This is a genomic window from Achromobacter sp. HZ34 (genome assembly GCF_002209485.1).
In the GTDB taxonomy this organism is placed as follows: domain Bacteria; phylum Pseudomonadota; class Gammaproteobacteria; order Burkholderiales; family Burkholderiaceae_B; genus Bordetella_C.
The window spans coordinates 632,736-688,228 of the sequence record NZ_NJIX01000001.1; the positions used below are offsets into that span (position 1 = coordinate 632,736).

General features: G+C 64.7%; 56 protein-coding genes (1 of these 56 only partly in view). 32 read left to right on the forward strand and 24 right to left on the reverse strand.

Annotation, left to right across the window (positions count from 1 at the left end; translation table 11 throughout):
* Positions 1-1,417, forward strand: partial view of an aconitate hydratase AcnA gene (gene acnA, locus CEY05_RS02615; protein ID WP_088595824.1) — the 3' portion only. 1,241 nt of this gene lie to the left of the window's left edge; 1,417 of the gene's 2,658 nt are visible here — the last part of the coding sequence; its start codon lies off the left edge, out of view; the stop codon is at positions 1,415-1,417.
* A 124-nt stretch (positions 1,418-1,541) separates the two neighbouring features.
* The gene (locus tag CEY05_RS02620; protein ID WP_088595825.1) at positions 1,542-2,069 is read left to right on the forward strand and encodes a GNAT family N-acetyltransferase; all 528 of its coding nucleotides are present in this window, start codon (positions 1,542-1,544) and stop codon (positions 2,067-2,069) included.
* A gap of 1 nt (position 2,070) precedes the next feature.
* Here the strand turns inward: CEY05_RS02620 and CEY05_RS02625 are convergent, their stop codons facing one another.
* From CEY05_RS02625 to CEY05_RS02645, 5 genes are all read right to left on the reverse strand, one after another.
* Positions 2,071-3,516 carry an amidohydrolase family protein gene (locus tag CEY05_RS02625; RefSeq protein ID WP_233161321.1) on the reverse strand — a complete coding sequence of 482 codons (1,446 nt, stop codon included), beginning with the start codon at positions 3,514-3,516 and terminating at the stop codon, positions 2,071-2,073.
* On the reverse strand, positions 3,500-3,970 hold the full coding sequence (locus CEY05_RS02630; protein WP_088595826.1) for a glycine zipper 2TM domain-containing protein: 471 nt from the start codon (positions 3,968-3,970) through the stop codon (positions 3,500-3,502). The genes CEY05_RS02625 and CEY05_RS02630 overlap by 17 nt, the downstream gene beginning before the upstream one ends.
* A 46-nt stretch (positions 3,971-4,016) precedes the next feature.
* Complete coding sequence (locus CEY05_RS02635; protein ID WP_088595827.1) at positions 4,017-4,454, reverse strand: hypothetical protein; 438 nt, start codon at positions 4,452-4,454, stop codon at positions 4,017-4,019.
* A gap of 162 nt (positions 4,455-4,616) precedes the next feature.
* A complete protein-coding gene (locus tag CEY05_RS02640; RefSeq protein ID WP_088595828.1) occupies positions 4,617-5,684 on the reverse strand; it encodes an AI-2E family transporter in 1,068 nt (355 codons plus the stop codon).
* Positions 5,681-7,150 carry a carboxylesterase gene (locus CEY05_RS02645; RefSeq protein WP_233161322.1) on the reverse strand — a complete coding sequence of 490 codons (1,470 nt, stop codon included), beginning with the start codon at positions 7,148-7,150 and terminating at the stop codon, positions 5,681-5,683. The genes CEY05_RS02640 and CEY05_RS02645 overlap by 4 nt, the downstream gene beginning before the upstream one ends.
* A 170-nt stretch (positions 7,151-7,320) precedes the next feature.
* Between CEY05_RS02645 and CEY05_RS02650 the strand changes: the two genes are divergently transcribed.
* From CEY05_RS02650 to CEY05_RS02690, 9 genes are all read left to right on the forward strand, one after another.
* A complete protein-coding gene (locus CEY05_RS02650) occupies positions 7,321-7,866 on the forward strand; it encodes an RNA polymerase sigma factor (RefSeq protein ID WP_088595830.1) in 546 nt (181 codons plus the stop codon).
* A complete protein-coding gene (locus CEY05_RS02655; RefSeq protein WP_088595831.1) occupies positions 7,863-8,534 on the forward strand; it encodes an anti-sigma factor domain-containing protein in 672 nt (223 codons plus the stop codon). The genes CEY05_RS02650 and CEY05_RS02655 overlap by 4 nt, the downstream gene beginning before the upstream one ends.
* Before the next feature lie 79 nt (positions 8,535-8,613).
* On the forward strand, positions 8,614-9,564 hold the full coding sequence (locus CEY05_RS02660; protein ID WP_088595832.1) for an acyl-CoA desaturase: 951 nt from the start codon (positions 8,614-8,616) through the stop codon (positions 9,562-9,564).
* Between the two features lie 2 nt (positions 9,565-9,566).
* On the forward strand, positions 9,567-10,970 hold the full coding sequence (locus CEY05_RS02665; RefSeq protein WP_088595833.1) for an NAD(P)/FAD-dependent oxidoreductase: 1,404 nt from the start codon (positions 9,567-9,569) through the stop codon (positions 10,968-10,970).
* Positions 10,967-11,821, forward strand: coding sequence for a DUF1365 domain-containing protein (locus tag CEY05_RS02670; protein ID WP_088595834.1), 855 nt, complete (start codon positions 10,967-10,969; stop codon positions 11,819-11,821). The genes CEY05_RS02665 and CEY05_RS02670 overlap by 4 nt, the downstream gene beginning before the upstream one ends.
* Entirely contained in the window at positions 11,818-13,107 is a 1,290-nt protein-coding gene (locus CEY05_RS02675; RefSeq protein ID WP_088595835.1) for a cyclopropane-fatty-acyl-phospholipid synthase family protein, read from the forward strand. Before CEY05_RS02670 ends, CEY05_RS02675 begins: the two co-directional genes overlap by 4 nt.
* Before the next feature lie 25 nt (positions 13,108-13,132).
* Complete coding sequence (locus CEY05_RS02680) at positions 13,133-13,990, forward strand: DUF1295 domain-containing protein (protein WP_233161323.1); 858 nt, start codon at positions 13,133-13,135, stop codon at positions 13,988-13,990.
* Positions 13,987-15,069, forward strand: coding sequence for a cyclopropane-fatty-acyl-phospholipid synthase family protein (locus CEY05_RS02685; RefSeq protein WP_088595836.1), 1,083 nt, complete (start codon positions 13,987-13,989; stop codon positions 15,067-15,069). Before CEY05_RS02680 ends, CEY05_RS02685 begins: the two co-directional genes overlap by 4 nt.
* Positions 15,070-15,157: 88 nt before the next feature.
* Positions 15,158-15,709, forward strand: coding sequence for a lipocalin family protein (locus tag CEY05_RS02690; RefSeq protein ID WP_088595837.1), 552 nt, complete (start codon positions 15,158-15,160; stop codon positions 15,707-15,709).
* On the opposite strand, the gene CEY05_RS02695 is transcribed toward CEY05_RS02690, so the two are convergent.
* The 3 genes from CEY05_RS02695 to CEY05_RS02705 all read right to left on the reverse strand — a co-directional run bounded on the left by CEY05_RS02695 (position 15,706) and on the right by CEY05_RS02705 (position 18,383).
* The gene (locus tag CEY05_RS02695) at positions 15,706-16,113 is read right to left on the reverse strand and encodes a GFA family protein (protein ID WP_088595838.1); all 408 of its coding nucleotides are present in this window, start codon (positions 16,111-16,113) and stop codon (positions 15,706-15,708) included. The two genes, CEY05_RS02690 and CEY05_RS02695, sit on opposite strands and share 4 nt — an antisense overlap.
* Before the next feature lie 20 nt (positions 16,114-16,133).
* Positions 16,134-17,117 carry a DUF4375 domain-containing protein gene (locus CEY05_RS02700; RefSeq protein ID WP_158219240.1) on the reverse strand — a complete coding sequence of 328 codons (984 nt, stop codon included), beginning with the start codon at positions 17,115-17,117 and terminating at the stop codon, positions 16,134-16,136.
* A 276-nt stretch (positions 17,118-17,393) separates the two neighbouring features.
* Positions 17,394-18,383: a GlxA family transcriptional regulator gene (locus CEY05_RS02705; protein ID WP_088595840.1), complete on the reverse strand. Its 990-nt coding sequence runs from the start codon at positions 18,381-18,383 to the stop codon at positions 17,394-17,396.
* A 202-nt stretch (positions 18,384-18,585) separates the two neighbouring features.
* Here CEY05_RS02705 and CEY05_RS02710 point away from each other — a divergent pair, with 202 nt between their 5' ends.
* Complete coding sequence (locus CEY05_RS02710; RefSeq protein WP_088595841.1) at positions 18,586-19,230, forward strand: HD domain-containing protein; 645 nt, start codon at positions 18,586-18,588, stop codon at positions 19,228-19,230.
* 171 nt (positions 19,231-19,401) lie between these two features.
* Positions 19,402-19,782 (forward strand): hypothetical protein, encoded by a 381-nt coding sequence (locus CEY05_RS02715; RefSeq protein ID WP_088595842.1) that lies wholly within the window; start codon positions 19,402-19,404, stop codon positions 19,780-19,782.
* 153 nt (positions 19,783-19,935) lie between these two features.
* Here CEY05_RS02715 and CEY05_RS02720 read toward each other — a convergent pair whose 3' ends face one another.
* Both CEY05_RS02720 and CEY05_RS30750 read right to left on the reverse strand, forming a co-directional pair.
* Positions 19,936-21,171 carry a pyridoxal phosphate-dependent aminotransferase gene (locus tag CEY05_RS02720; protein WP_088596203.1) on the reverse strand — a complete coding sequence of 412 codons (1,236 nt, stop codon included), beginning with the start codon at positions 21,169-21,171 and terminating at the stop codon, positions 19,936-19,938.
* 184 nt (positions 21,172-21,355) lie between these two features.
* Entirely contained in the window at positions 21,356-21,544 is a 189-nt protein-coding gene (locus tag CEY05_RS30750; RefSeq protein ID WP_143220260.1) for a hypothetical protein, read from the reverse strand.
* Positions 21,545-21,849: 305 nt separating this feature from the next.
* On the opposite strand from CEY05_RS30750, the gene CEY05_RS02725 reads away from it, so the two are divergent.
* A complete protein-coding gene (locus CEY05_RS02725) occupies positions 21,850-23,409 on the forward strand; it encodes an ABC transporter substrate-binding protein (RefSeq protein ID WP_088595843.1) in 1,560 nt (519 codons plus the stop codon).
* Positions 23,410-23,487: 78 nt separating this feature from the next.
* Here CEY05_RS02725 and CEY05_RS02730 read toward each other — a convergent pair whose 3' ends face one another.
* Positions 23,488-24,396, reverse strand: a complete 909-nt coding sequence (locus CEY05_RS02730) for a LysR substrate-binding domain-containing protein (RefSeq protein WP_088595844.1) — start codon at positions 24,394-24,396, stop codon at positions 23,488-23,490.
* A gap of 63 nt (positions 24,397-24,459) precedes the next feature.
* On the opposite strand from CEY05_RS02730, the gene CEY05_RS31910 reads away from it, so the two are divergent.
* Genes CEY05_RS31910 through CEY05_RS02770 form a run of 9 tightly spaced genes read left to right on the forward strand, consistent with a single transcriptional unit; the run spans position 24,460 to position 32,751 of the window.
* Complete coding sequence (locus tag CEY05_RS31910) at positions 24,460-24,591, forward strand: hypothetical protein (RefSeq protein ID WP_255407742.1); 132 nt, start codon at positions 24,460-24,462, stop codon at positions 24,589-24,591.
* Positions 24,588-25,856, forward strand: coding sequence for an FAD-binding oxidoreductase (locus CEY05_RS02735; RefSeq protein WP_088595845.1), 1,269 nt, complete (start codon positions 24,588-24,590; stop codon positions 25,854-25,856). The genes CEY05_RS31910 and CEY05_RS02735 overlap by 4 nt, the downstream gene beginning before the upstream one ends.
* A complete protein-coding gene (locus tag CEY05_RS02740; RefSeq protein ID WP_088595846.1) occupies positions 25,837-26,133 on the forward strand; it encodes a (2Fe-2S)-binding protein in 297 nt (98 codons plus the stop codon). The genes CEY05_RS02735 and CEY05_RS02740 overlap by 20 nt, the downstream gene beginning before the upstream one ends.
* Positions 26,130-27,557, forward strand: a complete 1,428-nt coding sequence (locus CEY05_RS02745; RefSeq protein ID WP_088595847.1) for an NAD(P)/FAD-dependent oxidoreductase — start codon at positions 26,130-26,132, stop codon at positions 27,555-27,557. Before CEY05_RS02740 ends, CEY05_RS02745 begins: the two co-directional genes overlap by 4 nt.
* Positions 27,554-28,828, forward strand: a complete 1,275-nt coding sequence (locus CEY05_RS02750) for an FAD-binding oxidoreductase (RefSeq protein WP_088595848.1) — start codon at positions 27,554-27,556, stop codon at positions 28,826-28,828. Before CEY05_RS02745 ends, CEY05_RS02750 begins: the two co-directional genes overlap by 4 nt.
* 17 nt (positions 28,829-28,845) lie before the next feature.
* On the forward strand, positions 28,846-29,787 hold the full coding sequence (locus CEY05_RS02755; RefSeq protein ID WP_088595849.1) for an ABC transporter permease: 942 nt from the start codon (positions 28,846-28,848) through the stop codon (positions 29,785-29,787).
* The gene (locus tag CEY05_RS02760) at positions 29,784-30,677 is read left to right on the forward strand and encodes an ABC transporter permease (protein ID WP_088595850.1); all 894 of its coding nucleotides are present in this window, start codon (positions 29,784-29,786) and stop codon (positions 30,675-30,677) included. Before CEY05_RS02755 ends, CEY05_RS02760 begins: the two co-directional genes overlap by 4 nt.
* A gap of 14 nt (positions 30,678-30,691) precedes the next feature.
* The gene (locus CEY05_RS02765) at positions 30,692-31,771 is read left to right on the forward strand and encodes an ABC transporter ATP-binding protein (RefSeq protein ID WP_088595851.1); all 1,080 of its coding nucleotides are present in this window, start codon (positions 30,692-30,694) and stop codon (positions 31,769-31,771) included.
* Entirely contained in the window at positions 31,768-32,751 is a 984-nt protein-coding gene (locus CEY05_RS02770) for an ABC transporter ATP-binding protein (protein ID WP_088595852.1), read from the forward strand. Before CEY05_RS02765 ends, CEY05_RS02770 begins: the two co-directional genes overlap by 4 nt.
* A 14-nt stretch (positions 32,752-32,765) precedes the next feature.
* On the opposite strand, the gene CEY05_RS02775 is transcribed toward CEY05_RS02770, so the two are convergent.
* On the reverse strand, positions 32,766-33,689 hold the full coding sequence (locus CEY05_RS02775; protein WP_158219241.1) for a LysR family transcriptional regulator: 924 nt from the start codon (positions 33,687-33,689) through the stop codon (positions 32,766-32,768).
* A 248-nt stretch (positions 33,690-33,937) separates the two neighbouring features.
* Here CEY05_RS02775 and CEY05_RS02780 point away from each other — a divergent pair, with 248 nt between their 5' ends.
* The 7 genes from CEY05_RS02780 (at position 33,938) to CEY05_RS02810 (ending at position 41,524) form a co-directional block, all read left to right on the forward strand.
* Positions 33,938-34,963, forward strand: coding sequence for a D-cysteine desulfhydrase (locus CEY05_RS02780; RefSeq protein WP_088596204.1), 1,026 nt, complete (start codon positions 33,938-33,940; stop codon positions 34,961-34,963).
* Positions 34,964-35,056: 93 nt separating this feature from the next.
* On the forward strand, positions 35,057-36,160 hold the full coding sequence (locus CEY05_RS02785) for an ABC transporter substrate-binding protein (protein WP_088595854.1): 1,104 nt from the start codon (positions 35,057-35,059) through the stop codon (positions 36,158-36,160).
* A gap of 20 nt (positions 36,161-36,180) precedes the next feature.
* Positions 36,181-37,362, forward strand: coding sequence for an ABC transporter ATP-binding protein (locus tag CEY05_RS02790; protein ID WP_088596205.1), 1,182 nt, complete (start codon positions 36,181-36,183; stop codon positions 37,360-37,362).
* A complete protein-coding gene (locus CEY05_RS02795) occupies positions 37,359-38,303 on the forward strand; it encodes an ABC transporter permease (protein ID WP_088595855.1) in 945 nt (314 codons plus the stop codon). Before CEY05_RS02790 ends, CEY05_RS02795 begins: the two co-directional genes overlap by 4 nt.
* Positions 38,300-39,082: an ABC transporter permease gene (locus CEY05_RS02800; RefSeq protein ID WP_088595856.1), complete on the forward strand. Its 783-nt coding sequence runs from the start codon at positions 38,300-38,302 to the stop codon at positions 39,080-39,082. The genes CEY05_RS02795 and CEY05_RS02800 overlap by 4 nt, the downstream gene beginning before the upstream one ends.
* Complete coding sequence (locus CEY05_RS02805) at positions 39,079-40,224, forward strand: Xaa-Pro peptidase family protein (RefSeq protein WP_088595857.1); 1,146 nt, start codon at positions 39,079-39,081, stop codon at positions 40,222-40,224. The genes CEY05_RS02800 and CEY05_RS02805 overlap by 4 nt, the downstream gene beginning before the upstream one ends.
* 22 nt (positions 40,225-40,246) lie before the next feature.
* Positions 40,247-41,524: a M20 family metallopeptidase gene (locus CEY05_RS02810; RefSeq protein ID WP_088595858.1), complete on the forward strand. Its 1,278-nt coding sequence runs from the start codon at positions 40,247-40,249 to the stop codon at positions 41,522-41,524.
* 147 nt (positions 41,525-41,671) lie between these two features.
* Here CEY05_RS02810 and CEY05_RS02815 read toward each other — a convergent pair whose 3' ends face one another.
* The 10 genes from CEY05_RS02815 to CEY05_RS02865 form a co-directional block, all read right to left on the reverse strand.
* Positions 41,672-42,292 (reverse strand): hypothetical protein, encoded by a 621-nt coding sequence (locus tag CEY05_RS02815; RefSeq protein WP_198952654.1) that lies wholly within the window; start codon positions 42,290-42,292, stop codon positions 41,672-41,674.
* Between the two features lie 109 nt (positions 42,293-42,401).
* On the reverse strand, positions 42,402-42,707 hold the full coding sequence (locus CEY05_RS02820; protein WP_088595859.1) for a hypothetical protein: 306 nt from the start codon (positions 42,705-42,707) through the stop codon (positions 42,402-42,404).
* A gap of 533 nt (positions 42,708-43,240) precedes the next feature.
* Positions 43,241-44,971 carry an ABC transporter substrate-binding protein gene (locus CEY05_RS02830; RefSeq protein ID WP_088595860.1) on the reverse strand — a complete coding sequence of 577 codons (1,731 nt, stop codon included), beginning with the start codon at positions 44,969-44,971 and terminating at the stop codon, positions 43,241-43,243.
* A gap of 85 nt (positions 44,972-45,056) precedes the next feature.
* Positions 45,057-45,365, reverse strand: a complete 309-nt coding sequence (locus CEY05_RS02835) for a DUF2160 domain-containing protein (RefSeq protein WP_088595861.1) — start codon at positions 45,363-45,365, stop codon at positions 45,057-45,059.
* Positions 45,366-45,444: 79 nt separating this feature from the next.
* Positions 45,445-46,257, reverse strand: coding sequence for a carbohydrate ABC transporter permease (locus tag CEY05_RS02840; RefSeq protein ID WP_088595862.1), 813 nt, complete (start codon positions 46,255-46,257; stop codon positions 45,445-45,447).
* The gene (locus tag CEY05_RS02845; RefSeq protein ID WP_088595863.1) at positions 46,250-47,140 is read right to left on the reverse strand and encodes a carbohydrate ABC transporter permease; all 891 of its coding nucleotides are present in this window, start codon (positions 47,138-47,140) and stop codon (positions 46,250-46,252) included. Before CEY05_RS02845 ends, CEY05_RS02840 begins: the two co-directional genes overlap by 8 nt.
* On the reverse strand, positions 47,137-48,228 hold the full coding sequence (locus CEY05_RS02850; RefSeq protein ID WP_088595864.1) for an ABC transporter ATP-binding protein: 1,092 nt from the start codon (positions 48,226-48,228) through the stop codon (positions 47,137-47,139). The genes CEY05_RS02845 and CEY05_RS02850 overlap by 4 nt, the downstream gene beginning before the upstream one ends.
* Entirely contained in the window at positions 48,228-49,316 is a 1,089-nt protein-coding gene (locus CEY05_RS02855) for an ABC transporter ATP-binding protein (RefSeq protein ID WP_088595865.1), read from the reverse strand. Before CEY05_RS02855 ends, CEY05_RS02850 begins: the two co-directional genes overlap by 1 nt.
* A gap of 150 nt (positions 49,317-49,466) precedes the next feature.
* The gene (locus CEY05_RS02860) at positions 49,467-50,579 is read right to left on the reverse strand and encodes a DNA-binding protein (RefSeq protein ID WP_088595866.1); all 1,113 of its coding nucleotides are present in this window, start codon (positions 50,577-50,579) and stop codon (positions 49,467-49,469) included.
* Positions 50,580-50,995: 416 nt separating this feature from the next.
* Positions 50,996-52,528, reverse strand: a complete 1,533-nt coding sequence (locus CEY05_RS02865) for a hypothetical protein (protein WP_088595867.1) — start codon at positions 52,526-52,528, stop codon at positions 50,996-50,998.
* Positions 52,529-52,892: 364 nt separating this feature from the next.
* On the opposite strand from CEY05_RS02865, the gene CEY05_RS30760 reads away from it, so the two are divergent.
* Both CEY05_RS30760 and CEY05_RS02870 read left to right on the forward strand, forming a co-directional pair.
* The gene (locus tag CEY05_RS30760; RefSeq protein WP_143220261.1) at positions 52,893-53,135 is read left to right on the forward strand and encodes a hypothetical protein; all 243 of its coding nucleotides are present in this window, start codon (positions 52,893-52,895) and stop codon (positions 53,133-53,135) included.
* 76 nt (positions 53,136-53,211) lie between these two features.
* The gene (locus tag CEY05_RS02870; RefSeq protein WP_088595868.1) at positions 53,212-53,883 is read left to right on the forward strand and encodes a GntR family transcriptional regulator; all 672 of its coding nucleotides are present in this window, start codon (positions 53,212-53,214) and stop codon (positions 53,881-53,883) included.
* Positions 53,884-53,963: 80 nt separating this feature from the next.
* Here the strand turns inward: CEY05_RS02870 and CEY05_RS02875 are convergent, their stop codons facing one another.
* Both CEY05_RS02875 and CEY05_RS02880 read right to left on the reverse strand, forming a co-directional pair.
* The gene (locus tag CEY05_RS02875; RefSeq protein ID WP_088595869.1) at positions 53,964-54,971 is read right to left on the reverse strand and encodes a 2Fe-2S iron-sulfur cluster-binding protein; all 1,008 of its coding nucleotides are present in this window, start codon (positions 54,969-54,971) and stop codon (positions 53,964-53,966) included.
* A gap of 3 nt (positions 54,972-54,974) precedes the next feature.
* Positions 54,975-55,451, reverse strand: a complete 477-nt coding sequence (locus tag CEY05_RS02880; RefSeq protein ID WP_088595870.1) for a heme-binding protein — start codon at positions 55,449-55,451, stop codon at positions 54,975-54,977.
* Positions 55,452-55,493 lie beyond the last annotated feature (42 nt).

The window sequence follows — 55,493 nt, forward strand, 5'->3', positions numbered from 1 at the left end:
CGACGTGGTCCTTGCCGCCATCACATCCTGTACCAACACTTCGAACTATCGGTCGATACTCGCCGCGGGCGTGCTAGCCAGGAATGCGGTCCGCAAGGGCTTGCGCGCTGCGCCCCATGTGAAGACGTCCTTCACGCCCGGCTCGCGGGCGGTCACCGAGTACCTGAAAGCGGCCGGACTGGACACCCCGCTGGACGCCCTGGGCTTCCAGGTGGCGGGCTACGGCTGTGCCACCTGCATGGGTAATTCCGGCCCGCTGGCGCCGGAGATCGCCGATGAGATCAAGCAAGGCGATCTCACCGTGGCGGCGGTGCTGTCGGGCAACCGCAATTTCGAGGCGCGGATACACCAGGCCATCAAGGCCAACTACCTGATGAGTCCGCCCTTGGTCGTCGCCTTCGCCATCGCGGGAACCAGCGCTTTCGATCCAGCCGCCGACGCCCTGGGCACGGGGGCCGATGGCGCGCCGGTCTACCTGCGCGATATCTGGCCCACTGACGCTGAAATGGCGGAAATGCTTCCCTACGCCCTGGATCCGGGCAACGTCCTGCGCGTGTACGCCAAGCCGTCCGCCAACCCGCTGTGGGAAGCCCTGGACGCGCCGGCGGGAGACCTGTTCACCTGGCAGCAGGGGTCGACGTATCTCAAGCGCCCGCCCTTCTTCGACGGCGTCACGCGTGAGCTGCCGGCGCAGCCTGCCATCCGTGGCGCGCGCGCCTTGGCCATCCTTGGCGATTCGGTCACGACCGATCACATCAATCCCGGCGGCTCGATTCCTGCCGAATCGGAATCCGGCCAGTACCTGATTTCGCTGGGCGTGGCCCCTGCCGATTTCAATAGCTATATCTCACGGCGCGCCCACGACGACGTCATGGTGCGCAGCACCTTCGCCAACGTCCGCGTGCGCAACCTGATGGTCCCGGAGATCGGCAGCAAGACGCTGCACCAGCCGGACGGCACGCCCATGAGCATTTTCGCGGCCGCCACGAAGTATGCGGAGCAAGGCGTGCCCATGATCGTCTTCGCCGGCGAGGAGTATGGCAATGGCTCCAGCCGCGATTGGGCAGCGAAAGGCCCGCGCCTTCTGGGTATCCGCGCGGTCATCGCACGCAGTTTCGAGCGTATCCACCGCAGCAACCTGGTGGGCATGGGCATCCTGCCCCTGGAGTTCGTGGACGGCCAGAATGCGCAGGCCCTGGGCCTGACGGGCGATGAAACCTTCGACCTGCCCGGCGATCTTGCCGACATCCAGGTAGGACAGTCCATGCAGCTGGTGATTCATCGCAAGGACGGCACGACGCAGACCGTACCCCTGCGCGCGCGCATCGATTCGGCGATCGAAGCGGCCTATTTCCTGCATGGCGGCATCCTGCCTTATGTGTTGAGGAATCGCCTGGAACAGCAGACCGAAGCCTGAGACCGAAGTTTTCTGCCGCTGTGGAGGGCGCTTCGGATCGCCGGCTACGGCAGTCGACGCATACGTTGGCCCTCGATCTTTCCGCTATAGTCGCCGCCATGACCAACCAGGGCAATGACGGACGATGGCGTATCAGATAACGGTGGGCGCGGTGGATGCCGGCGCGGCTGGTGCAATGGTCGAGGGCCTGGCCGACGTGCTGGTCGACTGTGTCGACGGCGGCGCCTCGGTCAGCTTCATGGCGCCCATGGCGCGGCAGCAAGCCGTGCGCTTCTGGCAAGGCGTGGTGGACGGCGTCGCGCGCGGCGAACGTATCCTGCTGGTGGCCCGGGATGCCACGGGACGAGTCGCGGGCACGGTCCAGCTGGTGGTCGGGCAACCGCCCAACCAGCCGCATCGCGCCGATGTGTCCAAGCTGCTGGTGCACCGGGACTTCAGGCGCCAGGGCGTGGGACGGCTGCTGATGGAAGCCGTGGACCAGGCCGCGGCCGCCGCTGGCAAGTCGGTTTTGGTGCTGGACACGGAAACCGGCGGCGACGCCGAGCGCCTGTATGAACGCAGCGGCTGGACGCGCGCCGGCGTCATCCCGGATTTCGCGCTGAAGCCCCATGGCGGCCTGTGCGCGACCACTTTTTTCTACAAGCAGGTGTGAATCACGTCCTCAACGACAGCAGGTCCTTGTGGATCTGCCCGTCCTTCATGATCAGCCGCAGGTTTTTCTCCGGCTGGCTCAGCACCATCAGATCGTCCAGCGGATTGCCTTCGACCACCAGCAGGTCCGCATAAGCCCCCTGCTCCAGGACGCCCAGCTTCGCGGGATAAGGATTGCGATGCCCGGACAGCGCCAGCAGTTCGGCATTGGTCGCCGTCGCCATCCGCAGCGCCTCCGCATTCGAATACCAGTGGCGCATATTCGCCAGCATCAAGCCCTGGCGCTGCGCCACGGTGGCCGAGAAGATCAGGTCCGTACCGAAAGCCGTCTTGATGCCGTGCTTGGCAGCCAGGCCATAAGTCCTGGCCGTCCCTGCCGTGACTTCCAGGAAGCGCAGGCGGCCCGGTCCGCTCAAGGGCGCCACGTCGCTCTCGTCCATGAACGGCTGCATGCTCAACCACGTTCCGCTGCTTGCCATCCTGGCCGCAGTGGCGTCGTCCATCAGATGCCCGTGCTCGATGCATTGCACGCCGGCGGCAAGCGACCGCTGGATGGCCTCGGGCGTGTAAGCGTGGTTCATGACGTAGGACCCCCAGTCGCGCGCGGTCTCCACGCCGGCACGCAACTGCTGCTCGGTGAAAGTCAGCATATCCAGCGGACTGCGCGGCGACGATACGCCGCCGCAGCCCACCATCTTCACCTGCGAGGCCCCCTGCAAGAACTGCTCGCGCACCCGCATGCGCACTTCGTCCTCGCTGTCGGCGATGGCGGCGCCGCCGTCCTGCTCGCTTTGGCTGACACGGCTGCTGGTGCGCGGCAACTCGAACAACTGGCGGAAATCACCGTGCCCGCCAGTGGTGGTGATCATGGCGCCGGAAGGATAGATGCGCGGCCCGTCCACGATGCCGCTGTCGATGGCCTGCTTCAGCGCGAAGGACGGGCCACCCGCATCCCGTATCGTGGTGAAGCCACGCATCAGCGTATTGCGCGCCTCGGTGGCGGCAGCGATGTGCACGAAGGCGAAATCGACCTGCAGTATGGTCTGGATAGGCAGCGCGGCCAGCAAGGCATGCCAGTGCATGTCGATCAGGCCCGGCATCACCACCCGGCCGCCGCAATCCAGCACCTTGGCCCCTTCCCGCGCCGGCGGCTGGCCCTGGCCGACCTGGGCAATGGTCGACCCTTCCACCACCAGGAACAGGCCATCCTGCAATTGCGCCGACTTGCCGTCATACAGTCTGAGATTCGTCAGGATGAGCGGCACGCGTTCGCCGCCCGCCGCTGCCGCCCGGGCCATGCCGGGAAACAGGCTGGCCAGCAACGACGCGCCCATGCCAACGACGAAGCCCCGGCGCGACAGGTCGGCGCTGATGCGCCGATTGGCATACGCCACCTGGGAGCGGGTACAAAGGCAGGGGACCCCGCCCTGCTCAGATCGGCGCGACACGGCTGCTGCCGCCTTGCGTGACGATCTGCACGCGTTGGCCTATGCCCACCGGCACATCGGCCTGTTGCGCGATGACGCGCGTCTCGCCGTTGTCCAGTTGCACGGTGATCTCCAGGCCTTGCGTACGGCCACGGGCGTTTTCGACGGCATTGCCCGCCATTGCCCCGCCGACGGCGCCGCCCACGGTGGTGATACGGCGCCCCGAGCCGCCGCCGATCGCATTGCCGGCCACCGCGCCCAGCGCGCCGCCCGCGACCATGCCCAGGCCCGAGGTACCCGAAGACTGGATGGTGATCGGTCGAACGGCGGTCACATGGCCCAGGACGACGGTCTGCGCCCGTTGAGTCTGTTCGAAGGTGTAGACGCGCGACGAGGCATTGGGATTGGCGCAGCCCACCGTGATCAGCGTCAGCCCGGTCAGCGCCAGCAGCGCGACGGTGCGAGTGTGTGTCATGTTGCCTCCTTGGGAGGTTGATCGCGAGCGTGAGATGAAGCCGGATTCAACGAGGCATGCCGGGCGGCGGCGACGGCGGCACGGGCACCTGGTCCTGCAGGTTGCCACGGGTGAACCTGCCATTGGCGTCGAGTATCCCTACCGGACGCCCATTGAAGAACACCGCCCGGTAAGGAAGATATTGCGGCGGCGGCTTGGCATCCAGGGTGTCGTAGGTGGCGACGTCGAAGTCGTACTCCCAGCCCATCATGGGCTGGCCGTCCTGGTCGGTGAAGGTCGTCTGCTTGACCGAGGCGTCGTAGCCGCGGTCTCGATACGTGACGTATCGGGTGGGCGGCAAGGTGTCGCGCAGCGAAGACATGTATTGATGGAGGTCTTCATCGCTGGGAGGGGTGCCGTACTGCGCGATGGTGGCCTGATTGCCTGATTGGGAGGCGCAGCCGGCCAGAACGCAGACGGACAACGCAAGGGCTACCCTGTTCATCGAAGTTCCTCCTGAAGATCACGCACGCCGCGGAGGCATGCGCCAAGGTACTGCAGGAAATTTCCTCGACCGCGGGGACATTAATACTCTCATGTGGTGCGCCTTGGCAAGAAGCAATTGCAGGGCGTGTCCTTAATGCAGAGCAGCGGTCGAGCAGCAAGGCTATGGCGGATCGCGCCGCGCCTGCTGGTTCGCCGACCACACCGACGTGGCGACGATCAACATCGGCACGCCGATGAAAGTGCCGGGAATCCCCCATATCCATCCGCCGAAGAACACCGCCACCATGACCATCAGCGGCGACAGGGAAAACGCACTGCCCGCGAGCCTTGGCTCCAGATAGCAGCCGTAGCCGACCTGGATGACGTTCAGGATCACGAACACGAATACGGTGGTACGCAGCGATTCGAACTGCACGAACGCGAAGAACGTGGGAAACAGGGTAGCCAGCAGCGGGCCGAGAAACGGAATGTAGTTCAACAGGAAGGCCAGCCCGCCCCATGCCGTCGCCAGTTCCAGGCCCGCGTACATGGCGAACAGCCATACCGTGATGCCGGTCAGGACGCTGGCGATGCTGCGGATCAGCATATAGCGCCGCAGCTTGCGGGCAACGTCCGCCGCTACCGCTATCCAATGCTCCGCGCGGGGCAGCATGCGGCGCAGGCGGCCAGGGGCATCGTCGAGTTCGAATACACCCAAGGTCAGGAACAGGAACGCCAGGAAGATCTGGCCGGCCAGGCTGTTGACGCGCAGCAGCACTTCCTGGATGGCGCGCAGCAGCCAATACACGTTGAAATTGTCCAGGAACACGTCCTGTACAAGGGCCAGATGCGGATGCAGTTCGGCAACCTCGATGGTGAAAAGGCGCTGCAGACGCGCCGCATTGCCCATGGTCCATTGCGCCACCAGGTTGAAACCCCATGCGGCCAGGTACAGGAACAGCATCAGGACGCACAGCGAAATCAGGAGCGTCACGATGGACGCCAGCGCACTGCCCAGCCTAGGCCGCAGCACACGCTGCAATGGCGCCACCAGGGCCAGGATGAACAGCGCGAACGCCAGCGGCACGAAGATCGAACTGGCGAAGTACAACAAGGCCAAAAACATCAACGCGGCGATCAGGCCCAGTGCCAGGTTGGAGGGCGGCGGCCCCACCGGAGCCGCGCGTCGCGGCAACGCCGGCTGCCGCCCTGCCGCCCCTCCCTCTGGCAGTTCGCTGGCCGGCTTCATCGCGGAATCACCCGGTCGATGCGTTTGAGCAGATAAGGATAGAAAGGATTGGACGTCAGCCGCGACAGGGACTCCGTACCGGTTATCAGCACACCCACCTCGCCGCGGATGGCGATGGCCCCCAGGCTGATGCCGTATTGCTCGATATTGTCCGGATGCTGGCCGTATAGCGTGTCGTTGGTGGGAAACGGCAAGGCCACATGCGACAGCGAATAGACTTCGTTCGGATAGGGAATGTCGATCGGCGTGTCCGCCGTCGTCGTCTGGCCGGACTCGCTGACCTTTTCGACCATGTCGTTGGAGTTCGCCGTGGCGTTGGTGACGATGGTCAGGCGGTAATTGTGCTGCTCGTTGGGCAGCGTGCCCGACATATACCACTCCACCCCGCGGCGCATCAGGGGCCCCAGCTTGGTGGCGCGATTCAGGTCGAACAGCACCAGTTCGCTGCCATTGTCCGGCAGGCGCGCATACAGCGCATTGAGCACCGCCCGCGTGCTGACCGTGAAGTCCAGCACGGAATGAAAAGTCAGGACCGGCGGCAGTTGCGCCAGCGTGCCCTGGCGTTGCCGTTTGACGATCTTGTCTTGCAGTACCTGGGTCAGTTCATAGGACTGCCGCGCGGCCTGGATGGGAAAGGAGTTGTACTTGAAGGGATTGAATTCCGGCACGATGCTAAGCCAGGCCGCCTTGGCGAAAGCGGGCAGCACGGCTGGCAGTCCGGCCAGCCCGGCGAAGCGCGCAAACCGCGTGATGCCTATCATCGGCGAGATCAGGACCAGTTGATCCGGCCGCGCCATGCGCGTATCGTCCAGGGCCTCCAGCGCATACATCAGCGCCAGCGCGCCCCCATTGGAAAAACCGACGATGTGCAAAGGCTTGGGCGCCGGCACACGCCGCCGCGCCTCCCGCAACGCAAGCCGTGTAGCCGCGACCCAGTCTTCCCAGGTGGAATCCGTCAGCGCCGCCGGCACCGTGCCGTGCGCCGGCAGGCGGATGCCGATCGCCACGAAACCCAGGCTGCGGTAATGCTCGCCGATATGGCGCAGGCTGTAGGGTGAGTCTGTCAGGCCATGCAGCAACACCACCACGCCGCGCGGTTCGCCGGCCGGTTCCAGCACATAGGACCGATTCCAATCGTGTGCGAAATGGCCTGGATAGACCTTGGCGCCGCTGAAATAGCGGTTGCTGTCCACCCTGTCGTCTTCTTCGAGCTTGTCCGTGACGTTGCGCCTGACCTCGTCGAAGATCTTGTTCTCGCGATCGATGTAGTCCTGCCACGTGCTGCGGTCCAGCTCCTCGGCGCTGAGTTCGTCCGGCACATAGGTGTGCCAGACCGCGAGCGGAGGCCCTTGCTGGATGTTGTAGAGCCGCAGGCCCATCGCGCCGATCAGGAGCACGATAATCAGCAGCGCGACGACGCGCAGCGCCTTCATGACTCTGGACCACCGGGTGCGTTGCGCTTTCACGGAAGGCCATCCCCTGGCATGGGAAATCCGCGACTAGCTTACGTAGCGCGCCCTTTTAAGACAAGCGTCTGCAACCTGTCGCATAATTTGGATACCAAATGCGCGCGAAACGGTGGCAACAGGCCTACACATCGGTATAGTGCTAGCGCCCCTCGTCCTACGGAATCCTTATGCTTGACTCGCAAGGACTACAAGCACTCCTGCAGCAGAGTGCCCGCGGCGATCGCGACGCGTTCGCCCAGCTTTATCGCCATACCTCTCCGCATCTGTTCGCGCTTGCCGCTCGTATATTGCGCAGAAGCGACTGGGCGGAGGAGGCATTGCAGGATTCCTTCGTCAATATCTGGCACAACGCCTCCCGCTACTCTTCTGAACAGAGTCAGGTAATGACGTGGATGACGCGCATCGTGCGCAATCGTTGCATAGACCTCTTGCGCCGGCCGGACCTGGAACGTCCCGACCCCGACGGCGAGGTGACCCTGGCCTGGGCCGACGGCGCGCCCGGCCCCCTGGAGCGTCTGCAATCGAGCCAGGACAGCCGGCGCCTGGCGGACTGCATGGGGCAGCTGGAAAGCCAGCAACGCGCGGCCATCGCCCTCTCCTTTTTCGATGACCTGAGCCATGGCGAAATTGCCAGCCGGCTGGAGAAGCCTTTGGGCACCATCAAGAGTTGGGTACGCCGCGGGCTTGAAAGGCTGAAGAGGTGCCTGGCATGAATTACCGCAATCCTGAATTGTCTGCCCGGCTGGCTGCTGACTATGTGTGCGGCGCGATGCGGGGCGGCGCGCGGCGCCGCTTCGAAGGACTGATGGCGGCGGATGCCACCTTGCGCCGGCTGGTGCGCGACTGGGAAGCGGATTTTTATCCGCTGCTGTGGTCGCTGCCACCGAAGACGCCGCCCAAGCGGGTCTGGCGTGCCATCGAGGCCCGCCTCAATCCCGGCCGCCAAGGCTGGTGGCAGGCGCTTGGTTTCTGGCGCATCGTCAGCGGTGTACTGGCCGTGGCGCTGGTGGCGGGCGTGGCCATCTATCCCATGCAGGTGCAGCGTGAAGTCCAGGCGCAGTTGATGGCGGTGCTGCAAAGCCCGCAGTCGGAGGCCATGTTGGTGGTGCGTGCGGACGCCGCAGGGGTGCTGCATGTGCAGACACTGCAGAACCTGGCGACGCGTGCCGATGGCAAGGCTCTCGAACTGTGGGCCATCCCGCCGGGGCAGAAGCCGCAATCGGTGGGCTTGGTGTCGCCCGAAGGCTTGACGTCGCTGCGCCGCGCCAAAGGGCTGGAGGGGGTCAAGCAGCTGGCCATCAGCCTGGAACCGCCGGGCGGATCGCCCACCGGCAATCCCACTGGTCCGATCATCATGAGCGGGGACGTGCTGTCGATCTAGCCTGATCCCGGGTTAACCCGGGTGCATCCAATTGTCCTGCGAGACCGTATATGCATACAGGTCTCGAACAGGACAAACCATGCGCTTTGATCGCACTGCAACACGCTGGACTGCTTCACTACGCGGGTGGATAGATACCCAGGCGGTAACCAGCCCGGCCGTCGATGCCGACCGCATCGACTGGCTGCGCGCCCTGCCGTTTGCCCTGCTGCACCTGGGTTGCCTGGGCGTCATCTGGACCGGTACGTCCGGCGCCGCGCTGACGGTAGCAGCACTGCTGTACGCGCTGCGCATGTTCGCGCTGACCGGCTTCTATCACCGCTATTTCTCCCATCGCACGTTTCGCGCGACGCGGCGCGTGCAATTCGTCTTCGCCATCCTCGGGGCGTCTTGCGCCCAGCGCGGCCCCCTGTGGTGGGCGGCGCATCATCGGCATCACCATCGTCACGCGGACGACGAACAGGACCTGCATTCGCCCCGGCGCCGCGGTTTCTGGTGGAGCCATATGGGCTGGTTCCTGACGCGCCGCGCGTTCGCCACCGACCTGGCCCGCGTGCCGGACCTGCGCGGCTATGCCGAATTGCGCTGGCTGGACCGTTATGACGTGGCGGTACCGGCCTTGCTGGCGCTGGCTTGCTACGCCTTGGGAGCCGCGCTGGAGGCCTGGGCGCCGGGGCTGGGCACGAACGGCCTGCAGATGCTGGTGTGGGGCTTCTTCATTTCCACCGTGGTGCTGTTCCACGCCACGGTCACCATCAATTCCCTGGCCCATCGCTATGGCAAGCGCCGCTACGCGACGCGCGATGACAGCCGCAACAGCCTCTGGCTGGCGCTGTTGACCTTTGGCGAAGGCTGGCACAACAACCATCACTTCTATCCCGGGTCGGCCAGGCAGGGCTTTCGGCCGCTGGAGATCGACATCACCTGGTATGGCCTGCGCCTGCTGGCCGCCGTCGGCCTGATCCGCGACCTGAGGCCCGTGCCCGCCTGGGTGCTGGCCACCGCCACCGCCACCGCCACCGAGGAATGACCATGCGCATCGCCATTGTCGGTTCGGGCATCGCGGGACTGGTCTGCGCGTGGCGTCTTGCGGCCGAGCATGAAGTGACGCTCTACGAAGCCGCGGGTTATCTGGGCGGCCATACGCACACGCACGACGTGGAGCAGGATGGCGTGCGCCATGCCGTGGACAGCGGCTTCATCGTCCACAATCCCGTCCATTATCCGCGCTTCACGGCGTTGATGGAGGAACTGCGGGTGGCCACGCGGCCCACCAGCATGAGCTTTTCCGTGCACAAGCAGGCGGGTGGCCTCGAATACAACGCGACATCGCTGAACACGCTGTTCTGCCAACGCCGCAACCTGATGTCGCCCCGCTTCCTGGGGATGGTGCGCGATTTATTGCGTTTCTATCGGGAGGCGCCGGCGCTGTTGCAAGGCGGGGGGCAAGGCGCAGGGCAAGGCGCAGGGCAAGGCGCAGGGCAAGGCCGAGGGCAAGGCACTGCTCATGGCGCCGGCCGCGGCGCGCCCCGGGACGTGGGCCTGGGCGCCGATCCAGGGCCTACGCTGGGCGAGTACCTTGAACTTGGCCGTTACGGCAGCGCCTTTCGCGACGACCATCTGGTGCCCATGGCCAGCGCGCTTTGGTCATCGCCGGCGGCCCGCATCCTGGAATTTCCGGCGCGCTACCTGGTGCAGTTCATGGCCAATCACCAGATGCTGCAGGTGGCGGACCGCCCTGAATGGCGCGTGGTCGACGGTGGGTCCAACAGTTATGTCAAAGCCATGGCGGCCCGTTGGGGCGCGCGCGTGCAGGTGCGCCTGCACTGCCCCGTGTCAGCCGTACGCCGCGCGGCGGATCACGTGCACGTCGTCGCCGCGGACGGCCCGCAACGTTATGACCACGTCATCTTCGCCTGCCATAGCGACCAGGCCTTGCGGCTGCTGAAAGATCCCGTCGACGCTGAACGGGAGATCCTGGGCGCCATCGCGTATCAGGAGAACGATGTCGTCCTGCACACCGACGCGCGTCTGCTGCCCCGCCAGCCCAAAGCCTGGGCAGCCTGGAACGCCTATGTGCCTGCCGACCCCGCCGCGCCGTGCACGGTCAGCTATTGCATGAACCTGCTGCAAGGGCTGCGTTCGCGCGAACCGTTCGTGGTGACGCTCAATCGCAGCGAAGCAATAGATGACTCCCGGGTTTTGGCGCGCATGCGTTATCACCATCCCGTCTACACCCACGCAGCGGTTGCCGCGCAAGCTCGCCGCCAGGAAATCTCCGGGCACCGGCGCACCTGGTATGCCGGCGCCTACTGGGGCTGGGGCTTCCACGAAGACGGCGTGGCCAGCGCCATGGATGTGGTCGCCGGCCTGCGGTCGGCCATGGCCGCGCAAGGCGGAACCGATACGCTGCCACGGATACTGGAGGCCGCATGACATCGGCCAGGTATTCACCCGACGGTTCGCCTGAGACTGCGCCCAGTGGTTCGGTCCAGGCTTCATCCCGTACGTCGTCCAGCGCGCTGCACAGCGCTGTCTATGAAGGCCGTGTGGTCCATCGGCGCCACGCCCCCCATCCTCATGCGTTTTCCTATCGGATGGGGCAGCTTTATCTGGACCTGGATGAAATCGATGAGGTTTTCCGAGGGCGCTGGCTGTGGTCGGTCAACCGGCGCAACCTTGCCCAGTGGCGCCGCGCGGACTACCTGGCCGGGGCGCCCGCGCTGGCCGATGCGGTACGCGCCCGGCTGCGCGAGCACATGGGCACGGCGGCGCCGGCCGGCCCTATCCGCCTGCTGGCGCATCCCCGCTATGCCGGCTACGTCTTCAATCCGGTGAGCTTCTACTACTGTTACGACGAGGACGGCCAGACGCTGCGTGCCATCCTGGCGGAGATCACCAACACGCCCTGGAAGCAGCGCCACGCCATCGTGCTGCCGCTGGCCGACGCCATGCCGCCGCCATCCCTGGCGTGGTATTTCGACAAGCAGTTCCATGTGTCGCCCTTCATGCCCATGGACTGCCGCTACGAATGGCGCTTCGGCGTCCCTGGCGAGCGGCTGCATGTCCACATGCGCGTCCTGCGCCAGGGCCACGCGCAATTCGATGCCGACCTGGACCTGCAACGCCGCGCGCTCGACGGCGCGGCGCTCGCACGGCTGCTGTGGCGCTATCCGTTGATGACCATGCAGGTCATCGGCGCCATCCACTGGCAGGCCCTGCGGCTGTGGCTGAAGGGCAATCCCGTCCACGATCACCCCGGAACGCCCAACGGAGAATCCCGATGAAACCGATGACCCCTTCCGAACTTACGGCGGTCGTCGCCGGCAGCGGCGCCCGCCCGCTGGACCGTCTGCTGCGCCGGCGCCTGCTGGACAGCCTGGCCCGCCTGCAACACGGCAGCCTGGTGATCGAGGATGAACTGGGCAGCACGGCGCTGGGTAATGGCGCCGATACCGTCCGCCTGACCGTGCACGACATGAGTTTCTACCGTCTGCTGGCCACGCATGGCGCAGTGGGCGCGGGCGCCGCCTATGCCGATGGCATATGGACGACCGACGACCTGGTCGGCCTGGTGCGCCTGCTGGTGCGCAACCGCGACGTGCTCGATGGCATGGAGTCGGGCCCGGCGCGCCTGGCCGCCTGGGCCTTGAAACTGTGGCATGCCCGCCGTCGCAACACGCGCGAAGGCAGCCGTCGCAACATCGAAGCGCACTACGACCTGGGCAATGATTTTTTCGCCCTCTTCCTGTCCGCCGACATGATGTATTCCTCGGCCATGTGGGACGGTGAAGACGACACGCTGGAGGCCGCGTCCTACCGCAAGCTGGACGCCATCTGCCGCAAGCTGCGGCTGACCCCTGTCGACCGCGTGGTGGAGATAGGCAGCGGCTGGGGCGGTTTCGCCCTGCATGCCGCGCGCCATTATGGCTGCCACGTCACCACGGCGACGATCTCGCAGGAGCAGCACGCGCTGGCGACGGTCAAGGTGCGAGCGGCCGGGCTGCAGAACCGCGTCGACGTCGTGCTGCAAGACTACCGGGACCTGCAGGGCCAGTACGACAAGTTGGTGTCGATAGAGATGATCGAGGCCATCGGCGCGCCTTACCTGGACACTTATTTCACCAAGATCGGCAGCCTGCTACGGCCCGATGGCCTGGCGCTGCTGCAGGCGATCACCATCGAAGATCACCGCTATGCGCAGGCCCTTGCCGAGGTGGACTTCATCAAGCGCTACATCTTCCCCGGCAGCTTCATCCCGTCCATCGAAGCCATGTTGCGCGCCAAGACGCGCGCTTCCGACCTGGCGCTGGTGGACCTCGAAGACTTCGGCCTGTCCTACGCCCGCACCCTGCAGGCTTGGCGTGAACGCTTCCTGGCCCATCTGCCAGAGGTGCGCGCGCAAGGTTTCGATGAACGCTTCTGCCGGTTGTGGACCTTCTACCTGGCCTATTGCGAAGGGGGCTTCCGCGAACGCTCCATCGGTGTGTCCCATCTGTTACTGGCCAAACCGGGGGCGCGGCCGACCGGCGGCGCATGGGCCCCGCGGCGGGAGGACTCGTGCGCCGCATGACCCTGCAACCAACGGGACTGCAGCCATGGAGCCTGCCACCATGGGGGCTGCGTCCATGACCCTGCCCACCAGTATGCACCTGGCCCCCGTCCAGCAACTGGCCTGCATCTTCATCGCCATGGTGGCCGCCATGACGCTGGGCTGGCGCTGGCAGCGGCGCCACATCAATGCCGGCATCGTCGACGTCATCTGGTCCGGCGGCATGGGCATGGCCGCGCTATTCGTTGCCATGACGGGCTCCGGCGATCCAGGCTTGCGCCTGGCACTGGCGCTGCTGGCCGCCGCCTGGTCCATCAGGCTGGCCAGCCACCTGTGGCGCCGCGTGCGGCGCGACGAAGACGGCCGCTACCGCGCCCTGCGCCAACGCTGGCATGGCCACCAAGGCAAGTTCTTCGGCCTGTTCATGTTCCAGGCCTTGCTGGTACCGCTGTTTTCCCTGCCCTTCGTGGCGGTCGGCGCGAATGCGAACAGCGGTGGCGCACTTCATATTCATCTGATCGTCGGCGTCTTGATCTGGGCCGGCGCGCTGGCCGGCGAGACCTTGGCCGATCGCCAACTGGACCGCTTCCGCGCCATCCCCGCCAACCATGGCCACAGTTGCCGCGCGGGCCTGTGGCGGTACTCGCGCCATCCGAATTATTTCTTCGAATGGTGCCACTGGTTTGCCTATGTCGCGCTGGCCTGGGGCTCGCCCCTGGCCTGGATGGCGTGGCTGGGGCCCCTGCTCATGTTCGTGTTCCTGCGCTGGGTCAGCGGCATTCCCTTTACCGAACAGCAGGCCTTGCGCAGCCGCGGTGAAGAGTACCGCGCCTATCAGCGCGAGACGCCGGCCTTCTTTCCCTGGTTTCCCAAATCCTCACGGTCTTCCGGAGATAGGCAATGACGATATCTACCCTGAATCCTTCCGAGCTGGCCGTCGACAGGCCGGCTTCGGGTCTGCTTGGCATGGCCGAACGGGGCATGCTGCCCGACGCCACGCTGCGCATGGGCATCCGCCGCCTGTGCGGGCAGCGGCTGACCCAGCTGCATGCGGGCGGCCTGGAAGCCAGGTCCAGACGGCAGCGGGCGCTGCTTACGCAACTACGCCGCAGCCCGGTGGCCCTGCATACGAAAGCGGCCAATACCCAGCACTACGAATTGCCGCCGGCGTTCTTCGCCCTGTGCCTGGGTTCGCATCTGAAGTACTCCGGCTGCTATTACCCCAAGGGCACGGAGACCCTGAACCAGGCCGAAGCAGCCATGCTGGCGCTGTACGCGGAGCGCGCCGAATTGGCCGATGGCCAGCACATCCTGGAACTGGGTTGCGGCTGGGGGTCGCTGACGCTGTGGATGGCCGAACGCTATCCGCGCGCCCATATCACCGCGGTGTCCAATTCGCGCCAACAGCGCGAATACATCGAACGGGCCTGCCACGAACGAGGGCTGGTCAACGTCGAAGTCATCACCTGCGATGTCAATACGCTGGCGTTGCCGGCGGCGGCCTATGACCGCTGCATCTCGGTGGAGATGTTCGAACACCTGCGCAACTACGAGGACATGATGGCGCGCATCGCGCATTGGCTGCGTCCTGGCGGCAAGCTGTTCGTTCACATCTTTACGCATCGCGAAGTGGCCTATCCCTTCGAGACCACGGGCGAAGACAATTGGCTGGGCCGGCATTTCTTCACCGGCGGCTTGATGCCGGCGGCCGATACGCTGCTGCACTTCCAGAGCCATCTGCGCATCGAGGACCGCTGGCTGCTCGATGGAACGCACTACGAGCGCACCGCCAATCATTGGCTGGCCAACCAGGACTTCCATCGCACCGAGGTGGACAAGGTCCTTGTCCAGGCCTACGGCGCCGAGCTGGCCCCGTTGTGGCGGCAGCGCTGGCGCATGTTCTGGATGTCCTGCGCCGAGCTGTTCGGCTATGCCGACGGCCAGCAGTGGGGCGTCACCCATTATCGATTCGTGAGGTCCTGAGTCGATGGCGTTGAATCACGGCCTCAATGCCATCGGCGTGGGCCTGCCCCATCGTGATCGCCCGTACCAACCGTAGTGGAGATCTGCCATGTCCCCAGCCAAACCATTATTCTCGCTGCGCCACCCCGTCCGTTATTTGCTCGCGCTTGGCGCCGCGCTGCTGGCGACGGGCTGTTCCTCGCCCGCGCCCATGCCGCCGGTGGCCCACGTGGACATACCGCGCTTCATGGGCGACTGGTATGTGATCGCCCATATTCCCAGCTGGCCGGAACGGCATGCCTATGACGCCGTGGAAAGCTACGCCTTGCGCGATGACGGCCGCATCCAGACCACGTTCCGTTATCGCGACGGCAGCTTCGACGAACCGGTGAAGACGATGACACCCGTCGGCACTGTGCAGCCGGATACCGGCAATGCGGTGTGGGGCATGCAATTCGTCTGGCCCATCCAGGCCGAGTACGTCATCGCTTATCTGGACGATGACTATCGCACCACCATCGTCGGCCGCTCGAAACGCGACTACGTGTGGATCATGGCCCGATCCCCCAAGCTGGACGACGCCGAATACGCCCGCCTGGTCGACCGGGTCGCGGCGCTGGGCTACGACATCACCAAATTGCGCCGCGTTCCCCGCAACTAGCTGGAGGGCGGCGGCGCGTAGGCGTCGATGACCTGCTGCTCGGTCATCGTCGGCGTCTGGTTGGCGAAGTCGTAATAGGCCGGCTTCTTGTCGATATAGACCTGGCTGGCAAGCTCGAACTCCTGCGCTTCGAACAGGCCGGCCGGCACGAAGTAGTGGCCGTTGGACAGCAGTTTGTAGTACAGGTGCGAACCGCAGGTCGCGCAGAAAGCCCGCTCGGCCCAGTCGGACGAGCGAAACACCGAAATCTGCGTCTCGCCGGACACCGTCACGTCCGGACCGCAATGCACTGCCAGCAGCGGACCACCGCCCCATTTGCGGCAATAGCCGCAGTGGCAGGCGCCGATCTGCTTTTTATCGGTAGCCGTCAAGGTGACGGCGCCGCATAGACATGAGCCTTTCATTCCAGTCTCCTGTGTTGAATTTACTTCGGCAGGATTCCTCGCGCCGCTGCGTAAACCGCCACTGCGGCCTCGAAATCCTGGCCGTCGACGTCTCCGGTCAAGCCATCCAGCTTGTCGTCCCAGCTGTTCCACTCACGCTGGAAGGCTCGCCGGCGGCGGTCCTCCGTCGATACCGGGTAAGGCTGGGGAAACATGGCCATGCCCTGCTCCACCGTCTTCGCCGCCTGCGGCATGCCGATATCGCGCATGGCCTGGACGACGTAGGGGGCGAACGCACCGCTGGAATTGGAGAAGAACTGGTGCATGCCGCCGTTGAACAGTTCGCCGCTGAAGATGGCCATCACATAGACCGTGCGCAAGGCCTGCGGCATGGTCTCGATGCCTTTGCGTATCGTGGCTTCATCGCCGAAACCCGATGGGCCGCTCTGCAGCAGGCAACCTTCCAGATAGCCCAGGCGCTGTCGGTTCGTCAGGTGCTCGCGCGCCTGCGCCAGCAATGCCGCCCCCTGCGGATCGCGCCGCATGTAGTCGACGACGCCGGCCTTATACCCCGTCTTGTCCGCCAACGGCGTGCCGATCTGGCGCAGCAGATTGTCCGTGGCGGTGGGCGGCTTGTTGAAGTCCGGTGCGATGCCTTCCTGGATGCGCAGAAAGCTCTGGGCAAGGAATCCGTCCCGCTTGCGATCGTCGGTCGGATAGCTGGAACCGAAAGCGGCCATGCCCTGTTCTATTGCCTGGGCCTGTGACGTCATGCCGGCGGCGCGCAGGGCCTGCAGCACTTCCGGCGCAAGCGCACCGGCCTGCGTGCTGAAGTATTGATGCATGCCATCTTTCGAACCATCGGCCAGGGACTCGCCCAGGGCCAGCAGCAGACGCAGATTGCGTATGGCGGAAGGATCGCTTGCGAGCGACGCCAGATAGGCGTCCCGGCCGTCGGTGACCAGCGTCACCGCGCGGGACGGATACGCCATGGAGAGGACTTCGTAATCGGGAATCTGCTGCAAGGAGCACTCCTTGGACGAGGTCGTTACAGGAGACGCAGGCTGTGCGGTACATGGGGCTACCCCGGCCAAGACCAGGGCCAGGGCCAGTATCAGGCACGCAGCATTGTTTCGTGGCATCGGCATCGCTTCAGAATGACCGTCCTCCATGACCGCAAGTCAGCCGGCTGCCGAGAAAGGCGGCGGAGGGTTCGATTCTACCCAAGGCGCGGCTTGCGCCGCCTGATCAGCCGACCGGACGACGGGATAGCGGTGAGAAGCACCTCGCGCCCCGGGCCCTCAGCGTGTGTCCATCCGGCCGCGCGCGCCCTCGGGCCCTGCGCCGTGATGACGCCGATACTCCGCCGGGGTCACGCCCACGTGCTTGACGAAGCTGCGCCGCAGGGTGTCTGCATTGGCGAAGCCGCATTTGGCGGCGACCTGCTTGGGCGCATCCGTGCCCGCCTCCAGCAAGGCCCGCGCGGCCTGGACGCGGGTCAGTTCCACCCACGCCGCCGGCGTCAGCCCTACTTCGGCATGAAACAGGCGCGCGAAATGACGCGCGCTCAAGCCGGCATGGTGTGCCAGGGTCTCGACGGAATGGTCCGCCTCGGGATGCGCGGCCACCCAGCGCTGTACCGTCTGCAGGACCGATCTTCCCGAGGGCTGCGCCTCGCCCTTGCGGCTGAACTGCAGCTGGCCGCCCGGACGCTTGAAGAACATCACCAGTTGGGACGCCACCCGCATGGCCACGTCGCGGCCCAGGTCTTCCTCGACCAGGATCAAGGCCAGGTCCAGGCCGGCCGTCACGCCCGCTGCCGTGCACAGCTTGCCGTCACGCACATACAGGGCATCGTCTTCGATGGTGGCTCGCGGATAGGCCTGCGCCAGATCGGCCGCGGCCGCCCAGTGCGTGGTTGCCCTGCGGCCGTCCAGCAGGCCAGCCGCGGCCAGGGCGTAGGCGCCGGTGCAGACCGACCCGTAGCGCCGCGCCGCGCGGGCGGTGGCGCGTATCCATTGCAGCGTGCCTTCGCTCAACAGCATCTCCGCCGCCCGCGGGGCGCCCGCGATGAGCAAGGTGTCGCAACGCTGTGGGTCCCCCACCACCAGGTCGGGCAGCAGGCGCGCCCCGGAGGAACTGGCAATGGGTCCCGCCTCGCATCCCACCACCCGCAGGTCGTAGAAACGGCGGCCGGCTTCCACATTGGCTTGGGCGAAGACGTCCAGCGGTCCCGATACGTCGAGCAGCTGGACTCCGGGAAGCGCGAGGATGGCAATGGTCTTGGTCATCGAAAGAAAGCCGATGGGTAAAGGGAAGCGCAGCGCAAGCAGAGCAAAGCCCGGCACAAGCCGACGCGCCAGTGGAGGGATGCGCCGAAGCACGTCCGGGTTTCACGCACAATGGCAGTATATGACGTATTCATCCAATTTACGCCAGAACACGCCGGCGGGAGAATGATTCATCGCCCCCTACCGAACAAGGAGTCCCCTCATGGCATCCCTCGACATCGACGGCATCAAGATTCCCGACAGCCAGCTTGCCCGCGAAATCACCGAACTGGTCCGCGACACGGAATCTCCCCTGCTGTTCCACCATTCCAGCCGCGTTTACTACTTCGCCGCGCTGGCCGGCAAGCATCGCGGCCTGAAATACGACCCTGAACTGCTGTATTGCGGCTGCATGTTCCACGACATGGGGCTGACTCACAAACACAGCAGCGCCTGCGAGCGCTTCGAAGTGGACGGCGCCAACGCGGCACGCGATTTCCTGGCTGGCCATGGCATAACCCGGCAGGACATCGATACGGTCTGGACCGCCATCGCCCTGCACACGACGCCCGGCATTCCGCAGCACATGCATCCAGTGGTGGCCCTGGTGACCGCGGGCGTGGAGATGGATGTACTGGGGCTGACCTACCCCGAATACAGCGATCGCGAACGCGAGGCCATTGTCCAGGCGCATCCGCGCGGCGGCAGTTTCAAGGAAGACATCATCCAGGCCTTCTACGATGGCATCAAGCACAAGCCTGAGACCACCTTCGGCAACGTCAAGGCAGACGTGCTGGCCGACAAGGACCCGACGTTCAAGCGCGGCAACTTCTGCAGCGTCATCCGCCAGTCGAAGTGGATTGCTTGAGGATAAGCCGGCGCAGCGGCAACGGCCACGACGGCCGCCAGCTGCCGGTCATCGCCCTCGCGCCGACAGGCCACGCCCTGCCGGTCACCGCCCGCGCCTGCCCTGCTGGCGCTTCAGCAACTTGAGAGCCAAATCGTGTAAGGTGGCCCCGATTCATCACAGGGAGTCGCAATGCACCTTCGTTATCTCGTGAGGCTGGCGTTATTGGCTGGGGTTGCCACCGCCGGCGTGGCCGCGGCGCCGGCGTGGGCCGATGCCAAATGCGATCAGCTGAACGCCAAGTTGTCGGGGCCGGACGACAACTTCCGTCCGCCCCTGTCCGCGCAGGCCGAACCCAAGGCGCCGTCCAAACGAGTCTACCTGCGCAGCGCCCCGGACGAGCACTGCGCCGCCGGCCAGCCCTTCATCGTGCGCGGCGACAGCGTGATCGTCTACAAGCCCTACAAGGACTGGATGCAGGTCATGTACGTCTCCAAGAGCGGCGACGACTACACCGGCTGGGTCAAGGAAGACGAAATCAAGGAAACCGGGACGATGGGGCTCAGCAACTGAGTTCGGCAACTGGACTCAGCCGCTGTCCAACCCCCAAAATGCAGCAACTGCGGCCCGTCCTGCAATCTTCGCGGCGCCATCGGCTACGTGCAGCATAAGGAATAAGGACCGACCCCCTTGGGAATTGGTCCTTTCTTTTTGGAATCCGGTACTTCAGCGCAGGGCCTTGACCGCGGTGGCGATGCGCGTCATCGCCGTCTTCAATTGCGCTTCCGACGTGGCGTAGCTGATGCGGAAATAAGGCGCCAGGCCGAAGATCCCGCCCGGCACCACGGCCACATCGTGCGAATTCAGCAGATACGCGCAGAAATCCGCATCCGTCTCCAGCACTTTCCCTTCAGGCGTGGTCTTGCCCAACACGCCCGCGCAGCTGGCGAAGGTATAGAACGCGCCTTCCGGCCGGCGGCAACGGATGCCTTCGATCGCATTGAGCGAGTCCACCACGAGGTCGCGGCGACGCAGGAAAGAATCGCGCCGTTCCTGCAGCACCTCCTGCGGACCGTTCAACGCTTCCACGGCCGCCGCCTGCGAGATCGAGCAGGGATTGGACGTGCTCTGGCTTTGCACCACGGCCATGGCCGCGATCAATTCACGCGGGCCGCCGGCATACCCCAGGCGCCAGCCCGTCATGGCATAGGCCTTGGACAAGCCGTTGACCGTCAGCGTGCGGTCGGCCAGGCGCGGTTCGATCTGCGCCATGGTCTTGAACTCGAAGCCGTCATAGATCAGGTGTTCGTAGATATCGTCCGACAGCAGCCAGACGTGCGGATGACGCAGCAACACCGCGGCAATGGCATGCAGGCGCGCTTCGTCATAGGCGGCGCCCGAGGGATTGGACGGCGAATTCAGCATCAACCAGCGCGTGCGCGGCGTGATGGCGGCTTCCAGGTCGGCGGGATCCAGCAGGAACCCGTTCTCCTCGCGACCCGCCACCTGCACCGTACGGCCGCCCGCCAGCGTGATCATGTCCGCATAGGACGTCCAGTACGGCGTCACCACGATGACCTCATCGCCCTCGTCCAGCGTGGCCATCAAGGCGTTGTGCAGCACCTGCTTGGCGCCGGCGCCCACGGTGATCTGCTCGACGCCGAAGGTCAGGCCGTTCTCGCGCTTGAACTTGCCGACGATGGCCTGCTTCAGCGCCAGCGTGCCGTCCAGCAGCGTGTACTTGGTGTCGCCGGCTTCGATGGCGCGCACCGCGGCCGCCTTGACGTTGTCCGGCGTGTCGAAGTCCGGTTCGCCCGCACCCAGCACGATGACGTCGCGGCCTTCGCGCTTGAGCTGCGCGGCGCGCGCGCCGATGCGCAGGATTTCCGAAACCTCGATATTGGCGATCCGCTGGGCGCGGCGCAACGGGGTGGCGGGAGCAAAACTATCAGAATTGGACATGGAGACGATTGGCTTCAATTGGGTTGACGGTCCGGCCGGGCGTGCCTTGGCGTAGTCGGCCAGGGCATTGCCCATATCGCTTTCGGCGTAGCTGCGCCGGGGCATACAGGACAAGTATACCTGTCTGTATACACTTTCCAATTGATATCTGGCCGTATTGTCTCGGCCCTCCGCCAGCGCCGGCTCAGCGCGTCTTGCCTGCCACGTGGAAGTAGTCGGCCGATACGGCCAGCATGCGGCTGACCGACTGGTCCATGTCCTGCGCCGCGGCGCGGCGCCGTTCGCTGGCCAGCAGCGCGTGCTGGCGTACACGGGCCAGGCCTTGCGCGGCCAGGTTCATGGGCAGTCTTGAGTAAAGGAAGGAATGTCGCATGGCATATCGCTCATCAAAAGTTGAGCCATCCTAGCGCCACGCGGCGACGACGAGAACGACCGTATCGCGATATCCATATCAATTTCTTTTGTAACAGCGCGGATCGGTACTAACCATTAGTCCGGTCACCTGAACATGCGCTGTAACGGGCATGGCCTTCCTGCCCGCGTGCATCCCATAACCTTCTGGAATAGGAATAGGCCTTTAGCGACTTTGACGCTATGAGTCCCGCGTTCTACCTTGCGATCGTCCGCACTGTGCATTACCGCGACGACTTCATACGGCTACGAATAAATGGGGAATCAATGAAACGTCCAGTCCTGTCCGTCCTTGCCACCGCCCTGCTCGCCGTGGGTGCCTGTTTGCAGACCACCGCGCATGCGGCCGACCGCCCGGAGCTGCGCATCAGCTCCGGCGCCGCCGACAATGCCACGCTCGATCCGCATCGCGCCACATCCACCGTCGACAAGGGCGTGGCATCCGAAATGTTCGATGCGCTGGTGCGGTTCCCCGCCGGCAGCGCCGATCCGAAGACCCTGGAAGCGGATCTGGCCACCAGTTGGGAAAGCTCGCCTGACAGCAAAGTCTGGACCTTCCACCTGCGCAAGGGCGTGCAATTCCACGCCGGCTACGGCGAGCTGAAGGCCGAAGACGTCGTGTACTCCCTGCAGCGCGCGGCCGATCCCAAGCGGTCCAGCTTCGCCAACAACTTCGACCTGATCGACAAGGTGGAAGCGGTCGACGACTACACGGTCAAAGTCACCCTGAAATACCCCGATGCCGCCTTCCTGGGCCGCGTCTCGAATTACCACGGCGGCAATATCGTCAGCAAGAAAGCCGCCGAAAAGCTGGGCGACAAGTTCGGCGCCGCGCCGGTCGGCACGGGCCCCTTCGCTTTCGGCGAACACATCACGCAGCAGTACGTGAAGCTGGTGGCCAACGACAACTACTTCCGTGGCAAGCCGCAACTGGGCGCCATCGTGTACCGCATGATCCCGTCGGATAGCGCCCGCGAACTGGCCTTCACCTCCGGCGAAATCGACGTCATGCAGGGCAAGCGCGAACAGCGCTGGGTGGAACGGTCGAGCAAGCGCGGCATGAAGGTCGACATCTTCGACCCGGCCGAGTTCCGCACGCTGCACCTGAACCGCAACGTCAAGCCGCTGGACAATCCCAAGGTACGCCAGGCGATTGCCGCGGCGGTCGACGTCGACGAGATCGTCCGCTACGCGGGCAAGGACGTGGCGCAGAAAGGCTGCTCGGTGGTCCCCAACGGCTACCTGGGTGAAGATTGCAGCGCCGGCGCGTACAAATACGACGTGGCCAAGGCCAAGCAGTTGCTGGCCGAGGCCGGCTATCCGAACGGCATCGAGATCAAGTCGGTGGTGTCGAACATTTCGGCGCAGCAGCCCATCATGGAAATCGTCCAGGCGCAGTTGGCCAAGGCCGGCATCAAGCTGAACATGGAAGTGGTGGATCACGCCACCTACCAGGCCAAGAGCCGCCAGGACGTCAGCGCCCTGGTGTTCTACGGCGCGGCGCGCTTCCCCAATGCGGACAACTACCTGACCGAGTTCTATGACTCGGCATCCGCCATCGGCGCGCCCGCGGCCATGTCCAATTTTTCGCATTGCACCGTGGCGGATGCGGACATCCGCGCGGCGCGTATCGAACCGGACGCGGCCAAGCAGCTGGCCTTGTGGAAGGACGCGCAGGTGAAGATCCACAACGATGTCTGCGCCATTCCCCTGTTCGGCCTGAAGCAGGTGTGGGCGCACGGCGACGGCGTGAACTACGGCTACGACCTGAAGGGCGCGCTCAACCTGCAGCCGCCCGTTACGGAGAAAACGACGGTCAAGCGCTGAGGCGCCACCGTGCCGGCGCAGGCGCCGTGAAAGCGCTGGCGGCACAGGCGACCCGGCCGCTGAAGCGCGGCCGGATCTTCAACGCAATTCCTGGGACACCTGCGCCGCCACGGCGCGGGCCTCCTGGACGAAGGTTTCCACCAGGCTGTCGTTGCGCGAGGCATGGACGCGGCACAGCTGGAAGTGGAACTGCATTTCCGGATCGAAACGCCTGAGCACCAGGCGATTCTGAAACCCATCGGCGAACAGTGGATGAATCAACGACACGCCCAAACCCGCCGCGACGAACTCGCATGCCGTCGGCGACGTGCTGGTCTCCAGCACCACATTCAACCTGGCACGCGCCTGTTCAAAGGCGACCTGCGCCAGCCCATGCGTCTGGCTGTCGGCACTGAAGCCGATGAAAGGCAGGCCGTCCAGGTCGCGCGGCCGCAGCACGCGCTTGCGCGTCAATTCATGATTGACCGGCAAGGCGCACATCAGCGGGTGCTGGAACATGGGCTCGCGGTCGATGTAGGGGTTGTCCACCCGGCTGCCAACCAGGGCCACGTCGATCTGCCGCGTCGCCAGCCAGTCCGCCAGCAGGTGCGAGCCGCGGCACTGGATGCTGAAACGGACGTCCGGATGCTGGCGCAGGAAGTTCATGGTCACGCGGCGGATGAAGGAACCCGACAGCGCCGGCAGCACGCCGACGATCAGCGTGCGCTGTTCGTCGCGCCGGATGGAGTCGACGGCCTGCTCCACCTGGCGCAGCCCGGCGAAGATGCGATCGACTTCTTCATACAGGCGCATGCCATGCCGCGTGGCGGCCAGCTTGCCGCGCACGCGATCGAACAGGCTGAGTCCTGTATCCGCTTCCAGATGCGCCAGCAGCTTGCTGACGGCCGGCTGCGTGACGCCCAGCACGGCAGCGGCCTGGCTGACGGTGCCATGTTCAATGACGGCCTTGAAGGCCTCGATCTGCCGCAGATTGAGTGTTTGCGCCATGCGCCTTCCTGTATAACCTTTTCGAATAATCCGGGCCGCTCGCCCATTGCGGGTTATAGCCCATTGCGGGGCGCCGTGGGTTTCGGCCTGGGTTTCGGCCTGGGTTTCGGCTTGGGTTTCGGCTTGAGTGTCGGCTTGAGTGTCGGCTTGGGCGTCGCCACCGACGCCGGCGCGACTATCGGAGGCACGCCATGAGCCAGGACTACGACTACATCGTCGCCGGTGCCGGCATGGTCGGCTCCGCCATTGCCCTGGGCCTGGCAGGCCGCGGCCGGCGGGTGTTGATGCTGGACGGTGCCGATACGGATTTCCGTGCAGCCAAGGCCAATTTCGGCCTGGTGTGGGTACAGGGCAAGGGTTACGGCAATGTCAGCTACCAGCGCCTGTCGCACGAGGCGGCGACGCTGTTCCCCGCCTTCGCCGACGGACTACAACGCGAAACGGGCATCGACCTGCACTATGAACGCCGCGGTGGGCTGCACTTCTGCCTGGGCGAGGCGGAATGGGAGGATCGCCAGAAGCGCATGCGCGCCTGGGAAGCCAATACGCCCGAACGCACGCCTTGTGTCGAAATGCTGGATCGCAGCGCTTTGGAGGGCCTGCTGCCCGCCTTGCGCCTGGGCGCCGATGTTTCCGGCGGCAGCTTCTGTCCCGGCGATGGCCACCTGAATCCGCTGCGGCTACTGGCCGCCCTGCAGGCGGCCTATCAAAACCGTGGTGGCCGTCTGATCAGCCGCCATCGCGTGGACGCCATCGCGCAACAGCCTGGCGGTGGCTTTGTCGTCAGCGCGGGCCAGGATCGATATACGGCTGGCAAGGTGATCATCACCGCCGGGTTGGGTTCCAATGCCCTGAATCCCATGGTGGGCCTGGACATCACCCTGCGTCCGCAACGCGGCCAGGTGCTGGTCACCGAACGCGCCGCGCCCCTGCTGCCCTTCCCGGCCAGCGGCGTGCGCCAGACCGGTGACGGCACCGTGATGGTCGGCCTGACGCAGGAAGACGTCGGCTACGACATCAACACCACGGCCATCGCGGCCACCCGCATGTCGCGCAAGATCGTGCGCGTGCTGCCCGATCTGGCCCAGTTGCGCCTGGTGCGCCAGTGGTCCTGCCTGCGCGTCATGACGCAGGACGGTTGTCCCGTCTATGCCGAGTCGGCCACGCAGCCGGGTGCCTGGACCGCGCTATGCCATTCCGGCGTCACGCTGGCGTCCTTCCATGCCGGTCCGCTGGCCCAGGCCATCGACGGCGGCGGCCTGCCGCTTTCGTTCGCCGATCACCTGCCGCGCAGTGCGGCTGCAGCCAGCGTTGCCATCGCCGCTGCGGCGTCGGCTGCGGCCGACCCTGCCGCTTCCCTTTCTCCTATCTCCACCGACTTCACGGCCGACCATGCGGCCTGGTCTTCATTCCTGGATGCCTTCAACCATGAGCGCTTCGATGTTTCGCAAGCTGCATGAACCCGGCGCGCAAGCGCTGACCGTCTATATCGACGGCAAGCCCGCCAGCGCCGAGCCCGGCGAGACCGTGGCCGCCGTCCTCCTGCGCCAGGACACGGCGGCTTCCCGCACGACACCCGTGCAGGAAAGCCCGCGCGCGCCCTACTGCATGATGGGCGTCTGCTTCGACTGCCTGGCCATCGTCGACGGCGTGGCTTCCACCCAGACCTGTCTGACCACCGTGCGCGAAGGCATGCGGGTCGAGCGCCAGTTCGGCAAACGGAGCGTGCAACCATGATCCGCGAATTCGATGCCGTGATCGTCGGCGCCGGCCCTGCCGGCATGAGCGCCGCCATCCGCCTGCGTGCCATGGGGCGCCAGGTGCTGGTGGTGGATGAACAACAAGCCCCCGGCGGCCAGATCTGGCGTGCCGTCGAGACCGTGGCCGCCACGTCCACGGGCGCCCTGCTGGGTGACGAATACCGCGCCGGCGCCAAGCTGGCCGAGGCCTTCCGCCGCAGCGGCGCGGTGTACGAACCGGGCACGCAAGTCTGGCAGATCGAGCCCGACTGGCACATCTACATGTCGCGCGAAGGCAAGGCCGAGGCGGTACGCGCCAAGCAGGTGCTGCTGGCCACCGGTGCGCAGGAACGGCCCATGCCATTTCCGGGCTGGACCCTGCCGGGCGTGCTGACGGTAGGCGCCGCGCAGATCCTGCTGAAGACCTCGCGCCAGGTGCCGGCGCAGCCGGTGTGGGTGGCGGGCAGCGGTCCGCTGGTGCTGCTCTACATGGCGCAGCTGCTGCGCGCGGGCGGCAAGATCGCCGGCTGGCTCGATACCTCGCCTGCCGGTGCCTGGCGCCGTGCCATGCCCTATCTGGGCGACGCCCTGGCGCGCATGGGCGAAATCAACAAGGGCCTGAAATGGATGCGCGAACTGCGCAGCGCGGGCGTGCGCCGCATCAAGGGCGTACGCGAATTCCGGGCCCTGGGTGAAGATCGCCTGCGCCAGATCGAATACACCCTGCCCGGCGGCGGCACGCAACGGGCCGACGCCCAGGTCCTGCTGGTGCATGAAGGCGTGATTCCCTCCATCCACATGACGCGCGCCCTGGAGTGCGAACACGTGTGGAACGCGCAACAGGCCAGCTTCGCGCCGGTGCTGGACGCCTGGGGCCAGACCAGCCGCCCCGGTCTCTATGTCGCGGGCGACGGCGCGGGCATCGGCGGCGCCACTGCCGCCTGCGTACGCGGCGAGATCGCCGCCCTGGGCATGGCGCGCGACGCCGGCGCGCTGGACCGCGCCAAGGCCGAGGCCGCCGCCGCGCCCTTGCGCGCCGACCTGGCCGGCATGCTGCGCCTGCGGCCCATGCTGGATGCGTTGTACCCGCCGCGTCCGAACATCGCGTCGCCCGCGGATGACACCATCGTGTGCCGCTGCGAGGAACTGACGGCCGGTGACATCCGCAAGGCGGCCGATCTGGGCCAGCCCGGTCCCAATCAGATCAAATCCTTCACCCGTGCCGGCATGGGTCCCTGCCAGGGGCGGCAATGTGGCTACACCATTGCCAACATCCTGGCGGAGAAGCAGCAACGGCCCGTCGCCGAAGTGGGCTTCTACCGCATCCGCCCGCCGCTCAAGCCGCTGACCTTGGGTGAACTGGCCAGCCTGGACCTGGAAGAGAACGCGCAGGGAACGACGACGGGAGCGGCCTCGAAATGAGCACGGTTCCCTCCACCCACCCGGCCCGCGACGCCGGCGTTACGCCAGGCGCCGGCAGCGCTACCGTGACGGGCAGCCAGACGGCCAGGCCCGGCAAAGCAGCGGGCGCGGTCTACGACGCGATCGTCATCGGCGGCGGCCTGCATGGCCTGTCGGCCGCGATGCACCTGGCGCGGGAAGGCGCCCGCGTCGTCATCGTGGAAAAGCACTGGGCCGGCCGGCACGCATCGGGCGCCACCGCGGCCGGCGTGCGCACGCTGAACCGCGACCGCCGTGAACTGGACCTGTCGCTGGAAGCCATGGACATGTGGCATGCCATGGAAGCGCTGGTTGGCGACGACTGCGGTTTCCATGCCAACAGCCAGATCTGCGTGGCGGAAAGCCCCGCCGCCCTGGAGAAGCTGCAGGGCCGCGTCAATGGCCTGCGCGCCGACGGCTACACGCATGAAGAAATCATCGACACCGCCGAACTGCGCCGTCTGCTGCCCGACCTCAGCCACCATTGCCTGGGCGCGTCCATTGCCCGCCGCGACGGCGCCGCCGACCCGCACCGTGCCTTGCGCGCTTTCCGCCAGAGCGCCCTGCAGGCAGGCGTGGAGTTGATCGAGCATTGCGGCGTGACCGCCATCGAACGGCAAGGCCAGGACTGGCGCGTCATCGGCGAAGGTGGCCGAAGCTGGACCGCGCCCGCCGTGGTCAATGCCGCCGGCGCCTGGTCGGCACGTATCGCCGCGCTGGTGGGCGACGATATTCCGCTGGCCGCCAAGTCGTCCATGATGATGGTCACCGAACGCCTGCGCCCCTTCATCAAACCGGTGGTGGCCATCATGGGCCGCTCCCTCTCCTTCAAGCAATCCGACCAGGGCACTCTGGTGATCGGCGGCGGACTGCAAGGCATCCCCGACCTGGACAAGGAAACCTCCACCGCCCGCATGCGCGTGCTGGCCAAGGGCGCGCACGCCGCCACCGACCTGTTCCCCTCGGTCACCAACATCCGTATCGTGCGGGTATGGGCGGGGCTGGAAGCGAAGACCGACGACCTGTTGCCGGTGGTGGGCCCCTCGCCCAACGCCCCCGGCGTATTCCACGCCTTCGGTTTCTCCGGCCACGGTTTCGAGCTGGTACCGGTGGTGGGCGCCACCATGGCCGACCTGGTTTTGCGCGGCAGCACCAGTCGCGCCATCCAGAACCTCACGGCCGAACGGCTGATGGCGCAAGCGCCGGGCGCCGCCCAGGTAGCGAAGCCGCCTGCCGATCCGACCGTGTTCTAGTCACAGGAGACCCCATCATGCTGCGATATGCGGTCAAGCGTCTGCTGCTGGCCATTCCCACTTTGCTGGCCATGCTGACGGCGGTGTTCATCCTGGTGCGCCTGGTGCCGGGCGATCCCGCCGCGGTGATGCTGGGCGACCAGGCCAGCGCCGAAGCCCTGGCGGCCTTGCGCACCCGCCTGGGCCTGGATCTGCCCATGCAGGTGCAGTACTTCCATTTCCTGCGCGACATGCTGTCGGGCAACTTCGGCGTGTCGATGGCGTCGGGCCGTACGGTATTGAAGGAAGTGGCGCTGGTGCTGCCGTGGACGCTGCAGCTGACCGCGGCATCCATCCTGATCGGCGTCCTGTTCGGCCTGCCGCTGGGCACCTGGGCCGCCTTGCGCCGTAACGGCTGGCCGGATTACCTGGGACGCGTGCTGTCCCTGACGGGCCTGTCCTTCCCGGCGTTCGTATCGGGCATCCTGATGCTGCTGGCTTTCTCCATCCAGCTGCGCTGGTTTCCGGTGATCGGCAGCACCGTGGCCGGCGACTGGACCGCCCAGTTGCGCGCGCTGGTGCTGCCCGCCTTCAACCTGGGCTTGATCATGACGGCTTACGTCATGCGCGTGACGCGCTCGTCCATGCTGGGCGTGATGGGCGAGGACTATGTGCGCACCGCCCGCGCCAAGGGTGTGCAGCCCATGCGGCTGGTGTTGCGCCATGGCTTGCGCAATGCGCTGATTCCCATCGTCACGGTGGTCGGGCTGTATTTCGGCACGCTGATCGGCAACTCGGTGCTGACCGAAATCGTGTTCAACCGTCCGGGCCTGGGCAAGCTGATCCTGGGTGCGCTGAACACCCGCGACTACACACTGCTGCAGGGCCTGATGGTTGTCTTCGCCTCCTGCGTGATCTTCGTCAACCTGCTGACCGACCTGGTGTATGGGCTGGTCGATCCTCGGGTGAAATATCAATGAGCGCCGTTTCCTCTTCCTCATCGCCCGTGGCCGCCACGGTGTCGCGGCGTCCCAATGCGCTGTGGCAGGCGCTGCGGCGTAACAAGCTTTCCTGGGTGGGCATCGGCCTGCTGCTGATCATCGTGCTGGTAGCGGTGTTCGCACCGTGGATCGCGCCGCATGACCCGCTGCAGCAGAACATCGCCTATCGCCTGGATCCGCCGTCGGCCGACTACTGGCTGGGCACCGACAGCTACGGCCGCGATGTGCTGTCACGCTTGATCTATGGGGCGCGCGTGTCGCTGCTGGTGGGTTTCGTCGCCATCCTGATCGCCATGAGCATAGGCGCCTCGCTGGGCATCCTGGCGGGCTATGTGGGCGGCCTGCTGGACCAGTTCATCATGGGCCTGGTGGACGTGCTGCTGTCCTTCCCCACTCTGCTGCTGGGCTTGATGGTGGCGGCGATGCTGGGCGCCAGCCTGGAAAACCTGATCATCGCCATCGCCATCACCGAGATCGCACCCTTCGTCCGCGTGGCGCGGGCGCCCACCATTGCCTTGAAGCAGCGTGATTTCGTCGAGGCCGGGCGGGCGCTGGGCTTCGGGCCGTTCCGCCTGATGGGCGTGCACATCCTGCCCAATATGGTTTCCGACGTGGTGGTGCTGGGCTCGCTGTGGATGGCGTCCGCCATCCGTACCGAAGCCTCGCTCAGCTTCATTGGCCTGGGCGTGCCGCCACCCGCGGCGACGTGGGGCGCGATGATACGAGAAGGTTTCGAGAACATCCTGGACGCCTGGTGGCTGACCGTGTTTCCCAGCGTGGCCATTCTGCTGACCGTGCTGGCCTTGAATCTGTTGGGCGATGCCTTGCGCGATGCGATCGATCCCAAACTGCGTTCGGAGCACTCGTGATGAGGGAGCAAGGAATGGTGCGAACCGACAGCACAGGGCGTGGCGCGGACGCAGAGGCGCATGCCGATAAGCAGCCCGTTGCCCTGGAACTGCGCGACCTGCGCACGGAATTCCGCATCGGTGGCCAATGGCACGCGGCGGTGCGGGATGTCTCGTTCAGCGTCAGGCGCAATGAGACCCTGGCCGTCGTGGGCGAGTCCGGCAGCGGCAAGAGCGTGACGGCGCTGTCGGTGCTGCGGCTGCTGCCTGCCACGGGCGCCCGCCACGGCGGCGGGCAGATCCTGCTGGAGGGCCGCGATCTGGCCCCGCTCTCGGAAAAAGAGATGGCGCGGCTGCGCGGCGATGCCCTGGCGATGATCTTCCAGGAGCCCATGACTTCGCTGAACCCGACCATGCGGGTGGGCGACCAGATTGCCGAGGCGATACGCCAGCACCGCAAGGTGTCGTGGAAAGAGGCGCGGGCGGAAGCCTTGCAGGCCCTGGAGGAAGTGAAGATCCCGGCCGCGGCGAGCCGTTACGACGACTATCCCCACCAGTTCTCCGGCGGCATGCGCCAGCGGGTGATGATCGCCATGGCCCTGGCCTGTAAACCGAAGGTGTTGCTGGCCGACGAGCCGACCACGGCCCTGGACGTGACCATCCAGGCGCAGATCCTGAGCTTGCTGGCCGACCTGAAGACGGCGCGGGGCATGGCGGTGGTGTTCATCACGCACAACCTGGGCGTGGTGGCACAGATCGCGGACCGGGTGGCGGTGATGTATGCCGGCGAGGTCGTGGAGACGGCGGACGTCGACACCCTGTTCGCCGCGCCTACGCATCCCTATACGGAAGCCCTGCTGCATGCCATGCCGCGGGTGGACACGGATGCCGAGTCCCTGGATCCGATTCCCGGCAGCGTGCCGGCCATTACGGCGATCCCGGCGGGATGCGCCTATGCGCCGCGCTGTCCCTTGAAGCAGCCCGTTTGTGAAACCACCCGGCCGGCCTTGAATGGCGTCGGCGGCGGGCATGCGGTGCGTTGTTTGGTGCGTGCGCCGGGTAATGGCTTGCCGGCGGCGCCGGCGCCCGGATCCCCTTCTGAGGTGCAAGTATGAGCCAGTTACTGCAGGTTCAAAACATCGTCAAGCGCTTCCATAGCGGTGGCGGCTGGCTGGGCGGCAAGAAGAAGATCGTGCATGCGGTCAACGACGTGTCGTTCGAAGTCGGCCGGGGCCAGTCGCTGGGCCTGGTGGGTGAATCCGGCTGCGGCAAGTCCACGGTGGCGCGCATGTTGCTGCGCCTGATCGACGCGGACGAAGGCAGCATCGTATTCGATGGCCAGGACATGCGCACGGCGGGTGGCGCGCAGTTGCGCACCTTGCGGCAACGCGTGCAGATCGTGTTCCAGGATCCCTATGCGTCCTTGAATCCGCGCCGGACCATACGGCAGACCTTGGCCGAGCCCCTGTTCGTGCACGGCATGGGCAATGCGTCGGCCATCGACGCCAAGATCACGCAGACCATCCAGGAAGTGGGCTTGCCGGTGTCGGCGCTGGACAAGTACCCGCATGAATTCTCGGGCGGGCAGCGCCAGCGGATAGGCATTGCCCGGGCCCTGGTGCTGGATCCCCAGCTGATCGTCGCCGATGAACCCGTGTCGGCCCTGGATGTATCGGTGCAGGCGCAGATCCTGCAATTGCTGGACCGCCTGAAGCGCGAACGCGGCTTGTCCTTCGTTTTCGTGTCGCACGATCTGGGGGTGATACGCCATTTCTGCGACACCGTGTGTGTCATGTACCTGGGCCGCATCATCGAAACGGGGCCCACGCGCCGGGTGCTGGATGCGCCGCGCCATCCCTACAGCCGCGTGTTGCGCGATTCGTCGCCGGTGCCGGATCCCAAGGCGCGCATCGCGCTGTCCAAGATCCAGGGGGAGATCCCCTCCCCGACCAATCTGCCGCCGGGGTGTACCTTCCATCCCCGCTGCGCCAATGCGCAGGCGGACTGCAAGACGCGGGTGCCGCAGTTGGTGGCGGCGAAGGACACGGGAGCGGTGGCGTGCTTTCATCCGCTGACGCCGTCAAGCACTGCTTAGGGACGGCCCCGGCATTAAACCGGGGGCGCCGCCTGTTGCGCCCGTTCCTCGAACAGATTCCAGATCTGGTCCGTCGCGCTGGCGCTGGCAGCGCCGCGCGGCGCCATGCGGTAGAGCGACACGGGCACTTCCACCTCCGGCAGTTCCCGCCCGACCCTCACCAGCGTGCCGGTCTTCAATTCCCGGATGATCAGGCGCTCGGGCAGCCACGCCATGCCCATGCCCGCCAACGCCATCTCCTTGATCCCTGCCACGAAACCGGATTCCTGTACCACCCGCACGTCATAGCGATCCATCAACGGCGGCAGGCAATGACGATACAGGATCGCGCCCATGAAGCTCTGGGCCGGATAGCCCAGCAGGCGTGTCGACCGGCTGGCGTGCAGGCTGTGCACAGGGCTACCGCCCGCCGTCACCGCGCTGACGGCGATGATGCGTTCAACGCCCAGCGGCAGCCTTTGGGCGTGCGGCAACGTCGCTTCCAGCGGGACATCATCTTCCATGCAAAGCAGCAGGCTGGCTTCGCCCGCGGCAAAGCGGGCAATGCTTTGTCCGCGGTCCTGTGAGTCCACACCCAGTTCGACGCCGGACGCATGCTGCTGCGCCAGACGCAGCATTCCCGGCAGCCAGGTAATGGTGAGCGTGTGCTGGGCGGCGATCAGGATGCGCCGGGCCCCCTGCTGATCGGCCTGGATACGATTGCGCAGTTCCTGCGCCTGCATCAACAGTGCGCGGAACTCATGCGTATAACGTTCGCCCAAGGGCGTCAGGCGCAGGCCCGCGCTGCCACGGTCGATGAGCTGCACGCCCAGCCATTCCTCCAGCATCTGGATGCGGCGCGAGAACGCCGGCTGCGTGATATTGCGCATCGCGGCCGCTCGCGAGAAAGTGCCTGCCTGCAGCAACGCGAGAAAATCTTCCAGCCATATCAGTTTCATAAGCGACGCGCGTGGCTGGCTCCGGAACGACGTGGGCAATATCAGCAACCTGCGCCATGACGGCAGCAACATGCCCATCCGCCGCGGTTCCGGAGCCATGCAAAAAAAACATGAGCCAGGAAAATATAGCATTGGGCAGCCCGCGGCAGGCTGGGTAATCTTATCCGCATACAAACAAGGCCCTCGCGCTGCGCTGTTCTGCAAGCGTGCATGGATGCCTGGACCATATGCAAGGGGCGCAGTACACCATGATGCATCTCGCGGGCTATCCGAGGGTGCGGCTGGGGCATTTCCCCACGCCGCTCGAACCCTTGCCCAATCTGACGCGCTATCTCGGCGGCCCCAGCCTCTACATCAAACGCGACGACTGCACCGGCCTGGCCACGGGCGGCAACAAGACCCGCAAGCTGGAATTTCTCGTGGCTGACGCGCTGGCCCAAGGCGCCGACATGCTGATCACCCAGGGCGCCGTGCAGTCCAATCATGTGCGCCAGACCATCGCCGCGGCCGCGCGCTATGGCCTGCAATGCAAAGTCCTGCTCGAAGACCGTCACCCCCAGGCCGACGAGGATTACCGCGAATCCGGCAACGTCATGCTCGACCTGCTGCTGGGCGGCGATATCGCCGCGCGGCTGCCGGCCGGTACGCCCATGCAGCAAGCCATGGACGAGCTGGCCGCGCAGATGCGCGAACAGGGCAACAAGCCCTACGTGATCCCCGGCGGTGGCTCCAATCCGGTGGGCGCACTGGGCTATGTGGCCTGCGCCCAGGAGCTGATCACACAGACGTTCGATCTGGGCCTGCATGTCGATGCGCTGATACACGCGACAGGCAGCGCCGGCACCCAGGCCGGCCTGGTGACCGGCCTGGCGGCGAGCAATAGCGGCATTCCGGTCATCGGCGTCAGCGTGCGCGCCGACCGCGCGGCACAGGAAGAAACCGTATGGGAACTGACTCAGGCAACCCGTGATCACCTTGGCCTGGCGCAGACGTCCGTACGTCGCGAGGACATCGTGGTGGACGACGGCTACGTGGGCGCCGGGTATGGCATGGCCAGCGACGGCATGGTCGAGGCGGTACGCCTGGTGGCCGAACTGGAAGGCATCCTGCTGGATCCGGTCTATTCAGGCAAGGCCATGGCAGGGCTGATCGCGCAGATCCGGGCGGGCCGCTACACGGAAGACCAGAACATCGTATTCCTGCACACCGGCGGCGCAGTGGCGCTGTTCGCCTATCGCAGCGTATTCAACAAGGCTGCCGTGCAGGCGGCGTAGGTACGAGGCCGGCCCCAGGGCCGGTCATGGCATTGCGCGGATGCGGCAATTCCGCGGATGGATTGAAGTGAACGACAAGCAAGGGGAACGACCATGATCGTGAAAAAAGCTTTTCCGCAGCAAACCGGCCTTCTGGCCTCGCCCACCCGCCGCACCGTGCTCAAGGCCGGCGCCGCCATGACGGGAGTCGTCCTGGGTGCCCCCCTGGCGCGTGCCCAGGACAAACCCAAGGTCATCGTGCGCAGCCTGGGCGGCGCTTATGATGCCGCCATGAAGAAGGCCCTGCACACGCCCTTCACCGAAGCCACCGGCATCGACGTCGTGCTGCAGACGGCCAGTGCCGGCCAGGTGCGCGCCATGGTCCAGAGCGGACGCGGCGGCATCGACGTGGTGGACATCGGGCTGCCCAGCATGGTGGCCTTCGACGCCGACGGCATCCTGGAGCCGGTGGCCTACGACAAGATGACCTTCACCAATCCCGCCGACATCTACGACGCCATGCGCAAGCCCAATTACGTGGGCAGCCTGTACTTCGCCACGGTCATGGTCTACAACACCCAGGTCTACAGCGCCGACAAACATCCGCGCTCGTGGGCGGAATTCTGGGACCTGAAGACCTGGCCGGGCGCGCGCACCATTGCCAGCCAGTCGGCCGGATCAGTACCGCTGGAGTTCGCCATGCTGGCCGCCGGCAAGCCCATGGACCACATCTACCCCATCGACCTGGACCAAGGCTTCGCCTCGCTGTCCAAGGTCAAGCCTGGGGTGGTCAAGTGGTGGGACACCGGCGCCATCTCCGCGCAATTGCTGGAGCGCAAGGAAGCGGTGCTGGGTGCGATCTGGAACGGGCGTGCGCAGGACCTGATCGACAAGGGGGCGCCCCTGGCGATCGAATGGAACCAGGCCCGGCGCGAAGTCCAGGGCCTGGGCGTGGTCAAGGGCGCGCACAATGCCGCCAATGCGCAGAAGTTCATCGACTTCGCGCTGCAGCCCAAGGTGCAGGCTGAACTGACCAAGCACATCGCCTACGGTCCCACCAACAAGAGCGCCCTCGCCCTGGTCGCGCCGGCGGACGCCGCCAAGCTGCCCAGCGAAGCGGAACACTACAAGAATTCCTTCGACATGGACTATGCGTGGTGGCAGGCCAATCTGGCCGAAGTCGGCAAGCGCTGGCAGTCCTGGGTGCTGCAAGGCTGATCTGGTTGGCGGACGACACGATGCAAAATACCAAAGGGATCCCCGCTCACGCAGACACCGGTGCGCCTGCGCGCATCGGCGCCAGCCTGACGCTGAGCGCGGTACACAAGCAATACGGCAACGCCAATGCCGTTCACGGCGTCGACCTCGACATCCAGCCCGGTGAGTTCGTCACCTTGCTGGGCTCCAGCGGTTCGGGCAAGACCACCACCCTGATGATGATCGCCGGCTTCACCGATCCGACGTCTGGCGAGATCCGCATCGACGGCAAGGCGATCAATGGCACGCCACCGGCCAAGCGCAACCTGGGCGTGGTGTTCCAGAACTACTCGCTGTTTCCCCACCTGACCGTGCGCCAGAACGTGTCCTTCCCGCTGGAGATGCGGGGGGTCGGCAAAAGCGAACGTGAACGGCTGGTCGGCCAGGCCCTGGAAATGGTGCACCTGCCGGACAAGGCGGGCAGCTATCCGCGCCAACTCTCCGGCGGCCAGCAGCAACGCGTGGCGCTGGCCCGCGCGCTGGTGTTCAGCCCGCGCGTGCTGCTCATGGACGAACCGCTGGGCGCCTTGGACAAGAAGCTGCGCGAGCACATGCAGATGGAGATCAAGCGTATCCAGGGCGAACTGGGCGCCACCGTGGTCTACGTGACGCACGACCAGGAAGAAGCCTTGACCATGTCGGATCGCATCGCCGTGATGCAGGCCGGCCGCATCGTGCAGATCGGCCGGCCGGCGGATCTCTATGACCGTCCGGCGACGCATTGGGTGGCGGATTTCGTCGGCCAGTCCAATTTCATCCGGACGCGGGTCGTCAACGTCGGCGTGGCGAATGCCGGCACGGTGGTCGCCCTGCCTGGTGGCGGCACCGGCGTGGCGCAAAGCGCTGCCGCCCTGTCCACCGGTGCCGCGGCCACGCTGGTCCTGCGGCCGGAGAAACTGCGTATCGGCCAGGCCGACCCGACCGCCCCGTCGGAGAACTGCCTGACCGGCACGGTCAGCGAAGTCGTCTACCTGGGCCACGCCACCCGCCGTACGGTGCGCCTGGCCGACGGCACCGCCATCACGGTGCAGGAAGCCAATCGTAGCGGTGCGGGCCTGTTCGAACCAGGCCAGCAGGTAGCGGTGCGCTGGGCGCCCGAGGATGGCTGGCTGCTGCCCGGGTCACCCGACCACGAAGCCGCCACGCAGGACCAGCAGCCATGAGCGCCGCCGCGAGTAACACACCGGTCAGCCCGCGTAGCTCAGGTGGGTCGGGTAGTCCGGCCGCCCCGGGTGCCCCGGGTGCCGCTACCGCCCCGCGTTCGCCGGGCAGCCGCCGCGCGTGGCTGCTGCTGGCGCCTGCCCTGGTCTTCCTGGCCGTCTTCTTCGTCTATCCCCTGCTGGGTATGCTGGGACACAGCTTCGAAGGACCGGCGAAAAGCATCGGCCTGGCCAACTACGGCAGGCTGCTGGCCGAGCCCGTGTGGTGGCAGATCCTGCGGATCACTTTCGAGATCGCCCTGTTGACGACACTGTGCACGCTGTTGCTGGGCTATCCGCTGGCCTATCTGCTGTCGGCGTTGCGGCCGCGCACGGCGGGGCTGCTGATGATACTGGTGATCGTGCCCTACTTCACCAGCATCCTGGTGCGGACCTATGCGTGGATGGTGTTGCTGGGCAGCGATGGCATCGTCAACCGCCTGCTCAAGACCCTGGGTCTCATCGATGCGCCCTTGCCCTTGATGTACAACCGCTTCGCGGTGCTGGTGGGGATGACCTACGTCCTGCTGCCGTATATGGTGCTGGCGCTCTACAGCGTGATGCGGGGCATCGACAGCGGGCTGCTGCGGGCTGCCCACAGCCTGGGCGCCACGCGGCGGTCGGCTTTCATGCGCGTTTTCCTGCCGATGAGCCTGCCCGGCGTCGCTGCCGGCGCACTGATCGTCTTCATCATGAGCCTGGGTTTCTTCATCACGCCAGCGCTGATGGGAGGCGACCGCGACGCCATGATATCCATGATTATCCAGCAGCAGGTCGAAACCTATTTCGACTGGCCATTCGCGTCGACGCTGGCCGCCGTACTGCTGGCGCTGACCCTGGTCGCCTTTTTCGTCTACGACCGCATCGTGGGCATGGAACAACTTTTCAGGGCCAAGCAACGATGAAAGAACGCATGCCCGGCTGGTTCATCCGGATCGTGGGGGCGCTGGTACTGGCCTTCCTGATCCTGCCCATCCTGATCATCTTTCCCCTGGCGGCCAATCGCTCGGACTACCTGTCATTTCCCCCCACGGGCATTTCGTGGCGCTGGTTCCATACCGTGTTGACCGACCCGGGCTGGATGTCGTCCCTGCGCCTGAGCGTGGTCGTGGCGCTGCTGTCCACGCTCTTCGCCGTGCTGCTGGCGCTGGCCGTCGCGCTGGCACTGGTGCGCAACGATTTCCGCGGCAAGCGCCTGGTTTACGCGGTGGTGCTGATGCCCATGATCGTGCCTCACATCATCACCTCCATCGCCGTGTACTTCTTCTTTTCCGCGGTGCACATCCCAGCCCTGGCCGGCATGGTGATCGGCCACGTGGCGCTGGCGATTCCGGTGGCGACCATCATCCTGTCCGCAACCCTGCAGGCCTTCGACATGCGGCTGGAGCAGGCTGCATTGAGCCTGGGCGCGAGCCGGCTGGTGGCGCTCAGGCGCATCACCCTGCCCTTGATCGCGCCCGGCATCGCCGCGGCCGCCATCTTCGCCTTCCTCAGTTCATTCGAGGAATTGCTGGTGGCGCTATTCCTGTCTTCACCCGAACAGCAGACGCTGCCGGTGCGCATCTGGAACGCCGTGCAGTTCCAGCTGGACCCGACCATCGCCGCCGTCAGCGCGCTGTTGATCCTCTTTTCCGCCGCCGCCCTGGCCTTCGGCAATTTCCTCCAACGCAAGGAGCAAGCATGACCTCCCCCGATATTCCGTCTTTCAACCGCGCTGAATTCGAAGGGCGCGTCGCGCGCCTGCGTGCCGTCATGCGCGAGCGCGGCGCCGAGGTCATGCTGTTGGACGACATCGAGATCCTGGCCTATTTCACCGGCTACGAACGTTCGATCAGCTATTACCGCGCCTGCCTGGTGCCGCTGGAAGGCGAACCGCTGATGGTCCTGCGCAGCTTGGACACCGCCCCCTTCCTGGAAACCGCCTGGTTCGAACAGCATGTCGGTTATGCCGACGCGCAGGATCCCGTGGATCTGCTGACGGCTGAAATCAAGCAGCGCTGGGGCACCAACCTGCGCCTGGGTATCGACTTCGGCAGCCATGGCATGACCGTCGACGTGTTCCAGCGTCTGCAGGCAGGCTTGCCCGGCGCCACTTTCGTCGCCATGACGAACGTGCCCTGGGAACTGCGCCTGGTCAAGTCCGCCGCCGAGGTACAGCACATCGAACGCGCCAGCGGCATCGCCGACCAGACCATGGGCGAGATGGCGGCGCGTGCGCGCATCGGCATGAGCGGCCGCGACATGGCGGCCTTCGCGGCCGCCCGCTACATCGAGCTGGGTGGACTGCCGGGCCACGTCGGACCGATCACCTACGGCAAGGACTGGGGCTTCCTGCACGGCCATCTGCACGATACGCCGATGCAGTCTGGCGACGTCCTGCATATCGAACTGGTGCCGCGTTTCCGCGGCTACAGCGCCCGCATCATGCGCAGCGTCGTCATGGGCGAGCCCACCGCGCTGCAGCGCGACACCGCGGAAAAACTCATCGCGCTGCAGGACGCGCAGATCGTTGCCATGGTGCCCGGCGCATCCGCCCACGCGGTCGATGCGCTGCTGCGTGACGGCGTGCTGCGCGCCGGCCTGCGCGAGAGCTACGACAACATCACGGGCTACACGGTCGGGTATTACTCCCAGCAGCCGGTGCGTTCCAGCGATTTCACCCGTGTCTTTGGACCGCATTCCGACTGGACGCTGGAGGCGGGCATGGTCTTTCACATGTATACGTCCGCACGCGGCCTGGCCATCAGCGAAACGGTGCTGGTCGAGAGCGACGGCCCACGGCGGCTGACGCAACTGCCCCGCAAACTGTACACCGCAGGTGCATAGGACAGAGGAAATAGGAGCCGCCATGGACACTGTCGATCTGCTCGCCGCACTGGATGAGAAAGCCAGCCTGGAATTCCTGGCCCGGATGCTCAGGCACAAAAGCTACAGCGCCACGCCGGGGGAGCGCGAGCTGGCCGCGTTCATGGTGGAGCGCATGCGGGACATCGGGCTGGAGGCGGAATTGACGCCGGTGCCGGGTGGGCGGGTGAATGCGATCGGGCGGTGGCGTGGGACGGGGGCGGCCGGGGGCTCCGACGGCTCAGGTGGCCCTCACGGCTTCGGCGGGCTCGCTGGCGTTCATGGCGCCGGCAAGAGTCTTCTTTTCAACGGGCATCTGGACACCAATCCGGTCTCCGAAGGGTGGACCGTGGATCCCTGGGGTGGCTTGTACGACGACGAATTCATCTACGGTAACGGCGTCTCGAACATGAAAGCGGGCGACGCCGCCTATTACTGTGCGGTCAAGACCCTGATCGACCAGGGTGTGCGGCTGCCGGGTGATGTCGTACTGACCTACGTCGTCGGCGAACTGCAAGGCGGCATAGGCACGGTCGCCGCGATCGACCAGGGCATCAAGGCCGACTACTTCGTCAATGCGGAGCCGACGGACGTGCAGGCGCTGACCATGCACGCGGGGTCCTTCGTCTTCGTCATCGAAATCACCGGCAACACGCGTCACCTGTCCAAGCGCGAGGAAGCGGCCGACGCCATCATGGCAGGTTGCTGGCTGGTTCCGCGCATCAATGCCATGACTTTTTCCGGTGCTGCCAGCGAACGCCATGCGTCCATCAACCGGGCGCACGTCGGCGTCATGCGGGGCGGGCTGGGTCGGGAAATGCTGGAATGGCGGGCGCCCCAGGTTGCGGACTTCGTGCGCATCCAGGGGTCGGCGCGCTATGCGCCCGGCCAGAGCGAAGATGGCGTCATGGCAGACCTGCGGAGAATGCTGGACGAGATGGAGTTCACCCTCCCCGGCATCCGTGCGACCGTCACGATCAACCGCAACGATGACCGTCCCACGATGCTGCCCTTCGAGGTGGCGCCGGACAACCGGATCGTACAGGCCGTCAATCAGGCGTATCGGCGGGTCCGGGGTGTCGAACAACCGACCGGGGCATTGCGTCCGCCCGCTTTCTACGGCACCGATGCGGCGCACTTCTATCAGAGGCGGGGGATGGCCGGCGTGGTCTGCGGGCCTGGCGGGAAGTACAACACCATGCCGGATGAACGGGTGGATATCGCGGACTATCTGGCCGCGATCCGGGTCTACATGCTGACGATATTGGACATATGCGGCTGAGGTGGCTATGTACTCCGCATTTTGCGTCGTACGCTTTTGGCGGCCGGGCGACCTTCACTGCCAGGATTCAGCCTGTCGCCGGGATTACGGATTGCTGTTCGATTCAATCTGCCGTTTTGGGCGGCAGGCCTCAGCTGACGACGCGGTTCAAGGAATGATCTTGTAGTTCGCGAATGTAATCGGATCCTTGGGATCGCCGCGTTCGACGTTCCGTCCTTCGGAGACCAGGGCTTCTCCCTTCGGCTTGTCATTCAGTCTCCAGCTTTCCGAAATGCGGGAGCTGAAGACGAAGTCACGCTGCTTGGCGTCGTAGCGGAAGGTAATGTAGTCCGTCCAATGGCTGCCGCAAGACACGCCGTTCTGCACGGTGAAGTAGCGGCCCTTGGTCGCGAAAGGTGCATCGTTATCCGTGATCGGATCGCATTGCCCGCCCTGGTCGGCGCGGAAGACGACCTCGTCATTACGCCCCTGCAAGCGATAGCCGCCGTCGGCTTGCCCAAGAAACACCAGCAACGGCCGCGCCGGCGCCGGCTTCTCGGTCCGGCGATAATCCCCTTCGCGCGGCTGCGCCAGGATGACCAGGTAGTCCGTCTTCCCGTCCCCATCCAGATCCCCTGCTTTTTCCGCGGCGAGAACCTGCATACCCTTGGGCAGTTGCTTCGCGATGGCGGCAGGCAGCGTCGTGGACGCCTGCGCGGAAGCGATACCGGGTAGCGTAGCCGTGGCAATCAGCGCCGTGGCAGCCGCCTGCAAGAGCGGCGACGGCAAACGTCGGGGTTGCTGGAGAAACGAGGTCAGAGCATGGCGACGCGTTGGGAATCTCATGGGTAGCTTCGGTGTGTAGACAAAAGCAGGCGTTAACGGGGACGCAAGCTTATCACTCCCCGCCTCCCTTCATCGGCTGCGCGTACGACATCGCCGGCTGGCACCACGATGGATAGTCGGCGACAACCTCAACGAAGTCGTCAAAGTAGCTGAGGCCGAGTGCCGATAGCCGGCAGATCAGTACGTCGAGCGTCTCCTGCCCGAAGCACGGCCCGAATGAAATAAGGTCTTCGTTCTCGTCGAGAAGATTCACACCTTCCATCGCGGTTTGCAGCCCGGCCTGCGACACGCCACGCTCCTGGAGAGCGCGCCGCCGGATAACCAATCCGTATTCAGAGGTGACTTTGACCATGCTCATAGGTTTCGGCTGCGGCTTCGTGCCGACGTCCCCGTACGTTCCGTAGGACACGCCCGACAGCGGACGGCATTCATAGTCGACATCCCCCGGATCGATCGTTCGACATCCGCACAACCTGTCTCAGGAGGCACGTGGCGACTGTTCATCAAGCCCAGAGCTTCGCCAAGCGATTCCACGAACTCGGCGCGCTCGCCTTTATATTCGCCCGAGATATCCCTGAAACTGGAGCACAACGAAGAGCGGACTTCCTCACTCGCCATCTGCAGAGTGGCCGCCAGTTGCTCCAGAGCCTGAATTACGTCATCGGGGTTGATCGCCCCTTCCCCAGAAAACTCCAAAAACACCGCAAAATTTGCGATTTGTTTCTTCAGTAGCACAAATGAATAGCCCCGCTTTCCGGGCGGGGCGAAAGATCAATAAAAGAAGGAATTATAGTTGTTGATCAATAGTTTATAGATTTTTTATAAAGTAGTTTCGAGGACGCTGACATCCCGATCTTCAGCTAAAAATCCATCCAACAAACCTGCGCTAACTCACCTCACCTTCCCTTCCTTCCAAGCCTGCAACAGTTTGTCATAAGCTATCGTTTCCCCCTTCGGCTTCTCATTCGCCAGCTTCTTCCACGGCGCATGTTCATCCGACAGCCACTTCGACGGATCGCTGCGGGCATTGAGTTTCGGGGCGCAATGCGCCATCCCTGCCCGCTCCAGCCTGGCCATGACCTGATCCATTTCATTGGCCAGGTTATCCATGGCCTGTTGCGGCGACTTCTCTCCCGTCACCGCGGCGGCGACGTTGTTCCACCAGAGTTGTGCCAACTTGGGATAGTCGGGCACGTTGTTGCCGGTCGGCGTCCACGCCACCCGTGCCGGGCTGCGGTAGAACTCGATCAAGCCGCCATAATTCGCGGCATTCTTGGTGAAGTAGTCGCTGTGGATGTCGCTGTCCCGGATAAAGGTCAGACCGGTAATGGACTTCTTCAAGGACACCGACTTCGACGTGACGAATTGCGCATAGAGCCACGCCGCCGACATCCGGTTCGGATCGGTCGACTTGAAGAACGTCCAGGATCCCACATCCTGGTAGCCGTTCTGCATGCCGTCCTTCCAGTAAGGACCATACGGTGACGGCGCCATGCGCCACTTGGGCGTCCCATCCGCATTCACCACCGGCAACCCCTTCTTGGTCATATCGGCCGTGAACGCCGTGTACCAGAAGACCTGCTGCGCGATCTGCCCCTGCGCCGGCACGGGCCCCGACTCCGAGAACGTCATCCCCATCGCCTGCTGCGGCGCGTACTTCTTCATCCAGTCTATGTACTTGGTCAAGGCATACACCGCGGCCGGACTATTGGTTGCCCCGCCCCGCGCGACCGACGCACCCACCGGCGTGCACTTGTCGTCCGCCACGCGTATGCCCCACTCGTCCACCGGCATGCCATTGGGCAGCCCCTTGTCGGCGGCGCCGGCCATGGACAGCCAGGCATCGGTGAAGCGCCACCCCAGCGAAGGATCCTTCTTGCCATAGTCCATATGCCCATAGATGCGCTTGCCATCCAGTTCCTTCACGTCGTTGCTGAAGAACTCGGCAATGTCCTCGTAGGCGGACCAGTTCGTCGGCACGCCCAGCTCATAGCCGTACTTGGCCTTGAACTTGTCGCGCAGGTCCTCGCGGGCGAACCAGTCGGCGCGGAACCAATACACGTTGGCGAATTGCTGGTCGGGCAACTGGTAAAGCTTGCCGTCCGGCGCCGTCGTGAACCGGGTGCCGATGAAGTCCTGCAGATCCAGGCCGGGGTTGGTGTACTCCTTGCCCGCCCCCTGCATATAGTCGGTCAGCGGCAGGATGGCGCCGTAGCGGTAGTGGGTGCCGATCAGATCCGAATCGGAGATCCACCCGTCGTAAATGGACTTACCTGATTGCATGGAGGTCTGCAGTTTCTCGACCACGTCACCTTCCTGGATGATGTCGTGGTTGACCTTGATCCCGGTGATCTCGGCAAAAGCCCGAGCCAAGGTCTTGGACTCGTACTCGTGCGTGGTGATGGTCTCGGACACCACATTGACCTCATTGACCCCCTTGGCCTTCAGCTTGGCGGCCGCCTCGATGAACCACTTCATCTCCGCCATCTGCTGGTCCTTGGACAACGTCGAAGGCTGGAATTCAGTGTCGATCCACTTCTGCGCCTCCGGCTCTCCCGCCCATGCGCCCGGCGTTCCGATCAGGGCGATGGCGGCCGCCACGGCATGCATACGCAATTTCATGACTGTCTCCTCGGTAGCCTTCCCCATGTAGTGAAGCGGACAGGGCCGGGGAAAGCGGGGGGCCGTGGTCCGTGCGAAGAACCAGCTAGCCCTTGCGCATGATGAATCCCAGCAACAACATGGAAATCACGAAACTGATCCATATCGACGGCGGATTCTCCAGCGAGAACCAGGAGGCGAAGCGTTCGCCCAGGCCGACGAACACCAGATTGACCCAGGCCGCGCACATCAAACCGATGAACAGGCGGTCACCACGTGTCGTGGCGATAGGCAGGAAACCTTTGCGCAAGCGCGTGGGCGAGCGCAGTTCGGCCACCGTCATGCCCGCCAGCATCACCACGATGCAGCCGAAGAACACGGCCACGGGCAGCGTCCAGACCATCCAGTCGAACATGCGAGTCTCCTTCGATACGCCCGCAGCCAGACACTCGTAATGCGGCGTGCGACATCCAGTTCGCGCGCCGCCGCCGTTGCTATACGCGCCCCATGGCGAATCCCTTCGCGATGTAGTGGCGCACGAACCAGATGACGATGGCGCCGGGCACGATGGTCAGGACACCGGCCGCGGCCAGCACGCCCCAATCCATTCCGGAAGCCGATACCGTGCGCGTCATCGTGGCGACGATGGGTTTGGCATTGACCGACGTCAGGGTGCGCGCCAACAGCAGCTCCACCCAGCTGAACATGAAGCAGAAGAACGCCGTCACGCCCACCCCGGCCTTGATCAGGGGCAGGAAGATGGTCAGGAAAAAGCGGGGAAAGGAATAGCCGTCCACATAGGCGGTCTCGTCGATTTCCCGCGGCACGCCGGACATGAAGCCTTCCAGGATCCAGACGGCCAGCGGCACGTTGAATACCAGATGCGCCAGGGCTACGGCCAGGTGAGTGTCCATCAGGCCCAGCGCGCTATACAGCTGGAAGAACGGCAACAGGAACACCGCCGGCGGCGTCATGCGGTTGGTCAACAGCCAGAAGAACACATGCTTGTCGCCGATGAAGCTGTAGCGCGAAAAGGCGTAGGCCGCCGGCAAGGCCACCAGCAGTGAAATCACCGTGTTGACCACCACATAGATCAGGGAGTTGATGTAGCCCGAATACCAGGAGGGATCGGTGAAGATGGTCCGGTAATGGCGCAAGGTGAAGTCATGCGGCCAGAGGGTCAGCGAGCTGACGATCTCCGTATTGGTCTTGAACGACATGTTCAGCATCCAGTACAACGGCAGGATGGCGAACACCAGGTAGACGACCAGGAAGACACTGCGCCAGATGATAGGCTTCTCACGCATGGACATTCTCCTCGTCCGCCGCGCCCGACGTGCCGGCGCGTTGGATCCAGTTGTAGAGGATGAAGCACAGCAGCAGGATGATCAGGAAATACACGATGGAGAACGCCGCCGCCGGTCCCAGGTCGAATTGGCCCACTGCTTTCTGCGTCAGATATTGGGACAGGAACGTGGTGGCGTTGCCGGGGCCGCCGCCCGTCAGGACGAAGGGCTCCGTGTAGATCATGAAGCTGTCCATGAAACGCAGCAGCACGGCAATCATCAGCACGCCGCGCATCTTGGGCAGTTCGATATAGCGGAAGACGGCCAGCCGCGATGCGCCGTCGATGCGCGCGGCCTGGTAATACGCCGGCGCAATGGCCCGCAGGCCGGCATAACAAAGCAAGGCGACCAGCGGCGTCCAGTGCCACACGTCCATGATCAGCACGGTAAGCCAGGCGTCGAGGACATTGGCCGTGTAGTTGTAATTGACGCCCAGCCCCGCCAGGGCGGCGCCCAGCAGGCCGATATCGCTGCGGCCGAACACCTGCCATATCGTCCCGACCACGTTCCAGGGAATGAGCAATGACAAGGCCACGACCACCAGCACCGCCGACGCGCGCCACCCGTGCGCCGGCATGCATAGCGCCAGCAGGATGCCCAGGGGAATCTCGACGACCAGCACGGCCAGCGAAAACCCGATCTGCCGGAACAAGGCATTGTGCAGTTCTTCGTCCTGCAGAACGGCGGCAAACCACTCGGTACCGACGAAGACGCGACGATCCGGAGCGATGATGTCCTGCACCGAATAATTGACCACAGTCATCAGCGGCAGGATCGCGGAGAATGCCACTGACAGCACCACGGGGAGGATCAGGAACCAGGCTTTCTGATTGATCGGCTTCATGGAATCAGCGCCTCGTCGCGGTAGAAACAGGTCTTCGAGTTCAGTACCGACAGCCAGACGATGTTGCCCGGCGTCATTGCCACTTCGCTGTCCAGGGGCAGGCGCGCCCTGACCACATATTGTTCAAAGGTGCCGGTGAGCAGCAGATAGGTGCCGACGTCCTGCAGGCGCGTGACTGTCACGGGCAATGCGCCCGGTGCATCCTCGGGGCGCAGGTGCGTGAATTCCGGGCGCACGCCCAGGGTGAACTCGCCCGCTTGCGCCAGCGTGCGGGCGCGCGCCGGCGTAAGGCCGGTCAGGCGGCGGCTGCCGACCAGAACGCTGTCATCGAACCAGCGCGCCGGCAGGAAGTTCATGCCGGGAGAACCGATGAAATGTCCGACGAAGGTATGCGACGGCCGCAGGAACAGATCGTCCGGGCTGCCGATCTGCACCACCCTGCCACGCGACATCACCACCACGCGTTCAGCGAAAGTCAGGGCCTCTGTCTGATCGTGGGTGACGTAGATGAGCGTCAGCTTCAGCTCCTTGTGGATCTCCTTGAGCTTGCGCCGCAATTCCCATTTGAGATGCGGATCGATGACGGTCAAAGGCTCGTCGAACAGCACCGCCGATACATCATTGCGCACCAGGCCACGGCCCAGGGATATCTTCTGCTTGGCATCGGCCGTCAGGTTGCGCGCCCGGCGATCCAGGACGGGCGACAGTTCCAGCATCTCGGCGATGCGCCCGACTCTCTCTCGCACCTTGTCTTCGGGCACCTTGCGATTGCGCAGCGGGAACGCCAGGTTCTGCGCCACCGTCATGGTGTCGTAGACGACCGGGAACTGGAAGACCTGGGCGATATTGCGTTCCTGCGGGGTCTGGCCGGTCACGTCGCGGCCGTCGAAGCGGATCGATCCCGAAGACGGCCGCAGCAGCCCGGAAATGCAGTTCAGCAAGGTGGTCTTGCCGCAACCGGACGGCCCCAGCAAGGCGTAGGCGCCGCCATCCCGGAAGGTGTAATTCAAGGGCAGCAAGGCGTAGTCTTCATCCGAAATGGGATGCGGGACATAGGAGTGCGAGAGATCCAGTTCGATGCTGGCCATCACAGGTCCTCGCGCAGCAAGGCTCGATAGGCGGGCGCGACCAGCAGGTCCCCCGTGGCATCGAAGGCATAGGTCTGGGCCGGATCGAAGTACAGCTGGATGCGGGCCCCCAGTTCGAAACGATGCACGCCGGGCAGTTGGGCCACCACGTCACCGGCCGCTGTCGTCGCATGCACAAAGGTGTCGGACCCGGAGATTTCCGCCAGCTTGACCTCTCCTTCGAGCGCCAGGCTGCCGGGGCGCTGTTCCAGCCGCAGCGCGCCGGCGCGCAGGCCGGCCATGATGTCGCCGCGGCCACCACCGTCAGGGAGCTCCCGCTGCACGCGTAAGCCGCTACGCAGCACAAACCCCTGGCCGTCGCGTTGCGCCAGGAACAGGTTCATCGGTGGATCACTGAACACGCGGGCCACGCGTATCGAGCGCGGACAGTGGAAGACTTCCGCCGTCGGCCCGTATTGCAGCAGCTCGCCGGCATCCAGGACAGCGGTATAGCCACCCAACAGCAAGGCCTCGGCGGGTTCGGTGGTGGCGTAGATGACCGTGGCGTCGCCCTCGGTGAACAAGCCGGCCAGCTCTTCGCGCAAGGCTTCGCGCAGCTTGTAGTCGAGGTTGACCAGGGGTTCGTCCAGCAGCACCAGCGGGGCTTCCTTGACCAGGGCGCGGGCCAGCGCGACACGCTGCTGCTGCCCGCCCGACAGCTCGGCCGGATAGCGATCGAGCAGATGTTCGATGTGCAGCCGGCTGGCCATGGCCATGACCCGTTCATCGACGCGGTCGGCGGTGCCCAGGCGCAGTGGCGACGCGATATTGTCGCGCACGGTCATGGACGGATAGTTGATGAACTGCTGGTAGACCATGGCCACGTTGCGCTCGCGCACGGGAACGCGTGTGACGTCGACGCCATCGACCCGCACGGTGCCGTCGCTGGGCCGGTCGAGACCCGCCATGATGCGCATCAATGACGTCTTACCTGCCTGGGTCACGCCCAGCAGGATGGTCATCTCTCCCGGGTGGGGGGCGAGATTGAACGGATAGAGCAGGACTTGTGATCCCGCCCGTTGTTGTACATCCTCCAACGTCAGCTGCATCGCGTCTCCTGGCGAAAAGCTGCGGGCTTTCAGTTTGCTTTTGATGAGGTTGTACTGAAAGCGCGGAAGAAAGACAACGGTGAAAGCGTAGATAAAGGTCTAAAACAGGGTTAAGGCCTATCGTTAATTGCGATGGAACATGTGGAGAGGTCAGACAGCAGGAGGCTGTTTACCCGTCTTTGACTGGATTTCATCCTCCTTGCCATCCTTTCCTCCTCCAGTGATCGGGGCAGCCCGCGCAGCCACCTGCATCAGCAATTCGATCTGGCGATCCTTGGCGGCCAGTTGCTCGCGCAGCGTGGCGTTCTGCGTGATCAGTTGGGTGGCGGACTGATCGGCTTGCGCCCTGGCCGCCGACGTCGCTTCGGCGACGGCTTTCATCTGGATCGCCAGGGCTTCGGCATGGGCTTCGGCCAGCGCGGCGCGGCGGGCCTGGGCATCGTTGTCCTCACGGGCCTGCGCCAATTGCCCCTGCAGTTCGGCGGCCTGGGTTTGCAGCTGGGTCTGCAACTGCGTTCCCTGCGCCTGGAAATTGGCGACCTGGCTCTGGAACTGTTCGACCGTCGCTTCCGCCATCTTGCGCGTCCGGTCCAGTTCTTCCTGGGCCTTCTTCAGCGCCTGGCGTTGCGTGTCGATTTCCCCCAGCCAACGCTTTTCGTGGGCCGAGTGGCGCGCTTCGCTGGCTGCCAGCGCTTCCCGGCTGACAGCCTGGGCGTCGCGCAAGGCTTGCTGGCCGTCGGCGACCTGTTCCTGCACGGTGGCCAGGCGCTGGTTCAGGGTTTTCAGCGCGCTTGCGTCTTCGCGTGCCTGCCGTTCGGCGCCACGCAGGCGCTCTTCGGCAGCCGTGGCCTGGGCGCGGGCAGACTGCGCGGCGGCTTCCAGATCGCTTTCGCGGATGCGCAGACGGACCTGTTCCTGTGCCAGCGCCGCCTGGTCGGTCGCGATCTGCTCCCTGGCCTGGGCCAGTTCTTCCCTTTCCCGGGCCGAGGCGGCCAGCCATTCCTGGCGCGCGGCGGTCAAGGCCTGCTCCCACACCTGCGCCACCGCGCGGGTAACCGCTACGGGAATGTCCGTGCCGCGGCCCTGCCCGCCGACCAGACGCTCGCTCAGTCCACGGAACCAGGCCTTGAGATGCGGACCGACCGTATTGGGCGAGCCGCGCCCCAGATGCAGGCGCACCCGTTCTATGGTGGGCTGCTCGCCCGCCTGCAACAGCGCGTCTGCCGCCGCCCAGACATCCGAAGCTTGTACGCCAGTTGCCATGAGGCCCTTCTCCTGTTTCGCGAAACGCTGCGGCCATTGTTGCGACGACGGCCGCCCGTCGGCAGATCAAGTTCTAGAGCGGATAATTAAAAGTTATCCGACTTAACCACACCAATATGTATTATTTAATACGTGTTATGTATTATATTACACAACTTGCCGTTGCGGGAGAGGGAGGTCGCTATTCGAGCGATAGAAGCCGTTCTGGAACGACATACGCCAGGAAAGGCAACGCCATGCGCAGCGTAAGCAGCGCAAACGTCAAAGCGCGCCAAGCGATAACACTTGGCGCGCCGCCCATATACCTCTTCTTTCTTGATCGCCTGTCGCTGGCCCGGCTAGGGATAAAGACAGACGTTGCGTAAGACGCCGACGCCAAGACGGCGTCGACATCGAGGGCCCGCGCTCGGCTGCGGTCAACCCCAGATCAAGATTCCACCTATCACGGCCAGGAACAGGCCTGCCAGCACTGGGAGAAACAGCGCACGCACAAGCTCCATGACCGGCACGCGGCTGAAGCCCGCCACGGCGATCAAGGACGACCAGGCGATCAACGTACCTCCCCCTGTCCACACCGCCCCCATCTGGCCGATGGCGGCAAGGGTCGAGACATTCACGCCGGCCACCGGACCCAGCGCACCCGATACGGCCCCGGTCAGCGGCAGCCCGGCAAAGCCCGATCCGTCGATCCCGGTGATCATCCCCATGATAAGAACGCCGAAGCCGACCAACAATCCATTCTGCGGCAGCAGATGCTGGCCCGATTGCACGAGCTCAAACAACAAGTCCGGCACATGGCCGCCCGCGGCAACGCCAAGTATGTCGCCCGCGGTTCCCTTCGCTCCCACAAAAAAGAACCCCGCAATCGGAAGCACGGCACCCATCGCCTTGAAGGCGAAGACAAATCCATCGGTCACATGCTCGGCAGACGCTTCGAAAGCCCTGCGGCCTTTGCACACGGAGAACGTCACACAGATCATCAGCAACGCCGCCACGCCGCCTATGACCAATGCCCCCTGCCCGCCCTTGAGGTCAGGCGCGCCAGCGATGCCAAGCTTGGGCGCCATCATGAGCAAGATGATCGCCAGGAATGCGACTGGCGTGATCACGGCGAACGCTCTGGAGGCACCGGAGTGGTCGTCGCGCCGCAGTTCCGCCGTAATGGCGGCCTCGGTCGGCAGATCATGATCATGCGCCGTGCCCTGCGCGATAGACGCCTTGTCGAAGCTTGCAGCGCCCTCCACATGCTGTACACGCGCGCCGGCGGGCGTAAGCTCCCAGCGCTCGAGCAAAGCGGCGCTGCCCGGCTGGATGAACTTGCGGGTCTTGAACCAGCACAGCGTCAAGGCGACCACACCCACGATCCAGGACAGTTGGAGCGCCTGGTCGGCCACCAGCGAAGGCGCGATACCCCCCGCGGCCTTGGCGCTGATGGCCGGTGCCACCCCGATCACATAATCCGAAGAGAGCGCCATGCCCTGCCCCGCGATCGCGATCGCCATGGCGCCCGCCAGTGGCGGCAGCCCCGCGGCAATCGCCGCCGGAAGCAGGACTGCTACTACCAGCGGAATAGCGGGAGTCGGCCAGAAGAACAACGAAATCAGATAAGTGACCACGGCCAGGATCAGATAGGCGTTGTGCCCGTTGGTCATGATCTTCCGAAAAGGGCGCACCATGCGGACGTCCGCGCCTATGCCTTTAAGCGAGTTCAACAATGCGGTCATCAGCGCGATGATCAGGAATATGTTGAAGAGTTCCTTGGCCGCGACCATGCTGGCGCTGAAGATGCTGCTTATCGCGGTAATCAGGCTGCCCGACCAGAAAAATGTCACCACGGCAGTGGCCAGAATTGCGGGCACGACGACATTGGCCCGGCACATCATCGTGACGACAATGATGCACACGCCAGCCAGGTAGGCCCAGTGCGCGGGCCCGATTGAAAGCTCCATGTTTGCTCCAGCGCGGAAGATGAACCGCAGAGTAGGACGTCCACTGCGGTATACAATATCCCAAGGCGTTTGATTTTCCCGCTGGTGTTTACCCTGGATGTGGTGGTGCTTGAAGCGGCCTTGGATTTATCCGCCAGCCTTCATGTCGCAGCCGCACCAAATTGGCAATTTTCCCAGGTATTTCTACGTGAAATCGCGCGAAACCGGTGCAAAGCCGCGACCCGGCAGAGCAGCGATGCACCGCCCCGAGGCAGGCGACGCCACCGAAGCATCGAGATCCCGGCAAACTAGGTGTATTCCCTAATCATTGGTATACAATATCCTGACATTGCTGATAAAACCTGCTTCACGCTTTGAGATCACCATGGATAACGCTTTGTTCTGCCCTGTCGCCTGCGACAGGGATGCAATCAACCCTTCCAGACTCACCAATGGCTGGAATACGCTGCGCACTTCCGGCCTGCTGGCTCGCCTGGAACAACCTTTTATTGATTGGCAGGCAGGCCGCCTGCGCATGCTCTCACCGGAACGCCTGTGGGCTGCGGCAATGACCGACCCCCGGTCCCTTGCAGAGATCCGCCGTTCACACCACGCCACCGAACGCTGACATATCGGCATCCGAATCGCCCGGCACGACGGGCGTATACAATGTTCACACCCGCGCGCAATACCAAATAACGCTCATGTCGAAAGCCGCCAGGACCGCCCCTACTCCGTCAACCCCGCTTGGAGCCAGCCATTCGCCTCTAACCCAGTTGGTGGTGGAGGCGCTCCGTGAAAAAATCCTCGGGGGAATCATTGCGCCGGGCGAGCGCCTGGTGGAAAGCCGTCTATCCGAAGAGTTTTCCGTTTCCCGCATGCCGGTGCGCGAGGCGTTGCGGCAATTGGCGGCCAGTGGCCTGGTTACCATCGAACCGCGGCGTGGCGCGACTGTCACCGCATTCCAGGGAGCGCAGCTACGCGAGCTGGTTGAAGTCCGCGCGACGCTCGAAGCCTTGAACGCAAAGTTGGCCGCCCAGCGGCACGACCCCGACCAGATAGCCGAATTGAACGCCCTGTTGGACGAGGGCATGCGCCTGGCCAACAATCCCGACACGGAACGCACGTTGACGCACCTCAACCGCCGCTTCCATGACTCGCTGGGCCGCATTGCCGCGAACTCGGTCCTGCAGGAAGTCATGGGTACCCTGCGCGACCGGACGGCCGTACTGTTTGCCCCCTTCCACGCCAACCGTGCCCAGCAGAACTGGGAGGATCACGCGGCGATTCTTCGCGCGGTCATCAAGGGTGATGCCGAACTGGCCAGCCTCCTGGCTGCGCGGCACGTCTACAACGCCGCGCAGATGGAGCCGTGACGGGCGCACCGTCGCCGCAAATCAACTTGGCGGCGGCTTTCTGGCAGTCCGGGCTGGCAACACTGATAGCCGCTTTCGCATCACGCTGAATTCTGGAAAGTAAAACTGTCCGAGTAAATTTGCGTCGCATCGGCTCCCGCCTGGGTAAAGCGCGCCTTGGCATCGTGGACCATGAACGGCGATCCGCATAGATACACGGAATGCTCGGCCAAGTCGGGCCGATCGACCAGCACTGCGTCCTGCACATAGCCGGTACGCCCCTTCCACCCAGGGTCGGGACGCGACAGCACGGGCACGAACTCAAACTCGTACAGCCGCTGGCTCCATTGCGCCAGCTCCTCCGTCTGATATAGGTCCTGCTGGCTGCGCACGCCCCAATACAGCCGACTGGGGGGCAGGTCGTCGTTATCCAGCAAGGACTCCAGAATCGCCCTGATCGGCGCGATGCCCGTGCCGGTAGCGGCGAAGATCATCGGCTGATAGTCCTGCGCACGATAGTGGAAAGTGCCATGCGGTAGCTCAACTCGCATCGCTGCGCCTGGTTTGAGCGAGCCCAACATCCGATCGGTGAAACGGCCACCCAAGATGCGTTTGATGTGCAGGTCTACGCTCTGACCGTCGGGCGCGTTGGCCATGGAAAAGCAGCGATGGCTGCCATCTTCCAGCTGAATGTTGAGGTATTGCCCAGGGGCGTAGACGATACCCTCCCCGTCGGGCATGGCGGGTAGCCGCAACCTCAGCAAAGTCACGTCCGGCGCCAACGCCGATACGGTCTCGACAGTGGCCTCCATGCACACCGGATCGGACGCGGATGGCACGGTTTCGATGCTGATGACCAGGTCGCTTTCACATAGGGCCTGACACGCCAGGCCCTGCCCCTGAGCCAGCTCATCTTCAGAGAGCGCCATAGGCAGTTCCTCATAGCGCGCCGAGCCCTGCACGACGGTCATGCGGCAGGTGCCGCAGCCGCCAAAAGTGCAATCGTGCGGGATGGCCACGCCTTGCCGCCGGGCCGCATCCAGCACGGTCTCGCCCCTGTTGACTTCGAAGCTCTGCTGCGTTTGCAGCCACAAAACGTGGTGTGACATCGCTTATTTCTTGATATCGGCTTGCACAAGGACTTCGGCTTTACCGGCCAGGACCGCCTGCAGGGCGGCCAGCGCTGCCACACCGCAGGCAGTGTCCTGCTCGCCGTTACCGCCGGACAGGCCGACGCCGCCGACGACATCGCCGTCGACCACGATGGGATAGCCACCCACGAAGGCAGCGAACTTGCCCTCGAAGCTCAACTGGATGCCAAACGCTTCGTTGCCGGGAAGCGCAGGACCATTAGGGGGAGTGGTGAACAAATGGGTGGAGCGCTTATGGCCAGCCGCGGTGAAGGCTTTGTTCCAGGCTATCTGCGGACCCGTGACGCGTGCGCCATCCATGCGTTCCATCAGAATGGGAAAGCCACCTGCGTCAGCGATGCAAATGGTCTCGGCCACGCCGATCTCCTTGGCTTTGGCCAGCGCGGCCTGGGCCATGGCGCGCGCCTCGTGCAATTCCAACGTCTGGGCTGTTTTCATATGCGTATCCGGAAAGTTGCAAAACGGGTAATTGGTGTGGTC

What these genes read in the sequence shown, in the direction of transcription:
- CEY05_RS02835 (WP_088595861.1), bottom strand. Translation starts at nt 45,365, where the DNA reads ATGTTCGACTGGATGGTCTGGACGCTGCCCGTGGCCGTGTTCTTCGGC.
- CEY05_RS02775 (WP_158219241.1), bottom strand. Translation starts at nt 33,689, where the DNA reads ATGAAACTGATATGGCTGGAAGATTTTCTCGCGTTGCTGCAGGCAGGC.
- CEY05_RS02850 (WP_088595864.1), bottom strand. Translation starts at nt 48,228, where the DNA reads ATGGCCAGCATCGAACTGGATCTCTCGCACTCCTATGTCCCGCATCCC.
- CEY05_RS02785 (WP_088595854.1), top strand. Translation starts at nt 35,057, where the DNA reads ATGATCGTGAAAAAAGCTTTTCCGCAGCAAACCGGCCTTCTGGCCTCG.
- CEY05_RS02670 (WP_088595834.1), top strand. Translation starts at nt 10,967, where the DNA reads ATGACATCGGCCAGGTATTCACCCGACGGTTCGCCTGAGACTGCGCCC.
- CEY05_RS02840 (WP_088595862.1), bottom strand. Translation starts at nt 46,257, where the DNA reads ATGCGTGAGAAGCCTATCATCTGGCGCAGTGTCTTCCTGGTCGTCTAC.
- CEY05_RS02730 (WP_088595844.1), bottom strand. Translation starts at nt 24,396, where the DNA reads ATGGCGCAAACACTCAATCTGCGGCAGATCGAGGCCTTCAAGGCCGTC.
- CEY05_RS02795 (WP_088595855.1), top strand. Translation starts at nt 37,359, where the DNA reads ATGAGCGCCGCCGCGAGTAACACACCGGTCAGCCCGCGTAGCTCAGGT.
- CEY05_RS02790 (WP_088596205.1), top strand. Translation starts at nt 36,181, where the DNA reads ATGCAAAATACCAAAGGGATCCCCGCTCACGCAGACACCGGTGCGCCT.
- CEY05_RS30760 (WP_143220261.1), top strand. Translation starts at nt 52,893, where the DNA reads ATGGATAACGCTTTGTTCTGCCCTGTCGCCTGCGACAGGGATGCAATC.
- CEY05_RS02870 (WP_088595868.1), top strand. Translation starts at nt 53,212, where the DNA reads ATGTCGAAAGCCGCCAGGACCGCCCCTACTCCGTCAACCCCGCTTGGA.
- CEY05_RS02860 (WP_088595866.1), bottom strand. Translation starts at nt 50,579, where the DNA reads ATGGCAACTGGCGTACAAGCTTCGGATGTCTGGGCGGCGGCAGACGCG.
- CEY05_RS02855 (WP_088595865.1), bottom strand. Translation starts at nt 49,316, where the DNA reads ATGCAGCTGACGTTGGAGGATGTACAACAACGGGCGGGATCACAAGTC.
- CEY05_RS02620 (WP_088595825.1), top strand. Translation starts at nt 1,542, where the DNA reads ATGGCGTATCAGATAACGGTGGGCGCGGTGGATGCCGGCGCGGCTGGT.
- CEY05_RS02880 (WP_088595870.1), bottom strand. Translation starts at nt 55,451, where the DNA reads ATGAAAACAGCCCAGACGTTGGAATTGCACGAGGCGCGCGCCATGGCC.
- CEY05_RS02865 (WP_088595867.1), bottom strand. Translation starts at nt 52,528, where the DNA reads ATGGAGCTTTCAATCGGGCCCGCGCACTGGGCCTACCTGGCTGGCGTG.
- CEY05_RS02685 (WP_088595836.1), top strand. Translation starts at nt 13,987, where the DNA reads ATGACGATATCTACCCTGAATCCTTCCGAGCTGGCCGTCGACAGGCCG.
- CEY05_RS02640 (WP_088595828.1), bottom strand. Translation starts at nt 5,684, where the DNA reads ATGAAGCCGGCCAGCGAACTGCCAGAGGGAGGGGCGGCAGGGCGGCAG.
- CEY05_RS02630 (WP_088595826.1), bottom strand. Translation starts at nt 3,970, where the DNA reads ATGACACACACTCGCACCGTCGCGCTGCTGGCGCTGACCGGGCTGACG.
- CEY05_RS02650 (WP_088595830.1), top strand. Translation starts at nt 7,321, where the DNA reads ATGCTTGACTCGCAAGGACTACAAGCACTCCTGCAGCAGAGTGCCCGC.
- CEY05_RS02755 (WP_088595849.1), top strand. Translation starts at nt 28,846, where the DNA reads ATGCTGCGATATGCGGTCAAGCGTCTGCTGCTGGCCATTCCCACTTTG.
- CEY05_RS02635 (WP_088595827.1), bottom strand. Translation starts at nt 4,454, where the DNA reads ATGAACAGGGTAGCCCTTGCGTTGTCCGTCTGCGTTCTGGCCGGCTGC.
- CEY05_RS02720 (WP_088596203.1), bottom strand. Translation starts at nt 21,171, where the DNA reads ATGTCCAATTCTGATAGTTTTGCTCCCGCCACCCCGTTGCGCCGCGCC.
- CEY05_RS02770 (WP_088595852.1), top strand. Translation starts at nt 31,768, where the DNA reads ATGAGCCAGTTACTGCAGGTTCAAAACATCGTCAAGCGCTTCCATAGC.
- CEY05_RS02705 (WP_088595840.1), bottom strand. Translation starts at nt 18,383, where the DNA reads ATGACCAAGACCATTGCCATCCTCGCGCTTCCCGGAGTCCAGCTGCTC.
- CEY05_RS02690 (WP_088595837.1), top strand. Translation starts at nt 15,158, where the DNA reads ATGTCCCCAGCCAAACCATTATTCTCGCTGCGCCACCCCGTCCGTTAT.
- CEY05_RS02740 (WP_088595846.1), top strand. Translation starts at nt 25,837, where the DNA reads ATGTTTCGCAAGCTGCATGAACCCGGCGCGCAAGCGCTGACCGTCTAT.
- CEY05_RS02655 (WP_088595831.1), top strand. Translation starts at nt 7,863, where the DNA reads ATGAATTACCGCAATCCTGAATTGTCTGCCCGGCTGGCTGCTGACTAT.
- CEY05_RS02745 (WP_088595847.1), top strand. Translation starts at nt 26,130, where the DNA reads ATGATCCGCGAATTCGATGCCGTGATCGTCGGCGCCGGCCCTGCCGGC.
- CEY05_RS02845 (WP_088595863.1), bottom strand. Translation starts at nt 47,140, where the DNA reads ATGAAGCCGATCAATCAGAAAGCCTGGTTCCTGATCCTCCCCGTGGTG.
- CEY05_RS02820 (WP_088595859.1), bottom strand. Translation starts at nt 42,707, where the DNA reads ATGAGCATGGTCAAAGTCACCTCTGAATACGGATTGGTTATCCGGCGG.
- CEY05_RS02665 (WP_088595833.1), top strand. Translation starts at nt 9,567, where the DNA reads ATGCGCATCGCCATTGTCGGTTCGGGCATCGCGGGACTGGTCTGCGCG.
- CEY05_RS02660 (WP_088595832.1), top strand. Translation starts at nt 8,614, where the DNA reads ATGCGCTTTGATCGCACTGCAACACGCTGGACTGCTTCACTACGCGGG.
- CEY05_RS02750 (WP_088595848.1), top strand. Translation starts at nt 27,554, where the DNA reads ATGAGCACGGTTCCCTCCACCCACCCGGCCCGCGACGCCGGCGTTACG.
- CEY05_RS02695 (WP_088595838.1), bottom strand. Translation starts at nt 16,113, where the DNA reads ATGAAAGGCTCATGTCTATGCGGCGCCGTCACCTTGACGGCTACCGAT.
- CEY05_RS02780 (WP_088596204.1), top strand. Translation starts at nt 33,938, where the DNA reads ATGATGCATCTCGCGGGCTATCCGAGGGTGCGGCTGGGGCATTTCCCC.
- CEY05_RS02680 (WP_233161323.1), top strand. Translation starts at nt 13,133, where the DNA reads ATGGAGCCTGCCACCATGGGGGCTGCGTCCATGACCCTGCCCACCAGT.
- CEY05_RS02760 (WP_088595850.1), top strand. Translation starts at nt 29,784, where the DNA reads ATGAGCGCCGTTTCCTCTTCCTCATCGCCCGTGGCCGCCACGGTGTCG.
- CEY05_RS02765 (WP_088595851.1), top strand. Translation starts at nt 30,692, where the DNA reads ATGGTGCGAACCGACAGCACAGGGCGTGGCGCGGACGCAGAGGCGCAT.
- CEY05_RS02800 (WP_088595856.1), top strand. Translation starts at nt 38,300, where the DNA reads ATGAAAGAACGCATGCCCGGCTGGTTCATCCGGATCGTGGGGGCGCTG.
- CEY05_RS02710 (WP_088595841.1), top strand. Translation starts at nt 18,586, where the DNA reads ATGGCATCCCTCGACATCGACGGCATCAAGATTCCCGACAGCCAGCTT.
- CEY05_RS02830 (WP_088595860.1), bottom strand. Translation starts at nt 44,971, where the DNA reads ATGAAATTGCGTATGCATGCCGTGGCGGCCGCCATCGCCCTGATCGGA.
- CEY05_RS02805 (WP_088595857.1), top strand. Translation starts at nt 39,079, where the DNA reads ATGACCTCCCCCGATATTCCGTCTTTCAACCGCGCTGAATTCGAAGGG.
- CEY05_RS30750 (WP_143220260.1), bottom strand. Translation starts at nt 21,544, where the DNA reads ATGCGACATTCCTTCCTTTACTCAAGACTGCCCATGAACCTGGCCGCG.
- CEY05_RS02735 (WP_088595845.1), top strand. Translation starts at nt 24,588, where the DNA reads ATGAGCCAGGACTACGACTACATCGTCGCCGGTGCCGGCATGGTCGGC.
- CEY05_RS02675 (WP_088595835.1), top strand. Translation starts at nt 11,818, where the DNA reads ATGAAACCGATGACCCCTTCCGAACTTACGGCGGTCGTCGCCGGCAGC.
- CEY05_RS02715 (WP_088595842.1), top strand. Translation starts at nt 19,402, where the DNA reads ATGCACCTTCGTTATCTCGTGAGGCTGGCGTTATTGGCTGGGGTTGCC.
- CEY05_RS02725 (WP_088595843.1), top strand. Translation starts at nt 21,850, where the DNA reads ATGAAACGTCCAGTCCTGTCCGTCCTTGCCACCGCCCTGCTCGCCGTG.
- CEY05_RS02810 (WP_088595858.1), top strand. Translation starts at nt 40,247, where the DNA reads ATGGACACTGTCGATCTGCTCGCCGCACTGGATGAGAAAGCCAGCCTG.
- CEY05_RS02875 (WP_088595869.1), bottom strand. Translation starts at nt 54,971, where the DNA reads ATGTCACACCACGTTTTGTGGCTGCAAACGCAGCAGAGCTTCGAAGTC.